This window comes from Streptomyces sp. Q2 (assembly GCF_056820935.1).
The window spans coordinates 169,997-222,017 of sequence record NZ_JBXEJE010000009.1 but is presented as its reverse complement, the minus strand read 5'-3'; the positions used below and the strand labels follow the sequence as shown (position 1 = coordinate 222,017).

At 71.2% G+C, this 52,021-nt stretch carries 51 protein-coding genes, 1 tRNA gene and 1 pseudogene (1 of these 53 only partly in view); 34 read left to right on the top strand and 19 right to left on the bottom strand.

Features of this window, described 5'->3' with window-relative positions; all coding sequences use genetic code 11:
• Positions 1–45: 45 nt before the first annotated feature.
• The gene (locus tag ACWBNA_RS12535) at positions 46–630 is read right to left on the bottom strand and encodes a 5-formyltetrahydrofolate cyclo-ligase (RefSeq protein WP_482704372.1); all 585 of its coding nucleotides are present in this window, start codon (positions 628–630) and stop codon (positions 46–48) included.
• Between the two features lie 131 nt (positions 631–761).
• Here ACWBNA_RS12535 and galU point away from each other — a divergent pair, with 131 nt between their 5' ends.
• The 7 genes from galU to ACWBNA_RS12500 all read left to right on the top strand — a co-directional run bounded on the left by galU (position 762) and on the right by ACWBNA_RS12500 (position 6,279).
• Positions 762–1,664: a UTP--glucose-1-phosphate uridylyltransferase GalU gene (galU, locus tag ACWBNA_RS12530; protein ID WP_383859036.1), complete on the top strand. Its 903-nt coding sequence runs from the start codon at positions 762–764 to the stop codon at positions 1,662–1,664.
• A 5-nt stretch (positions 1,665–1,669) separates the two neighbouring features.
• The gene (gene glp, locus ACWBNA_RS12525) at positions 1,670–2,992 is read left to right on the top strand and encodes a molybdotransferase-like divisome protein Glp (protein WP_482704371.1); all 1,323 of its coding nucleotides are present in this window, start codon (positions 1,670–1,672) and stop codon (positions 2,990–2,992) included.
• A gap of 107 nt (positions 2,993–3,099) precedes the next feature.
• On the top strand, positions 3,100–3,612 hold the full coding sequence (gene moaC, locus ACWBNA_RS12520) for a cyclic pyranopterin monophosphate synthase MoaC (RefSeq protein WP_482704370.1): 513 nt from the start codon (positions 3,100–3,102) through the stop codon (positions 3,610–3,612).
• Positions 3,609–4,115, top strand: coding sequence for a MogA/MoaB family molybdenum cofactor biosynthesis protein (locus ACWBNA_RS12515; protein WP_482704369.1), 507 nt, complete (start codon positions 3,609–3,611; stop codon positions 4,113–4,115). Before moaC ends, ACWBNA_RS12515 begins: the two co-directional genes overlap by 4 nt.
• A gap of 20 nt (positions 4,116–4,135) precedes the next feature.
• The gene (locus ACWBNA_RS12510; protein ID WP_482704368.1) at positions 4,136–4,750 is read left to right on the top strand and encodes a GNAT family N-acetyltransferase; all 615 of its coding nucleotides are present in this window, start codon (positions 4,136–4,138) and stop codon (positions 4,748–4,750) included.
• A 185-nt stretch (positions 4,751–4,935) separates the two neighbouring features.
• Complete coding sequence (gene sepX / locus ACWBNA_RS12505; protein WP_482704367.1) at positions 4,936–6,129, top strand: divisome protein SepX/GlpR; 1,194 nt, start codon at positions 4,936–4,938, stop codon at positions 6,127–6,129.
• A gap of 76 nt (positions 6,130–6,205) precedes the next feature.
• A tRNA-Ala gene (locus tag ACWBNA_RS12500) sits at positions 6,206–6,279 on the top strand.
• Between the two features lie 102 nt (positions 6,280–6,381).
• On the opposite strand, the gene ACWBNA_RS12495 is transcribed toward ACWBNA_RS12500, so the two are convergent.
• Complete coding sequence (locus ACWBNA_RS12495) at positions 6,382–6,957, bottom strand: PadR family transcriptional regulator (protein ID WP_482704366.1); 576 nt, start codon at positions 6,955–6,957, stop codon at positions 6,382–6,384.
• 58 nt (positions 6,958–7,015) lie between these two features.
• On the opposite strand from ACWBNA_RS12495, the gene ACWBNA_RS12490 reads away from it, so the two are divergent.
• Positions 7,016–7,411: a nuclear transport factor 2 family protein gene (locus tag ACWBNA_RS12490; protein ID WP_482704365.1), complete on the top strand. Its 396-nt coding sequence runs from the start codon at positions 7,016–7,018 to the stop codon at positions 7,409–7,411.
• A 35-nt stretch (positions 7,412–7,446) separates the two neighbouring features.
• Here ACWBNA_RS12490 and ACWBNA_RS12485 read toward each other — a convergent pair whose 3' ends face one another.
• Positions 7,447–7,923, bottom strand: coding sequence for a GNAT family N-acetyltransferase (locus ACWBNA_RS12485; RefSeq protein WP_482704362.1), 477 nt, complete (start codon positions 7,921–7,923; stop codon positions 7,447–7,449).
• A gap of 66 nt (positions 7,924–7,989) precedes the next feature.
• Here ACWBNA_RS12485 and ACWBNA_RS12480 point away from each other — a divergent pair, with 66 nt between their 5' ends.
• Positions 7,990–8,793, top strand: coding sequence for an exodeoxyribonuclease III (locus ACWBNA_RS12480; RefSeq protein WP_482704361.1), 804 nt, complete (start codon positions 7,990–7,992; stop codon positions 8,791–8,793).
• A gap of 7 nt (positions 8,794–8,800) precedes the next feature.
• On the opposite strand, the gene ACWBNA_RS12475 is transcribed toward ACWBNA_RS12480, so the two are convergent.
• Positions 8,801–9,421 (bottom strand): MerR family transcriptional regulator, encoded by a 621-nt coding sequence (locus ACWBNA_RS12475; RefSeq protein ID WP_482704398.1) that lies wholly within the window; start codon positions 9,419–9,421, stop codon positions 8,801–8,803.
• Positions 9,422–9,578: 157 nt separating this feature from the next.
• Between ACWBNA_RS12475 and ACWBNA_RS12470 the strand changes: the two genes are divergently transcribed.
• The 4 genes from ACWBNA_RS12470 to ACWBNA_RS12455 all read left to right on the top strand — a co-directional run bounded on the left by ACWBNA_RS12470 (position 9,579) and on the right by ACWBNA_RS12455 (position 13,208).
• Positions 9,579–11,087, top strand: coding sequence for a flavin-containing monooxygenase (locus tag ACWBNA_RS12470; RefSeq protein ID WP_482704360.1), 1,509 nt, complete (start codon positions 9,579–9,581; stop codon positions 11,085–11,087).
• A complete protein-coding gene (locus ACWBNA_RS12465; RefSeq protein WP_482704359.1) occupies positions 11,084–12,010 on the top strand; it encodes an alpha/beta fold hydrolase in 927 nt (308 codons plus the stop codon). The genes ACWBNA_RS12470 and ACWBNA_RS12465 overlap by 4 nt, the downstream gene beginning before the upstream one ends.
• The gene (locus ACWBNA_RS12460; RefSeq protein ID WP_482704358.1) at positions 12,007–12,891 is read left to right on the top strand and encodes an SDR family oxidoreductase; all 885 of its coding nucleotides are present in this window, start codon (positions 12,007–12,009) and stop codon (positions 12,889–12,891) included. The genes ACWBNA_RS12465 and ACWBNA_RS12460 overlap by 4 nt, the downstream gene beginning before the upstream one ends.
• 92 nt (positions 12,892–12,983) lie before the next feature.
• A complete protein-coding gene (locus ACWBNA_RS12455) occupies positions 12,984–13,208 on the top strand; it encodes a hypothetical protein (protein ID WP_482704357.1) in 225 nt (74 codons plus the stop codon).
• Positions 13,209–13,271: 63 nt separating this feature from the next.
• Here the strand turns inward: ACWBNA_RS12455 and ACWBNA_RS12450 are convergent, their stop codons facing one another.
• Positions 13,272–16,499, bottom strand: coding sequence for a S41 family peptidase (locus tag ACWBNA_RS12450; protein ID WP_482704356.1), 3,228 nt, complete (start codon positions 16,497–16,499; stop codon positions 13,272–13,274).
• A gap of 167 nt (positions 16,500–16,666) precedes the next feature.
• Between ACWBNA_RS12450 and ACWBNA_RS12445 the strand changes: the two genes are divergently transcribed.
• Together ACWBNA_RS12445 and ACWBNA_RS12440 are read left to right on the top strand one after the other, a co-directional pair.
• Positions 16,667–17,266 (top strand): TetR/AcrR family transcriptional regulator, encoded by a 600-nt coding sequence (locus ACWBNA_RS12445; RefSeq protein ID WP_482704355.1) that lies wholly within the window; start codon positions 16,667–16,669, stop codon positions 17,264–17,266.
• 100 nt (positions 17,267–17,366) lie between these two features.
• Positions 17,367–19,622: an MMPL family transporter gene (locus ACWBNA_RS12440; RefSeq protein ID WP_482704354.1), complete on the top strand. Its 2,256-nt coding sequence runs from the start codon at positions 17,367–17,369 to the stop codon at positions 19,620–19,622.
• Between the two features lie 58 nt (positions 19,623–19,680).
• Here the strand turns inward: ACWBNA_RS12440 and ACWBNA_RS12435 are convergent, their stop codons facing one another.
• Together ACWBNA_RS12435 and ACWBNA_RS12430 are read right to left on the bottom strand one after the other, a co-directional pair.
• Positions 19,681–20,172 (bottom strand): MarR family winged helix-turn-helix transcriptional regulator, encoded by a 492-nt coding sequence (locus ACWBNA_RS12435; RefSeq protein ID WP_482704353.1) that lies wholly within the window; start codon positions 20,170–20,172, stop codon positions 19,681–19,683.
• An 85-nt stretch (positions 20,173–20,257) separates the two neighbouring features.
• Positions 20,258–20,905, bottom strand: coding sequence for a GNAT family N-acetyltransferase (locus ACWBNA_RS12430; protein WP_482704352.1), 648 nt, complete (start codon positions 20,903–20,905; stop codon positions 20,258–20,260).
• A gap of 163 nt (positions 20,906–21,068) precedes the next feature.
• On the opposite strand from ACWBNA_RS12430, the gene ACWBNA_RS12425 reads away from it, so the two are divergent.
• The 3 genes from ACWBNA_RS12425 to ACWBNA_RS12415 are packed head-to-tail and all read left to right on the top strand — an operon-like array spanning position 21,069 to position 23,080.
• Positions 21,069–21,644 carry an ATP/GTP-binding protein gene (locus ACWBNA_RS12425; protein ID WP_482704351.1) on the top strand — a complete coding sequence of 192 codons (576 nt, stop codon included), beginning with the start codon at positions 21,069–21,071 and terminating at the stop codon, positions 21,642–21,644.
• A 54-nt stretch (positions 21,645–21,698) separates the two neighbouring features.
• The gene (locus ACWBNA_RS12420; protein ID WP_482704350.1) at positions 21,699–22,238 is read left to right on the top strand and encodes a YbaK/EbsC family protein; all 540 of its coding nucleotides are present in this window, start codon (positions 21,699–21,701) and stop codon (positions 22,236–22,238) included.
• Positions 22,235–23,080, top strand: coding sequence for an EamA family transporter (locus tag ACWBNA_RS12415; RefSeq protein WP_482704349.1), 846 nt, complete (start codon positions 22,235–22,237; stop codon positions 23,078–23,080). Before ACWBNA_RS12420 ends, ACWBNA_RS12415 begins: the two co-directional genes overlap by 4 nt.
• Positions 23,081–23,217: 137 nt before the next feature.
• Here ACWBNA_RS12415 and ACWBNA_RS12410 read toward each other — a convergent pair whose 3' ends face one another.
• On the bottom strand, positions 23,218–23,622 hold the full coding sequence (locus tag ACWBNA_RS12410) for a RidA family protein (protein WP_482704348.1): 405 nt from the start codon (positions 23,620–23,622) through the stop codon (positions 23,218–23,220).
• 119 nt (positions 23,623–23,741) lie between these two features.
• Here ACWBNA_RS12410 and ACWBNA_RS12405 point away from each other — a divergent pair, with 119 nt between their 5' ends.
• A complete protein-coding gene (locus ACWBNA_RS12405) occupies positions 23,742–24,017 on the top strand; it encodes a DUF1876 domain-containing protein (protein ID WP_482704347.1) in 276 nt (91 codons plus the stop codon).
• A gap of 4 nt (positions 24,018–24,021) precedes the next feature.
• Here ACWBNA_RS12405 and ACWBNA_RS12400 read toward each other — a convergent pair whose 3' ends face one another.
• The 6 genes from ACWBNA_RS12400 to ACWBNA_RS12375 all read right to left on the bottom strand — a co-directional run bounded on the left by ACWBNA_RS12400 (position 24,022) and on the right by ACWBNA_RS12375 (position 28,863).
• Positions 24,022–25,194 (bottom strand): serine hydrolase domain-containing protein, encoded by a 1,173-nt coding sequence (locus tag ACWBNA_RS12400; RefSeq protein ID WP_482704346.1) that lies wholly within the window; start codon positions 25,192–25,194, stop codon positions 24,022–24,024.
• Positions 25,195–25,230: 36 nt separating this feature from the next.
• A complete protein-coding gene (locus tag ACWBNA_RS12395) occupies positions 25,231–25,695 on the bottom strand; it encodes an organic hydroperoxide resistance protein (RefSeq protein WP_482704345.1) in 465 nt (154 codons plus the stop codon).
• 122 nt (positions 25,696–25,817) lie between these two features.
• Positions 25,818–26,288, bottom strand: coding sequence for a MarR family winged helix-turn-helix transcriptional regulator (locus tag ACWBNA_RS12390; protein WP_482704344.1), 471 nt, complete (start codon positions 26,286–26,288; stop codon positions 25,818–25,820).
• Positions 26,289–26,298: 10 nt separating this feature from the next.
• A complete protein-coding gene (locus ACWBNA_RS12385) occupies positions 26,299–27,066 on the bottom strand; it encodes an energy-coupling factor ABC transporter ATP-binding protein (protein ID WP_482704342.1) in 768 nt (255 codons plus the stop codon).
• Positions 27,054–27,815 (bottom strand): cobalt ECF transporter T component CbiQ, encoded by a 762-nt coding sequence (gene cbiQ, locus ACWBNA_RS12380; RefSeq protein WP_482704341.1) that lies wholly within the window; start codon positions 27,813–27,815, stop codon positions 27,054–27,056. The genes ACWBNA_RS12385 and cbiQ overlap by 13 nt, the downstream gene beginning before the upstream one ends.
• A 1-nt stretch (position 27,816) precedes the next feature.
• On the bottom strand, positions 27,817–28,863 hold the full coding sequence (locus tag ACWBNA_RS12375) for an energy-coupling factor ABC transporter permease (protein WP_482704340.1): 1,047 nt from the start codon (positions 28,861–28,863) through the stop codon (positions 27,817–27,819).
• 179 nt (positions 28,864–29,042) lie between these two features.
• Here ACWBNA_RS12375 and ACWBNA_RS12370 point away from each other — a divergent pair, with 179 nt between their 5' ends.
• A complete protein-coding gene (locus tag ACWBNA_RS12370; protein ID WP_482704339.1) occupies positions 29,043–29,417 on the top strand; it encodes an SsgA family sporulation/cell division regulator in 375 nt (124 codons plus the stop codon).
• On the opposite strand, the gene ACWBNA_RS12365 is transcribed toward ACWBNA_RS12370, so the two are convergent.
• Together ACWBNA_RS12365 and ACWBNA_RS12360 are read right to left on the bottom strand one after the other, a co-directional pair.
• Entirely contained in the window at positions 29,394–31,076 is a 1,683-nt protein-coding gene (locus tag ACWBNA_RS12365; RefSeq protein ID WP_482704338.1) for a penicillin-binding transpeptidase domain-containing protein, read from the bottom strand. The two genes, ACWBNA_RS12370 and ACWBNA_RS12365, sit on opposite strands and share 24 nt — an antisense overlap.
• Positions 31,077–31,171: 95 nt before the next feature.
• Positions 31,172–32,815: a penicillin-binding transpeptidase domain-containing protein gene (locus ACWBNA_RS12360; protein WP_482704337.1), complete on the bottom strand. Its 1,644-nt coding sequence runs from the start codon at positions 32,813–32,815 to the stop codon at positions 31,172–31,174.
• A 240-nt stretch (positions 32,816–33,055) separates the two neighbouring features.
• Here ACWBNA_RS12360 and ACWBNA_RS12355 point away from each other — a divergent pair, with 240 nt between their 5' ends.
• Positions 33,056–33,337: an SCO0607 family lipoprotein gene (locus ACWBNA_RS12355; protein ID WP_482704336.1), complete on the top strand. Its 282-nt coding sequence runs from the start codon at positions 33,056–33,058 to the stop codon at positions 33,335–33,337.
• Between the two features lie 21 nt (positions 33,338–33,358).
• On the opposite strand, the gene ACWBNA_RS12350 is transcribed toward ACWBNA_RS12355, so the two are convergent.
• Complete coding sequence (locus tag ACWBNA_RS12350) at positions 33,359–35,101, bottom strand: dolichyl-phosphate-mannose--protein mannosyltransferase (RefSeq protein WP_482704335.1); 1,743 nt, start codon at positions 35,099–35,101, stop codon at positions 33,359–33,361.
• Between the two features lie 63 nt (positions 35,102–35,164).
• Between ACWBNA_RS12350 and rsmI the strand changes: the two genes are divergently transcribed.
• From rsmI to ACWBNA_RS12300, 10 genes are all read left to right on the top strand, one after another.
• Entirely contained in the window at positions 35,165–36,022 is an 858-nt protein-coding gene (rsmI, locus tag ACWBNA_RS12345; protein ID WP_482704334.1) for a 16S rRNA (cytidine(1402)-2'-O)-methyltransferase, read from the top strand.
• 371 nt (positions 36,023–36,393) lie between these two features.
• Complete coding sequence (locus tag ACWBNA_RS12340) at positions 36,394–36,837, top strand: hypothetical protein (protein ID WP_482704333.1); 444 nt, start codon at positions 36,394–36,396, stop codon at positions 36,835–36,837.
• 47 nt (positions 36,838–36,884) lie between these two features.
• On the top strand, positions 36,885–37,766 hold the full coding sequence (locus tag ACWBNA_RS12335) for a TatD family hydrolase (protein WP_482704332.1): 882 nt from the start codon (positions 36,885–36,887) through the stop codon (positions 37,764–37,766).
• Positions 37,767–37,906: 140 nt separating this feature from the next.
• A complete protein-coding gene (locus tag ACWBNA_RS12330; protein WP_482704331.1) occupies positions 37,907–39,220 on the top strand; it encodes a ubiquitin-like domain-containing protein in 1,314 nt (437 codons plus the stop codon).
• Positions 39,221–39,699: 479 nt separating this feature from the next.
• Positions 39,700–40,608: a 16S rRNA (adenine(1518)-N(6)/adenine(1519)-N(6))-dimethyltransferase RsmA gene (gene rsmA / locus ACWBNA_RS12325; RefSeq protein ID WP_482704330.1), complete on the top strand. Its 909-nt coding sequence runs from the start codon at positions 39,700–39,702 to the stop codon at positions 40,606–40,608.
• Entirely contained in the window at positions 40,605–41,501 is an 897-nt protein-coding gene (locus tag ACWBNA_RS12320; protein WP_482704329.1) for a 4-(cytidine 5'-diphospho)-2-C-methyl-D-erythritol kinase, read from the top strand. Before rsmA ends, ACWBNA_RS12320 begins: the two co-directional genes overlap by 4 nt.
• Before the next feature lie 265 nt (positions 41,502–41,766).
• Positions 41,767–43,575: an ABC-F family ATP-binding cassette domain-containing protein gene (locus ACWBNA_RS12315; protein ID WP_482704328.1), complete on the top strand. Its 1,809-nt coding sequence runs from the start codon at positions 41,767–41,769 to the stop codon at positions 43,573–43,575.
• 193 nt (positions 43,576–43,768) lie between these two features.
• Complete coding sequence (locus ACWBNA_RS12310; protein WP_482704327.1) at positions 43,769–45,529, top strand: outer membrane protein assembly factor BamB family protein; 1,761 nt, start codon at positions 43,769–43,771, stop codon at positions 45,527–45,529.
• 67 nt (positions 45,530–45,596) lie between these two features.
• Entirely contained in the window at positions 45,597–47,510 is a 1,914-nt protein-coding gene (locus ACWBNA_RS12305; protein WP_482704326.1) for an outer membrane protein assembly factor BamB family protein, read from the top strand.
• A 285-nt stretch (positions 47,511–47,795) separates the two neighbouring features.
• Positions 47,796–48,512 carry a helix-turn-helix transcriptional regulator gene (locus tag ACWBNA_RS12300; protein ID WP_482704325.1) on the top strand — a complete coding sequence of 239 codons (717 nt, stop codon included), beginning with the start codon at positions 47,796–47,798 and terminating at the stop codon, positions 48,510–48,512.
• Positions 48,513–48,568: 56 nt separating this feature from the next.
• On the opposite strand, the gene ACWBNA_RS12295 is transcribed toward ACWBNA_RS12300, so the two are convergent.
• Entirely contained in the window at positions 48,569–48,835 is a 267-nt protein-coding gene (locus ACWBNA_RS12295; RefSeq protein ID WP_482704397.1) for a hypothetical protein, read from the bottom strand.
• A gap of 24 nt (positions 48,836–48,859) precedes the next feature.
• Positions 48,860–49,225, bottom strand: a pseudogene (locus tag ACWBNA_RS12290) (sodium:solute symporter family transporter); the annotation flags it as partial.
• Positions 49,226–49,421: 196 nt separating this feature from the next.
• Between ACWBNA_RS12290 and galT the strand changes: the two are divergent.
• From galT to galK, 3 genes are all read left to right on the top strand, one after another.
• A complete protein-coding gene (gene galT, locus ACWBNA_RS12285) occupies positions 49,422–50,507 on the top strand; it encodes a galactose-1-phosphate uridylyltransferase (RefSeq protein ID WP_482704324.1) in 1,086 nt (361 codons plus the stop codon).
• A complete protein-coding gene (galE, locus tag ACWBNA_RS12280; protein WP_482704323.1) occupies positions 50,504–51,466 on the top strand; it encodes a UDP-glucose 4-epimerase GalE in 963 nt (320 codons plus the stop codon). Before galT ends, galE begins: the two co-directional genes overlap by 4 nt.
• Positions 51,467–51,543: 77 nt before the next feature.
• On the top strand, positions 51,544–52,021 hold the beginning of the coding sequence (galK, locus tag ACWBNA_RS12275; RefSeq protein WP_482704322.1) for a galactokinase. It continues 686 nt past the right edge of the window; only the first 478 of its 1,164 coding nucleotides appear in the window; it begins with the start codon at positions 51,544–51,546; its stop codon lies beyond the right edge, outside the window.

Sequence of the window (52,021 nt, the reverse complement as noted above, 5' to 3'; positions counted from 1 at the left end):
CCGTCGACCCGCCCCTCCCCGCGGGGGTGGTGGGCCGGTTCGCCTTCAGCGGTCGTCCCGGAAGCGGCGCACGCCCGACGGCGTCACCACCGCGTGCACCGGCCGGTCGTGCGGCTGGGAGGGCACCCGCTCCACGACCTCCGAGTCGTACAGCAGCACCACCAGCGCGGGGTGTGCGCCCGCGCGCTCCAGGCGCGCGAGCACCCGGTCGTACGACCCTCCGCCGCGCCCCAGACGCATGCCGCGCGCGTCGACTGCGAGGCCCGGCAGCAGCACGGCGTCGGCGGTGGTCACGGCGTCCGCTCCCAGGTGGTCGGCGGCCGGCTCGAAGAGGGCCATCTTTCCGCCGTGTTGGACGCGTGCGAGGGAGTCCTCGCCGGTGTAGGCGCCCCAGTCCAGGTCGTTGTCGGGCAGGAGCACCGGCAGCAGGACCCGTACGCCCCGCGCGCGCAGCGCGTCCAGGAGCGTGAGCGTTCCGGGTTCGCTCCCCACGGAGACGTACGCCGCCACCGTGCGCGCCCGCGCCAGCTCGTGCAGCTCCAACGCCCTCCCGGCCAGCGCGACGGCGGCTTCCCGCACGTCATCGGCCGTCAACGCGTTCCTCACCGCGAGGATTTCTCGCCGCAACATACGCTTGTCAGGCTCGCCCGGACGTCCGATGTGGTTCAAAGGTTGCTCCGTACCCTTTCAATCCGCTCATATGAGAGCCAATTAACCGGAGCCTCAGATTCCTAGCAAAGGCACCGGATATGGTTGCGGACATGACTCAGTCGCACCCTCGGATCAGCAAGGCTGTCATCCCCGCAGCAGGCCTCGGCACCCGGTTCCTGCCGGCCACCAAGGCCACCCCCAAAGAGATGCTGCCGGTCGTCGACAAGCCCGCGATCCAGTACGTGGTCGAGGAGGCCGCCTCCGCGGGCCTCGACGACGTCCTCATGATCACGGGACGCAACAAGCGTCCCCTCGAGGACCACTTCGACCGCAACTACGAGCTGGAATCGGCCCTTCAGAAGAAGGGTGACGCCGGCCGGCTCGCGAAGGTGCAGGAGTCCAGCGACCTCGCCACCATGCACTACGTCCGCCAGGGCGACCCCAAGGGCCTCGGCCACGCCGTGCTGTGCGCCGCCCCGCACGTGGGCCACGAGCCCTTCGCCGTCCTCCTCGGCGACGACCTGATCGACCCGCGCGACCCGCTCCTCAAGCGGATGGTCGAGGTCCAGGAGCAGCGCGGCGGCAGCGTCATCGCGCTCATGGAGGTCGCCCCCGAGCAGATCCACCTCTACGGCTGTGCGGCCGTCGAGACCACCGAGGACAGCGACGTCGTCAGGGTGAGCGGCCTGGTCGAGAAGCCCGACCCGGCGGACGCCCCGTCCAACTACGCGGTCATCGGCCGCTACGTCCTCGACCCGCACATCTTCGACATACTCCGCAAGACCGAGCCCGGCCGCGGCGGCGAGATCCAGCTCACCGACGCCCTGCAGCAACTCGCCGAGGACGAGAAGGTCGGCGGCCCGGTGCACGGCGTCGTCTTCAAGGGCCGCCGCTATGACACCGGCGACCGCGGCGACTACCTGCGTGCCATTGTCAGACTCGCGTGCGAACGTGAAGACCTGGGCCCGGACTTCCGGACCTGGCTTCGCAGTTACGTAGCCGAGGAGATGTAACAACGTTGAGCAGCGCCGCGTCCCGCACCACCGGCCACGACCAGCTGTGGTCGGTGGACGAGCACCTGGAGGACATCCTCGCGACCGTCCGCCCCCTCGAACCCATCGAGCTGCAACTCCTCGACGCCCAGGGCTGCCTCCTGGTCGAGGACGTCACGGTGCCGGTGTCCCTGCCGCCGTTCGACAACAGCTCCATGGACGGGTACGCGGTACGGGTCACGGACGTCGCGGGCGCGAGCGAGGAGTACCCCGCCGTCCTGGACGTCGTCGGGGACGTCGCGGCCGGCCAGGCCGACCTGCTGCACGTGGGGCCCGGCCAGGCCGCCCGCATCATGACCGGCGCCCCGCTGCCGCCCGGCGCCGAGACCGTCGTCCCCGTCGAGTGGACCGACGGCGGCCTCGGCGAGGGCCCGGTGACCGGGATGCGCGCCCGCGCGCTGGCCCCCGACGGCGCCGAGGGGCACGTGCACGTGTACCGGTCCGCCGAGGCCCGCGCACACGTGCGCGCCAAGGGCAGTGACGTGAAGGCGGGGGACCGCGCCCTGGAGTCGGGCACCGTCCTCGGCCCGCCGCAGATCGCCCTGCTCGCCGCGATCGGCCGCGCCACCGTACGCGTCCGGCCGCGCCCGCGCGTGGTCGTCATGTCCACCGGCAGCGAACTCGTCCAGCCCGGTCAGGAACTCGGCAGCGGCCAGATCTACGACTCCAACAGCTTCGCCCTCACCGCCGCCGCGATCGACGCCGGCGCCATCGCCTACCGGGTGGGCGCAGTCGCCGACGACGCCGAGACCCTGCGGTCCACCATCGAGGACCAGCTCGTCCGCGCCGACCTCATGGTCACCACCGGAGGCGTGAGCGTCGGGGCGTACGACGTCGTCAAGGAGGCGCTGTCGCACGTCGGCGACGAGGACGAGGCCGGCAGCGGCATCGAGTTCCGCAAACTCGCCATGCAGCCCGGCAAGCCCCAGGGCTTCGGCTCCATCGGCCCCGACCACACACCGCTGCTGGCCCTGCCCGGCAACCCCGTGTCGTCGTACGTCTCCTTCGAGCTGTTCGTGCGCCCCGCGATCCGCGCCCTGATGGGCCTGCCCGACGTCCACCGGCCGCGGACCCGCGCGACCCTCACCACCCCCAAGGCGCTGACCTCGCCGAAAGGCCGGCGGCAGTTCCTGCGCGGGACGTACGCCGACGGTGCGGTCACCCCGGTCGGGGGCGCCGGATCGCACCTGGTGGCGGCCCTCGCGCACGCGGACGCGCTGATCGTCGTCCCCGAGGACGTGGAGTCCGTGGAGCCCGGCGCCGAGGTCGAGGTCGTCCTGCTCGGCTGAGCAGCGGGGTCCGCGCCGCTCAAGGGTTCAACTTGGCGGTACCGTGTCGCGCACAACAGGCTCACGCGCCGCACCGCGCCGGGCCCGGACCGGGAGCGCGACACAGCATGACAGTGCCTTCCCGGGGGGAGACCCCCGGACCCTCTGTGCAGGACCGACTGACCCACATCGACGAGGCGGGCGCGGCCCGCATGGTCGATGTGTCCGGGAAGGACGTGACCGCGCGCACCGCCAGTGCCAGCGGCCGGGTCCTCGTCTCCGCCCGCGTGGTCGAACTGCTGCGTGGTGAGGGCGTCCCCAAGGGAGACGCCCTGGCCACCGCGCGGATCGCGGGCATCATGGGCGCCAAGCGGACCCCCGACCTCATCCCGCTCTGTCACCCCTTGTCGGTGTCCGGTGTGAAACTGGACCTGAAGGTCGCGGACGACGCCGTGGAGATCTGGGCCACGGTGAAGACGACGGACCGCACGGGCGTCGAGATGGAAGCCCTCACCGCGGTCTCCGTCGCCGCGCTCACCGTGATCGACATGGTCAAGGCGGTCGACAAGGGAGCGGTCATCACGGACGTCAGGGTCGAAGAGAAGACGGGCGGCAAGTCGGGCGACTGGAGCCGGGCATGACGTATCGCGCGCTCGTGGTCACCGCCTCCAACCGGGCCGCCTCCGGGGTCTACGAGGACAAGGGCGGTCCGCTGATCGCCGACGGCCTCAAGGGCTTCGGCTTCGCCGTCGAGGGCCCGCAGGTCGTCCCCGACGGGGAGCCGGTGGAGGCCGCCCTGCGTGCCGGGGTCGACGCCGGGTACGACGTGATCGTCACCACCGGCGGCACCGGCATCTCGCCCACCGACCGGACCCCCGAGGCGACGCGCCGGGTGATCGACCACGAGGTGCCGGGCATCGCGGAGGCCATCAGGGCGTTCGGACGGGAGAAGGTGCCGACGGCGGCGCTCTCCCGGGGCCTGGCCGGAGTGGCGGGGCGGACGCTGATCGTCAATCTGCCGGGCTCCACCGGCGGGGTGAGGGACGGACTGGCCGTCCTGGAGCCCCTGTTGGTGCACGCCGTCGACCAGCTGCGCGGCGGCGACCACCCCAGACCCGCCGCCGGTAGTGGGGGTGCGAGCTGAACAGCCCATCCTGGCCCGTCGTGCTGGCGGACGGCGATGTCGTCCTCCGGCCGATAAAAATGCGCGACCAGCGGCCGTGGCGCGAGGTCAACCGGCGCAACCGGGACTGGCTGCGGCCCTGGGAGGCGACGATCCCGCCTCCCACGCCCAGCGGGCCCATCGCGCACCGGCCGACGTACCGCCAGATGGTCCGGCATCTGCGCGCCGAGGCGAACGCCGGCCGGATGCTGCCGTTCGTCATCGAGTACCAGGGGCGGCTGGTCGGGCAGCTGACGGTCGCCGGGATCACCTGGGGCTCGATGTGCTCGGGGCATGTCGGCTACTGGGTCGACGAGTCGGTGGCCGGCCGCGGAGTGATGCCGACGGCCGTGGCGCTCGTCGTGGACCACTGTTTCCGCACCGTGGGCCTGCACCGCATCGAGGTCTGCATTCGCCCCGAGAACGGGCCCAGCCGCCGGGTCGTGGAGAAACTCGGATTCCGCGAGGAGGGCCTCAGGCCGCGCTATCTCCACATCGACGGCGCCTGGCGCGACCACCTCGTGTTCGCACTCACCGCGGAAGAAGTGCCCGACGGTTTGCTCAGGCGCTGGCAGCGGGCACGCTCCCAGGGCGCCCCGCACGACAATCCCGCCTAGGCCGGGAAATTGAATATGTGTTCGAAAATGATCGGTGGATGACCGTCTCGGGGCATTGAATTCGCTACCTCGGCGGCCTGTTGATCGCATCGGTCACAAAAAAAGCTCGAAATATCAGCCAGATCGTGCGACACACCGGCGCAATTGGCAGATGGCCTCACGCAAACCCCTCTACCGTGTGAGGCGTGAGCAGCAGCGGCCTCATCTACGCAGTCATTGTCGGGGCCTGGGCAGCCTACTTGGTGCCGATGTGGCTCCGTAGGCAGGACGAGCTGAACGAGGCCCGTCCGACGGAACGCTTCAGCACGGCCATCCGGTTGCTGTCCGGACGGGCGGGGATGGAGCGCCGATACGCCAAGGACCTGCGGGCGCGCTCCACCGAAGAGGGGGAGCCCAGCGCCGTGGACCCGGGCGCGGTCACCGATTCGGTGGACGTCCGGGCCTTCGCCATGCCTCCGACCCGCCCGCAGGCGAAGGCCGCGGTCCAGGAGCAGGCCCAGGAACCCGCCCGGTCTGAACACGCGCGCGAACCCGCACGCGAAAAAGCGGGTGCCCCCGCGCGGAAGCGGGTGCCGGCCGCCAGGCGCACGCCCGCGGAAGAAGCGGCCGCGGCACGCGCCCGACGCACGAAGGTGCTCGCGCGCCGCAGGCGTACGACCGTCATGTTGTTCATCGCCTTCTCGCTCGGCGCGATCGTCGCCGCGGTCGGCGGGCTCACCCTCCTGTGGGCGCCCGGCGTACCCGCCGTGCTGCTCAGCGCGTACATCGCCTACCTGCGTTCACAGGAGCGCCGGCGTTTCGCCTACCAGATGGACCGCCGCCGCGCCGAGGTCGCCGCACAGCGACTGCGGGAGCGGGCGCGCCAGCCGCGTCGGCGCGCGTCCGTCGACTCCGGCGCCGACGCCGAGGAGCCGGACGAAGCGACCGCGTCCGAGCTGGACCCCGGACTGTCGGCGCTGGCCGCCGACCGGCGCGCGCTCGTCGAGCAGACCGACCACGCGGAGTGGGTGGACCAGCAGCGCGAACGCCAGCAGCGGCCCGGCCACGGTGACAGCTGGGACCCGGTCCCGGTGCCGTTGCCGACGTACGTGACCGCCCCGGTCGCGCCACGGGCCACCTCCGACGTGGACCTCGGGGCACCGGACGCGTGGAGCTCCGCGCGGTCCAGTGCCGCCACGCCCGAGCAGGAGGCACGGCCCGGCGAGCAGCAGGACGCCGGAGCGGAGGAAGAGGCCGACGACGCGGACGACAAACCGGCGGCGGACGGCCGCAGTGACGCCCGTCGCGCCGCCTCCGCACGCCGCGCCCGTGAGCGGGGCCGCACGCCGCTCTTCGACCAGTACGAGGACGGCGACCGGCCGCGGGCCGCGAACGAGTGACCCGAGGTGGTGTGACCAGCCCGGGAACGGATTTCCAAGCACCGGGACGGGGATGCTAGAGTTTCACTCGTTGCAAGGGCCTGTGGCGCAGTCTGGTAGCGCACCTCGTTCGCATCGAGGGGGTCTGGGGTTCAAATCCCCACAGGTCCACCGCAACGACTGTTCCGGGGAAACCCGGGGGCAGTTGACGAGATCCCGTCCGATCTGACCGATCGGGCGGGATCTTCGTGTTTCACCTCGTCAATCGCCCGCTCAGGCCCGCCCGTTGGCGGCCGCGGCGCGCTGGTCCAGTCGCATCAGGGCCAGCCTGCCCCACTCGAGGTTGTCCCGTTCGAAGGCCACGCCCCGCATGAGTGTGAGGTACGGGCCGATGCGCTCGGCGGTGGCGAAGTACTCGTCCTCGGTGCGCCCGTCCAGCAGGCGTTGGCGCAGACGCTCGTAGGAAGCCAGCTTGGCCGTGGCCCACTCCATGCGTTCGGCGATTCCGGCGCGTACGGCCTCGATGTCGCCGGCGTCGACGCACTGGACCTTCACCATCAGCTCGTCCCGGATCGCCGTCGGTCTGCCGGGGAGTTCGGCGGTGTAGGCGCGCACGGCTTCCAACCCGGCGTCGGTGAGCGTGAAGAGCCGCTTGTTGGGGCGACGCTCCTGCTCGACGACGCGGGCCGCGATGAGGCCCTCGCTCTCCATTCGCTCCAGCTCCCGGTAGAGCTGCTGGGGGGTGGCCATCCAGAAGTTGGCCACCGAGGCGTCGAACCCCTTCGCGAGGTCGTACCCGGACGCCTCGCCCTCCAGAAGTGCGGCCATCACGGCGTTGCGCAAAGCCATGATCCGATCCTACTCTGCAACACACCTATTCAACTCGTTTAGTATGTGAGGTGATCTCGTGCACCCCTTCCGCAAAGCCGTCGAGGCCGGTGACATGGACGCGGCGGCCGCCCTGCTGGCCGAGAACGTCGTCTTCACCAGCCCGGTCGTCTTCAAGCCGTACGAAGGCAAGGCGATCACCAGCGCGATCCTGCGCGCCGTGTGGCAGGTCTTCGAGGACTTCACGTACGTACGGGAGATCGCGAACCCCGACGGGCGCGACCACGCCCTCGTCTTCACCGCGACCGTCGACGGCAAGCGGCTCACCGGCTGCGACTTCCTGCACTTCGACGAGGACGGCAGGATCGACGACTTCATGGTCATGGTCCGTCCGCTCTCGGCGGCGCACGCCCTGTCCGCCGCCATGGGCGCGCAGTTCGAGCGGATCGCCCGGGAGGCGGCCGGGCGGGAGTGACGGCACCTGCACCTGCACCTCCCTGAGCCGGGCGGCTACAGGCGTTTGGCGAAGCAGCGGCTCTCCTCGAAGTGCCGGTAGTAGCCGAACTTGGTGCACGGCTCGTACCCGCTGGACGTGTAGAGGGCGATGGCCTCGGGTTGCTCGGTGCCGGTCTCCAGGACCATGCGGACGCGGCCGGCCGTGCGGGCGTCCTCCTCCAGGGTCGCCAGCATGCGGCGGGCGAGGCCGCGGCCGCGCATCGCGTCGATGACGTACATCCGCTTGAGCTCGGCGTCGCCGTCGACGTTGCCCTCGCCGTTGGTGTCCTGGGCGCGCCAGCCGCCGGTGGCGACGGGGGCGTCGTTCTCGTCGTACGCGATCAGGTAGACGCCGTTCGGGGGGTGGAAGTCCGCGGGGTCCAGCGGGGTGGCGTCTCCGCCGTCGCCGTAACGCAGGTGGTACTCGGCCTGCACCTGGTCGTTGAGCTTGACGGCGTCGGGGTGGTCGAAGGAGACGCGGCGTATGTTCATGCTGATCACCGTATATTAATCCATTCCTGGTCGGGGCTCGATCCAGTGTGCCGGTATCGTGCCGGGGTGCTCACTGTGACTTCCGCCAATGTGAACGGACTGCGCGCCGCCGCGAAGAAGGGCTTCGTGGAATGGCTCGCGGAGACCTCCGCCGACGTGCTCTGCCTCCAGGAGGTGCGCGCGGAACCGCAGCAACTGCCCGAGCACGTCCGCACACCCGACGGCTGGCACGTCGTGCACGCGCCCGCCGCAGCGAAGGGCCGGGCCGGCGTCTCCCTCTACACCCGTCGCGAGCCCGACCGGGTCCGCGTCGGCTTCGGCTCGGCCGAGTTCGACACCAGCGGGCGCTATGTCGAGGCCGACCTGCCCGGCGTCACCGTCGCCTCCCTCTACCTGCCCTCCGGCGAGGTCGGCACCGAGCGCCAGGAGGAGAAGGTCCGCTTCATGGGCGAGTTCCTCGTCTATCTGAAGGACCTGCGCGAGCGCTCCGCCGCCGACGGCCGCGAGGTCCTCGTCTGCGGCGACTGGAACATCGCCCACCAACAGGCCGACCTCAAGAACTGGCGGGCCAACCAGAAGAGTTCAGGCTTCCTGCCGGAGGAGCGGGAGTGGCTGACCCGCGTCTTCGACCCGGCGGAGGGCGGCTACGTGGACGTCGTGCGGGCACTGCATCCGGACGTCGAGGGACCGTACACGTGGTGGTCGTACCGGGGGCGGGCCTTCGACAACGATTCAGGTTGGCGCATCGACTATGACGTCGCGACGCCGGGTCTGGCCGCCAAGGCGGTCAAGGGGTTTGTGGAGCGCGCGGCGACGCATGCGGAGCGGTGGTCCGACCACGCGCCGGTCACCGTCGTCTACGACCTCTAGCCGGCCTCTAGTCCCGCTTCCGCAGCCGCCGGTCCAGTGCCAGTGACAGTTCCGCCTCCACCACGCTCCGGGCCAGTGGGCGCAGGCGCTGGAGGTCTTCCTCGGGGGCGTGGCGCAGGATCACGTCGGCGAAGAGTTCGGCGAGGGCGTCGGCGTGTTCGCGGACGCGTCGGCCCGCTTCCAGGACCTCCGCGAGGGGGATGCCCTCGCGGACCAGGGCCGAGGAGACGTCCAGGAGGCGGCGGCTGATGTGGACGAGTTCGTCGCCGTCGGTGCCGAGGTAGCCGAGGTCCAGGGCGGCGGCGAGGTTCTCGGGGGTGACCTCGCCCTCGAAGCGGGCGGCGAGTTCCTCGGGGGTGAGGCGGACCGGTTCCTCCTCGGTGGGGGTGTCCATGCCGAGGAGTTCGCCGACGTTGCGGCCGTGCTCGAAGGCCTCCGCCAGCTCCGCGATGCTGCTGAGGGTGTGGCCGCGTTCCAGGAGCGCCGCGATGGTGCGCAGGCGGGCCAGGTGGTGGTCGTCGTACCAGGCGATGCGGCCCTCGCGGCGGGGTGGCGCGATCAGTTTGCGTTCACGGTAGAAGCGCAGGGTGCGCACGGGGATGCCGGCCAGTCGTGCCAGTTCCTCCATGCGGTATTCGCGCGTCTGCGTCACGGACGCAGCCTATGTCGTACCCCCGGTAACTTTCCTGGCCCCGGCCCCTACCCATCGGTACGGAGCTGCTCTACTCTCCCCATTGCGCCAGTGTTCACTGGCAGAGTTCAACGCGACGCGTGGAGGCTTCGGGATGGCCGAGCACGAACACGAGCATGTACGGGTGGCGGTGATCGGGTCGGGGTTCGGCGGACTCGGCGCCGCCGTGCGGCTGCGGCGCGAGGGCGTCACCGACTTCGTCGTCCTGGAGCGGGCCGACAGTGTCGGCGGCACCTGGCGGGACAACACCTATCCGGGGTGCGCCTGCGACGTGCCGTCCCACCTGTACTCGTTCTCCTTCGCGCCCAACCCCGACTGGCCGCGCACCTTCTCCGGGCAGCAGCACATCCGCGCCTACCTGGAGCACGTGGCCGACGTCTTCCGGCTGCGCCCGCACATCCGCTTCGACTCCGAGGTCAAGACGATGACCTGGAACGCGGAGCGGCTGTGCTGGGACATCGAGACGGCCGCCGGCCCGCTCTCCGCGGACTTCGTCGTCTCCGCCACCGGCCCGCTGTCCGACCCGAGGATCCCGGACATCCCGGGGCTCGACACCTTTCCCGGCAAGGTCTTCCACTCGGCCCGCTGGGACCACGACTACGACCTGCGCGGCAAGCGGGTCGCCGTGGTGGGGACCGGTGCCTCCGCCATCCAGATCGTGCCGGCCGTCCAGCCCGTCGCCGGGAAGCTCACCCTCTTCCAGCGCACCCCGCCCTGGGTGATGCCCCGCGTCGACCGGGCGATCACGGGGGCCGAGCGCCTGCTGCATCGGCGGCTGCCCGTCACCACGCAGCTCAGGCGCGGACTCCTGTGGGGCATCCGGGAGTTGCAGGTCCAGCTGTTCACCAAGCGCCCCGACGAGCTGGGCATGGTGGAGGCGCTGGCCAGGCGGAACATGGCCCGCTCCATCAAGGACCCGTCCCTGCGCGCCAAGCTGACGCCCGGCTACCGCATCGGCTGCAAGCGGATCCTGCTGTCCAGCGAGTACTACCCGGCGCTGGCCAAGCCCAACGTGGACGTCGTCGCGAGCGGCCTGAGCGAGGTCCGCGGCTCGACCCTGGTCGCCGCCGACGGCACCGAGGCCGAGGCCGAGGCGATCGTCTTCGGCACCGGCTTCCACGTCACCGACATGCCGATCGCCGACCGGGTGGTGGGCGCCGACGGCCGTACGCTCGCGGAGGCCTGGGCGGCGGGCGGGGCCATGGAGGCGCTGCGGGGTGCCTCGGTGCCCGGCTTCCCCAACTGGATGACCGTCATCGGGCCCAACACCGGCCTCGGCAACTCGTCCATGATCCTCATGATCGAGTCGCAGCTGAACTACATGGTCGACCTCGTACGGCAGTTGCGGGTCCTCGGCGGCCGGGTCGCCCTCGACGCCCGCCCCGGTGCCGTGCGGGCCTGGAACGGGCGGGTGCAGGAGCGCATGAAGCGCACGGTGTGGAACACCGGCTGCGACAGCTGGTACCTGGACGCGAACGGCCGCAACACCACCATCTGGCCGGGCACCACCGCCGAGTTCCGGCGGGCGACACGGCGGGTGGACCTGAGCGAGTACGAGGTGCTGCGCACGCCGGCCGTGCGGAAGGCCGAGGTGGACGCATGAGCCGCCTCCTGCACGTCTCCTCCGGCCCCTACGCCCCGCCCGTCCCGGCCCGCGTGCTCACCGCCGTCTCCGCCGACGGCGCCCGACTGCACGTCGAGGTGCACGGGCCCGAGGGCGCGCCGGCCGTCGTCCTCGCCCACGGCTGGACCTGTTCCACCGCCTTCTGGGCCGTGCAGGTACGGGAGTTGGCGACGGACCACCGGGTGATCGCCTACGACCAGCGCGGCCACGGACGCAGCCCGGCGAGCCGTGCCTGCGGTACGGAGGCGCTCGCCGACGACCTCGAAGCCGTACTGGAAACGACTCTCGCGCCGGGGGAGAAGGCGGTGATCGCCGGTCACTCCATGGGCGGGATGACGGTGATGGCGGCGGCCGGGAGAGCCGGCTTCCGGGAGCACGCGGCGGCCGTACTGCTGTGCAGCACGGGGGCGTCACGGCTGGTCGCCGAGTCGCTGGTGCTGCCGATCCGGGCGGGCCGGCTGCGGACCTTCCTGACCAGGCGGCTGCTCGGCTCCCGTGCCCCGCTCGGGCCGGTCACGCCGCTCGCCCGACGGATCCTCAGGTACGGGACGATGGGCGCCGGTTCGGCCCCGCACATGGTCGAGGCGTGTGCCCGGATCGTGCACGCCTGTCCGCGCAAGGTGCGCCACGCCTGGTCGGAGGTGCTCGGCCTGCTCGATCTCGACCACCACGTACGGGAGTTGCGCGTGCCGACCGCTGTCCTGGTCGGCTCGGCCGACCGGCTGACGCCCCCGGTGCAGGCCCGCGCGCTGGTCGCCGCGCTGCCCGCCTGCCTGGGCCTGACCGAGCTGCCCGGCATCGGCCACATGACGCCCGTCGAGGCGCCCGAGCAGGTCACCGGGAAGATCCGGGAGCTCGTCGGCACGTACGTCCACGTCGGTCACGTCAAGGAGGACGCATGAGCAGGGTCGGTCTCGAAGGACAGGTCGCCGTCGTCACCGGAGCGGCGCGGGGCGTGGGGGAGTTGCTGGCCCGCAAGCTGTCCGCGCGCGGGGCGAAGGTGGCGCTGGTCGGGCTGGAGCCGGACCGGCTCAAGCAGGTCGCCGAGCGGCTGCACGGTGACAGCGACCACTGGTACGCCGACGTCACCGACCATGAGGCGATGGCCCGGGTGGCCGAGGAGGTCAAGGAGCGGTTCGGGAAGGTCGACATCGTCGTGGCCAACGCGGGTGTCGCCACCGGCGGGCCCTTCGTGGACTCCGATCCCGTGGCCTGGCGGCGGGTGATCGAGGTCAACCTGATCGGATCGGCGGTGACCGCACGGGCGTTCCTGCCGGTGCTGACGGAGAGCCGGGGGTATCTGCTGCAGATCGCCTCCCTCGCCGCGATCACCCCGGCGCCGATGATGACCGCGTACTGCGCGTCCAAGTCCGGTGTGGAGGCGTACGCGCACAGTCTGCGCGCGGAGGTCGGGTACCGGGGCGTGCGGGTGGGCGTCGGGTACCTGTCGTGGACCGACACCGACATGGTGCGGGGGGCGGACCAGGACGACGTGATGCGGGAACTGCGGCAGCGGCTGCCGTGGCCGTCCAACAAGACGTACCCGCTCGGGCCGGCGGTGGACCGGATCGTCGCCGGGATCGAGCGCAGGTCGAGTCACGTCTACGGCCAGTGGTGGCTGCGCGGGATGCAGGGGGTGCGCGGGTATCTTCCCGCGGTCATCGGGACCGTCGGACAGCGGGAGATGCGGCGGTTCGGGACCCGGCTGGAGGGCGTGCGTTCAGGGCTCGTCGGCGCAGGTGGGGCCGCTGATGAGGAGGCTCGCGCTACGCACCGTAGTTGATCGAAATGCGCAGTGTGTCCGCCCGTGTGAATCTGGTCGAGGCCCCGCCAAGGGGCCCTGAGATCCCCCACCCTCTATGGGAGTGAACCCACATGGGTATGAAGGACAAGTTCCAGGACAAGTCGGAGCAGTGGCAGGACCAGGCCAAGCAGAAGGCGCAGCAGGCCCGTGAGAAGGGCCAGGAGCGTCAGCAGGGCCAGGAGCGCGGCCGCCCGGGGCAGGACCCCATGCACCCGATGCGTGAGCGCGGCGACGAGGAGAGCGAGCGTCTGCGCCGCGAAGAAGAGGAGCGCTTCAGCCAGGACTTCGACGCCTGACGCCGCACGCTGAACAGGAGGGGTGCCCCCGCTCGGGGCACCCCTCCTGCCACGCTCGCCCGGTCAGCGCGGCGGGAGTCTCGGCCGTGACCGGTTCGGGACGTTCGAGTAGTTTGGCGGTGTGGCCGGGGCGTTGGTCTCCAGGAGGTCCAGGGCCAGTCTGACCGCGTCGTCCAACTGCGCGTGCCTGCCCTCCGCCCAGTCCAGCGGGGTGCGCAGGATCTCCAGGTCGGGGATGACGCCGTGGTTCTCCACGGACCAGCCGTAGGCGTCGAACCAGGCCGCGTTCATCGGCACGGTGATCACCGTGCCGTCGCCCAGCTGGTGGCGGCCGGTCATGCCGACCACTCCGCCCCAGGTGCGCTGACCCACCACCGGGCCGAGTCCGAGCAGCTTGAACGCCGCCGTGATCATGTCGCCGTCCGAGGAGGTCGCCTCGTCGGCGAGGGCGACCACCGGCCCGCGCGGGGCGCTCGAGGCGTACGACACCGGCTGGGCGTCCCGGGTCAGGTCCCAGCCGAGGATGGTGCGCGTCAGTTTCTCCACGACCAGCTCGCTGATGTGGCCGCCCGCGTTGCCGCGTACGTCCACGATCAGGGCGGGCCGGGACACCTCCATGCGCAGGTCCCGGTTGAACTGGGCCCAGCCCGAGCCGCCCATGTCGGGGATGTGCAGATAGCCGCAGCGACCGCCGCTCAACTCCCGTACGACGGCCCGGCGTTTGGTCACCCAGTCCTGGTAGCGCAGGGGCCGTTCGTCGAGGAGCGGGACGACCGCCACGCGACGCGCCCGTCCCTCCCCCTCCGCCGGGGTGAACGTCAGCTCCACCGTCGTACCGCCCGAGCCCGCGAGCAGCGGGTACGGTCCCGTCACCGGGTCCACCGGCCGGCCGTCCACGTGGGTGAGCACCGCGCCCTCCCGGATGCCGGTGCCGGCCAGCGGTGAACGCGCCTTGGAGTCCGAGGAGTCGCCGGGCAGGATCCGGCTGACCGTCCAACCGTCGTCGCGCCGGACGAGGTTGGCGCCGAGCAGGCCCTGGCGGCGCTGGTAGTGCGGCGGGCCCTCGTTGCGGCGGGCGGCGGAGACGTAGGCGTGGGAGGTGCCGAGTTCGCCGAGCACCTCGCGCAGCAGGTCCGCGAACTCGTCGGGGGACGCGACCCGTTCGACCAGCGGGCGGTACTGGTCGAGCACCGCGTCCCAGTCGATGCCGCACATGCCGGGTTCCCAGAAGTAGGCCCGGATGAGCCGGCCGGCCTCGTCGTACGCCTGGCGCCACTCGGCGGCCGGGTCGACCTGGTGCAGGATGCGGCGGGCGTCGATCCAGACCGTCGAGTCGCCGTCGCCGATCTCGTTGGACGGCACCGCCCGCAGGTCGCCCTCGTCCACGACGACCAGCCGTGAGCCGTCGCCGCTGACCGCGAACCAGTCCAGGTGCTCGACGAGTTCGGACTTCTTCGCCTTGGTGATGTTGAAGTACTCGAGGGTCGGCCGGCCGCTGGTGTCGTCCGGGTTGGCGAACGTCTCGCCGAGTGCCCCGGAGATCGGCCAGCGCAGCCACACCAGTCCGCCGCCCGCGACCGGATACAGCGCCGAGTACTTGGAGGCGGTGACCGGGAAGGGCGTCACCCGGCTCTCCAGGCCCTCGACCTCGACGATCACCGTGCCGTCGCCGTCACCGCCCTCGTCCTCGACCGGGTCCAGGCCCCCGGCGGCCGGCCGGCCCTCCGGGTTCAGCGCGAAGGGGGAGGGGGTGGCGGAGGACAGGGGGACCAGGTACGGGCGGCAGCCCAGCGGGAAGGACAGGTCACCGGTGTGCACGTCGTAGACGGGGTCGAAACCACGCCACGACAGGAACGCGAGATAGCGGCCGTCCCTCGTGAACACCGGGTTCTCGTCCTCGAAGCGGCCGTTGGTGACGTCGACGATCAACCGGTCCTTCATCCGCGCCATCTTGATCTGCCGCAGCGTCCGCCCGATCCCCGGGTGCGACCACGTCAGCCAGGCCCCGTCCGGGGAGAAGGCGAGGTCGCGCACCGGCCCGTTGATGGAGCGGACGAGTTCGGTCACCTCGCCGGTGGAGTCCTCCGTCGCGTCGATGAGCAGCAGCCGTCCGTCGTGCGAGGCGATGGCGAGGCGCTCGCCCTGCGGGTCCGAGACCAGCTCCAGCACCCGCCCCAGTTCGCCCGAGGCCAGCCGCCGTGGCTCACGGTCCCCGGTCGCCCTCGGGAGGTGGGCGACCTCGATCGCGTCCTCGCCCTCGGCGTCCGTCACGTACGCGACCTGGCCGACCGAGCCGAGCATCTCCGGGAGCCGGACCCGTACGCCCGGGGTGTCCGTGATCGTGCGGGCCGGGCCGTCGCGGTGGGTCAGCCAGTACAGGCTGCCGCGGACGACGACCGCGCTCGCGCGGCCCGTCTCGTCGACCGAGATGCCGTCCACGTGCTGGGCCGCCGGGACCGGGTACCTGCGGCGGCCGGCGCGCGGGCCGCTCAGCCGGACGTCGAGGCGGCGGGGCGCCGCGTCCGCGGCGAGGTCGTCGACGATCCACAGGTCGCCCGCGCACTGGTACACCACCCGGGTGCCGTCGCTCGCCGCGTGCCGGGCGTAGAAGGCGTCGTGGTCGGTGTGGCGGCGCAGGTCGGAGCCGTCGTAGGCGCAGGAGTAGAGGTTGCCGACGCCCTCGTGGTCGGAGAGGAAGGCGATCCGGCCGCCGACGAACATGGGGGAGTGGAGGTGGCCCGGCAGGTCGGCCAGCAGCCGCTCGCCGTGCAGCCACAGCCTCCCCGTCGCCCCGCCCCGGTAGCGCTTCCAGGCGGCCGGTTCGTGCGGCGGGGTGCCGGTCAGGAGCAGGGTCCTGCGCTCGCCGTCGAGGTCGGCGGCCTGGATGTCGGAGACCGGGCCCCAGGGGAGCTTGCGACCGGGGTCGCCGTCGGGGTGGACCTTGTACGCCCAGGTGAAGTAGGAGAAGGGCTCGCCGTGTGAGGCGACGGCGAGAATGGCGCCCTCGGGGGTCCAGCCGCAGACCTGGGTGTCGGCGGAGCCCCAGTGGGTGAGCTGCCGGCCCGGCCCGCCGTCCACCGGCATCAGATGGATCTCCGGGACCAGACTCCGCCAGCTCGTGTACGCGAGATGGCGGCCGTCGGGCGAGAACCGGGGGTGGCCGATCTTGGTGCGGTCGACGGTGAGCCGCCAGGCGCGGCCGGGGCCGTCGAGGGGGGCCAGCCAGAGGTCGTCCTCGGACACGAAGCACAGCAGTTCGCCGCTCAGATGCGGAAGGCGCAGATAGCTCACCTCCCCATGCTTTTCCCGGGGATGGACCAGGGCAACTTATGGAAAACACGCACGGGTCGACCGGGCGTGAGCAGCGACACGAACGAAACAGTTTCGTTTCGCTTGAGAGTGCGCTACATTCGTCACGTACGAAACCGTGTCGTTCGGAGCCGGGAAAGGTGAGAGCCATGACTGAAGTCGCAACGGTGCGCCGCAGTCGGATCACGCCCGAGCGCGAGGCCGAGCTGTACACGGCCGTGCTCGACCTGCTCCGGGAAGTCGGCTACGACGCCCTCACCATGGACGCCGTCGCCACCCGTACGCGATCCAGCAAGGCGACTCTGTACCGCCAGTGGGGCGGCAAGCCCGAACTGGTCGTCAAGGCCATGCGGCACAGCAAGCCTGGCAGCATCGGCGAGGTCGACACCGGATCCCTGCGGGGCGACTTCCACACCCTCGTGGCACGCGAGGACGACTGCACCATGGAGCGCAACTCCGACCTGATGCGGGCGCTGGCCATGGCGGCGCACTCGAACCCGGATCTCATGCGGGCGCTCAAGGAGCTGCTCGTCGAACCGGAGATGGGTGAATTCCGCAAGGTCATGCAGCGCGCGGTGGACCGCGGTGAGGTACGGGCCGACTGCCCGGCCCGCGAGTACGTCGTGCACATGATGGTCGGCGCCTTCGCCACCCGCACGCTGATCGACGAGCTGCCACCCACGCAGGAATTCCTTCGTTCGTACATCGACGCCGTGGTCCTCCCCGCCCTCGGCGTCACCGTTCCCTAGCAATTCCCCACAGCTGGACCCCACCTGACGTAACCGCTCACGTCGTCGGGCTGATGACCCCTGCCCTGAAACACCACGACCTGACCGGGAGTACGCCTTCGTGGCCACGTTCCTCTACAAACTCGGCCGGCTCGCCTTCCGGCGACGGCATTTCGTCGCCCTGATATGGGTCGCCCTGCTGACGCTCGCCGGCGTCGGCGCGGCCAGCGCCCCGGCCGCCGGATCCACCTCCTTCTCCATCCCCGGCACCGAGGCACAGAAGGCCTTCGACCTGCTGGAGCAGCGTTTCCCGGGCGCCAGCGCCGACGGCGGGACCGGACGCATCGTCTTCAAGGCGCCCGAGGGCGAGAAGATGACGGACGCCGACAACAAGGCGACCGTCGAGAAGACCGTCAAGGAACTGGGCGACGGTTCCGAGGTCGTCTCCGTCACCGACCCGTTCACCACGAACGCCGTCAGCAGGGACGGCACGGTCGCCTACACGTCCGTGAAGTACGACGCCCCCGGCATGGAGCTGAAGGACACGACCCGCGACGCCCTCGAGGCGGCCGCGGACGAGGCCCGGGCCACCGGGCTGACCGTCGACGTCGGAGGCGACGCCCTGCAGGCCGCGGCCGAGCCGGGGGCGATCGGTGAGGCCGTCGGTCTCGCCATCGCCGCCGTCGTCCTCGTCCTCACCCTGGGCTCGCTGGTGGCGGCCGGACTGCCGCTGCTCACGGCGATCATCGGCGTCGGCATCGGCGTCTCCACCATCACCGCCCTCGCCAACGCGCTCGACCTCGGCGACACCACCTCCACGCTCGCGTTGATGATCGGCCTCGCGGTCGGCATCGACTACGCGCTGTTCATCGTCTCCCGCTACCGGGGCGAGCTGGCCGAGGGCCGTGACCGCGAGGAGGCGGCAGGCCGGGCCACCGGCACCGCCGGCTCCGCGGTGGTCTTCGCGGGCCTCACGGTCGTCATCGCACTGGCGGGCCTCTCGGTCGTCGGCGTTCCGATGCTGACCAAGATGGGCCTCGCGGCGGCGGGCACCGTCGTGGTGGCCGTCCTCATCGCGCTGACCATGATCCCGGCGCTGCTCGGATACGCGGGCGGCAAGGTCCGCCCGACGGGCGAGAAGCGCAAGCGGCGCGGCGCCGGCACGTCCGAGGCGCCCGCGAAGTCCCAGGCGCAGGTCAAGTCCCAGGCGCAGGCCAAGCCCGGCATGGGCACCCGCTGGGCGAGCTTCGTCATCCGCCGTCCGGTCGCCGTGCTGCTGCTCGGCGTGGTCGGACTCGGCGCGATCGCCGTTCCGGCCACCCAGCTGGAGCTGGGCCTGCCCGACGACGGCTCGCAGCCGACGTCCACCACCCAGCGCCGGGCCTACGACCTGCTGTCCGAGGGCTTCGGCCCCGGCTTCAACGGCCCCCTGATGATCGTGGTCGACGCCAAGGACAGCGACGACCCCAAGACGGCGGCCACCACGGTCACCGACGGGATCAAGGGCCTCAAGGACGTCGTGACGGTCACCCCGGCCGCGTTCAACAAGACCGGCGACACGGCGACGATCACCGTGATCCCGGACTCCAAGCCGTCCTCGGTACAGACCGAGGACCTGGTGCACTCCATCCGCGACCAGGGCACCGGCATCCAGGCCGACACGGGCGCGAAGGTCCTGGTCACCGGCACCACCGCGATGAACATCGACTTCTCGCAGAAGCTCACCGACGCGCTGATCCCGTACCTGGCCCTGGTGGTCGGCCTCGCCTTCCTGCTCCTCATCGTGATCTTCCGCTCGATCCTGGTCCCGCTGAAGGCCGCCCTCGGCTTCCTGCTCAGCGTGCTCGCCGCGCTCGGTGCCGTGGTCGCGGTCTTCCAGTGGGGCTGGCTCGGCGGCCTGATCGGCGTCGAGGAGACCGGTCCGATCATGTCGATGATGCCGATCTTCATGGTCGGCGTGGTCTTCGGCCTCGCGATGGACTACGAGGTGTTCCTCGTGACCCGCATGCGGGAGGCGTACGTCCACGGCGAGTCGCCGAGCCAGTCCATCGTGACCGGCTTCCGGCACAGTGCCCGGGTCGTGGCCGCCGCCGCGGTCATCATGATGGCGGTCTTCGGCGGCTTCATCAGCTCCAGCGAGTCGATGATCAAGATGATCGGCTTCGGTCTGGCGATCGCGGTGTTCTTCGACGCGTTCGTCGTCCGCATGGCGATCGTCCCGGCGGTGCTCGCGCTCCTCGGCAAGAAGGCCTGGTGGCTGCCGAAGTGGCTGGACCGCGCCCTGCCGAACGTGGACGTCGAGGGCGAGAGCCTGCGTACGCCGGACGACGTCAAGGACGCGGATCCGGACGAGGACCGGGAGCTGGTGCGCGTCTGACGCGTCTCGCTTCCGCTGCTTGACCAGCCGGTGAGGGCTCCGTGAGGACGGGGCGTCCTCACCGGCTTTCCTCGTCTCGGCCCAGCGGGGTGTCGAGGAGCTCGGTCAGGGTGCGCTTGAAGTCGTCGGTCCGCCGGTCGTCCAGCCCGCCGAGCGGGGTGAGCAACTGGTCCAGCAGCACCTGTACGGCGTCGATGGCGGGCCGCACGGCTCTACGGCCCTCGTCGGTGAGCGCCAGGCGCACGACCCGCGTGTCCTCGGCATCCCGGGTACGCCGGACCAGCTCGCCCGCCTCCAGCGACCGCGCCAGCTTCGACACGTACAGCGCCTCCAGCCCCGTGTAGTCGGCGAGCTCCCGCTGACTCGGCTGCCGGCCCGACCGCTCCATCCCGCTCAGCGAGGCCAGCAGGACGTACTGGGCATGGGTCAGGTTCAGGGGTGCGAGGGCCTGATCGACCGCGGTACGCCACTTGTTGGCCAGGCGCCAGACGAGGTAGCCGGGGGTGGGGGAGGGGGGCTTCGGTGCGGGGGCCTTCGGTGCGTCGCTCACGGCGGATACGGTACATGGCTACTGTCTGCGGACTGCGGACTGCGGACTGCGGACTGCTGACTGTGGACTGCGGACTGGCTGCCGTCTACGGGCTGGTCCCGCGTCCGAGATAGGTGACGCTCGGATCGGCGTCCGGCACCGCGATCTCATGGAAGCCAAGGCGGTCGTAGAAGGCCCGGGCGGGGGTGTTCGCGGTGAGCATGGAAAGGTGCACGGCCGGTACGGCCTTCTTGTGCAGGGCGTCGAGGAAGGTCCGCATCAGGGCCCGTCCGTAGCCCCGCCCCTGCCAGTCGGCAAGCAGGTCGATGTGGAGATGGGCCGGGTAGGCGGCGACCTCCGGGACGAGCATGCGCTCGGGGTGATGCAGGAGGGGGATGATCTCGTCGTCGGGAGTGCGGGGCGGGGCTTTCGGCTCGGGGTACCGACCGGCCACCGACGGCAGCCACTTCGCCCGGAAGTCCTCGACGAAGCGGGGCGTGTCCGCGGTGCCGAGGACGTACCCGACGGCTTGTCCGTGGCCGTCGTCCAGCACGAAGGCCAGCTCCGGCTCCAGGTGGACGTACGGCGCCGCGAAGATCGCCGGGAAGACGTCGGGGTCGGCGTAGTGGGGACGGCTGTCCTGGCCGACGTGGGCGGTGCGGACGCAGATGTCGTCCAGGGCAGGGCGGTCGGTGGGGCGGTAGGGACGAATCCCGGGTGCGGACGCCGGTGGGGGTGCGGGTGCCGAAGTCATCGTCGTAATCTGCTTGTTCGGGAGGGCTTCCGCAACCGTCTCCGGCGCACGAGCCGTTCGAGCATCCGGCCCCTCCCCGCCGCCCCCATCCCCCCAACAGGGCTGTCCCGCCTGGGTTCGGGGCATCAGCCGCGCCCGTCCATCACCACGAAAGGCCTCCGACATGCAGCGTTACGTGCTCACCGGTACTCCCGGCGCCGGCAAGACCTCGATCCTGCGGGGCCTGGCCGAGCTCGGCTACGCGGTCGTGGAGGAGGCGGCGACCGCGGTCATCGCACGGGCGCAGGCTCGCGGGGAGGCGGAGCCGTGGACGCGGGCGGGCTTTGTCGACGAGGTCGTCGAGCTGCAGAGGGAGCGGCAGTTGGAAGGCCCTGCCACAGACCCTTCGACGGGCCCCGCCCCGAGCACGGTCCAGGTCTTCGACCGGTCGCCGGTCTGCACCCACGCGCTGGCCAACTACCTGGGGCGGCCGGTGTCCCGGGCGCTGACGGCGGAGATCGAGCGGATCACGGCCGGGGAGATCTACGAGCGCCAGGTGCTCTTCGTTCGCAACCTGGGCTTCTGCGAGCCCACCAGTGCCCGGCGGATCAGCTTCGAGGAGTCACTCGTGTTCGAGGAGTTCCACGAGCGGAGCTACCGTGCGTTCGGCTACGAACTCCTCGACATCCCCGCCGGCGACCTGGCACACCGTGTGGCAGCGGTCCGTTCGGTGATCTCCGGGCCCGCCGGAGGAGCTTGAAGCGGCTTCGTGGAGCAGACGGAGGCCTGGTGACGACGGCCGTAACCCGGTCGCATGCCCCGTACACCCACCGCTAGCGTGCCGGGTATGACGACGACCGACACTGACGGCTCCGAAGCCCACCCCCGTTTCGCCGCGGCCCTGCGCGAGCTCGGCCTCGACGAACTGCGGCCCCGCGTCCGGCGTTTCCCGGACGCCACGCGTACCGCCGCCGAGGCCGCGGCGGCGCTCGGGTGCGAGTTGAGCGAGATCTGCAAGTCGTTGATCTTCGCGGCGGACGGCGTGCCGGTGCTGGTGCTGATGGACGGTTCCTCCCGGGTCGACCTCGACAGGGTCCGGGAGGCGCTCGGCGCCGAAAAGGTCACCCGGGCCAAGGCCGACGTCGTACGGGAGACGACGGGATACGCGATCGGGGGCGTGCCGCCCTTCGGGCACCGGACCCGGACGCGGGTCCTCGCCGACCGCTCCCTCCTCGACCACGACACCGTGTGGGCCGCGGCCGGCACCCCGTACACCGTCTTCCCCATGCGGCCCAAGGAACTTGTCGCCCACGCCGGTGCCACCCTGGTGGACGTGCGCGAGCGCACCTCATGACCCCGCTGGTGACCGCGGCCGTGCTGCTGGCCGCGGTCACCCACGCCAGCTGGAACGCCATCGCGCATCAAATCACCGACAAACTGGTCGGATTCACGCTGATCGCGGGCGGCGGGTCGCTGATCGGGCTGGCGATGATGCCGTTCGTGCCGGTCCCGGCGGCCGGGGCGTGGCCGTACCTGATCGTCTCGGCGGTCATCCACCTCGCCTACTACGTGCTGCTGATGAAGTCCTTCCGGCTGGGCGACTTCGGCCAGGCGTACCCGATCGCGCGCGGCACCGCCCCGCTGGTGGTCACCCTGCTCGCCGCCGTCTTCGCCCACGAGGTGCCGGACGGGTGGGCGGCGGCGGGCATCGCCCTGTCCTGCGCGGGGCTGACCGGCGTCGCCCTGTGGGGGCTGCGCGGCCGTCGGCCCAACTGGGCCGCGATCAACGCGGCGCTGGCGACCGGCCTGACCATCGCCGCGTACACCGTCGTCGACGGGCTGGGTGTCAGGACCTCCGGATCGTCCCTCGGCTACATCGCCTGGCTGATGGCGGTGGAGGGCGTGGCGATCCCGGCGTACGCGCTCTACCGGTGGCGCGGGCAGTTCGTCACCGTCCTACGGCCCTTCGCGGGCGTCGGGCTGCTGGGCGCGGCCCTCTCCGTGGCGGCGTACGGGCTCGTCCTGTGGGCCCAGACCAGGGCCGAACTGGCGCCGATCGCCGCCCTGCGCGAGTCCTCGATCATCGTGGGCGCGGCGATCGGTGCCGTGTTCTTCAAGGAGAGGTTCGGCGCCCCGCGCATCGCCGCGGCGGGGCTGCTGGTGATCGGGATCGGGCTGATGCTGCACGCCGGGTAGACGTCGGGGCCGCACCCCGCCGCGTCCGCCGGGGGAGGGCTTACGGCCGTACCGCCACCGGAGGCAGTGCTTCTACGGCCGTACCGCCACCGGAGGCAGTGCTCCTACGGCTGTACCGCCACCGCGGGCGGTAGCAATCACGGCCGCACGGCCACCGCGTCCACTTCGAACAGCATCCCGGGCAGCGCGAGCGAGGCGACGCCGCTCAGTGTCTGTGCCGGCAGCCGGTCGCCGAAGCGGGTGTGCAGTGCCTTGCCGAGGGTTTCCAGCTTGGCGAGGTCGTGGTCGACGATGAACGTGCCGAGCCGGACGACGTGTTCGAAGCCGAGTCCCACTCCCGCCAGGGCGGACCGCAGCCGGTCGAAGGCCAGGTCGACCTGTGCGGCGAAGTCGCCGGGCACGGGGGCGCCGGTGGCGTCAGAGGCGTACTGGCCGCCGATGAAGACGGTCTCGCCGGGCGCGGAGACGGCGTGGCTGTAGCCGAACGGCGTGGGGTCGTGCAGGGCGGGCGGGTTGGTGATGGTGCGCTGGTCGGGCGTCATGCCTGTGCGAACGTCCCGTGAGGGGCGGCCCATTCCGGGCTCCGGGGGCGGCTCCTCAGGCCGTGCGTCCGTGCCTTTGGAGGAGCACCCTGGAAGCAGATGTTCCGGAGGTGATCGTCATGATGCACACCGCTGTGGGTTGGCATGTCGAACTGGAGTTCCGGGAGGACGATCAGCACACGCGGGCGGTCGCGATGGTCCGGCTGCCCGACGGTTCCGAGGTACGCGCGCAAGGGCACGCGAGCCGCCACCACACCGACGCGAACCAGCCGAGGGTGGGGGAGGAGGTCGCGGGCGCGCGGGCCCTGAACGAGCTCGCCATGCGCCTGCTGACCAAAGCCCACGACGAGATCGACGAGGCGTCCGGCCGGACGTCCCACTCGATCAACGTCTGAGGGGTTACGCCTGTACGACGCTCCGCACCGCCCTGACCAGCGCCTGCGCCCGCGGATCCGCCGTCACGGTCTTGCGGAAGCCGTTCGTCACATAGCCGAGGGCGACGCCGGTCTCCGGGTCGGCGAAGCCGAGGGAGCCGCCTCGGCCCGGGTGGCCGAACGAACCCGGGCCGAGGAGGGGCGACGCGCTGCCGTGCAGCATGTAGCCGAGGCCGAAGCGGGTGTTCACGACCAGGACGCGGTCCGGTCCCGCCGACTCCTCGCCGCGGGCCGCCTCCATGGTGGCCGGGTCGAAGAGGCGTACGCCGTCGACCTCGCCGATCAGGGCGGCGTAGAAGCGGGCCAGCCCGTCGGCGGTCGCGATGCCGTTGGTCGCGGGCAGCGCGGCCGCCCGGTACGCCGGGTCGTTCTGGTCGGGGAAGGGGGTGACCGCGGCGAAGGCCCGGCGGGTGAGGGAGCCGGGATCGTCGTAGGCCGCGGTGACCGTGGGCTTGGGGCGAAGGCGCAGGCCCGTCCCCGTGGCGGGTTCCGGCGTCTCGATCCGGCCCACCCGGCCGGTCCGTCCCGTGGCCTCCTCCGCCCGCGGCAGCCCGAGCCACAGGTCGGCGCCGAGCGGGCCGGCGATCTGAGCCGCGATCCACTCGCCGGCCCACCGGCCCGTCACGCGCCGCACGAGTTCGTCGAGCATCCAGCCGTACGTCAGCGCGTGGTAGCCGTGGTCGGTGCCCGGTTCCCAGACCGGTGTCTGCGCGGCGACCGCCTCGGCGCCCCGCGCCGGGTCCAGCGCCTGGGCCGGGGTGAGCGGGTGGTCGAGGACCGGGAGGCCGGACCGGTGGTTCAGCACGTGCCTGACCAGCACCCGTTCCTTGCCGCGCGCCTTGAACTGCGGCCAGTACTCGCCCAGCGGCGCGTCCAGGTCGAGGAGCCCGCGCTGGTGCAGCAGCAGCGGTACGGCGGCGGCGACGCCCTTGGTCGCCGAGCGCACGATCTGCGCGGTGCCGCGGTGCCAGGGCTCGGTCCCGTCGATGTCCCTGGTGCCGGCCCACAGGTCGACGACCCTGCGCCCGTCCCGGTAGACGGCGACCGCCGCGCCCCGGTCCCCGAGCACCTCGAAGTTCCTCGCGAACGCTTCCCTGACCGGCTCGAAGCCCTCGGCGACTGTGCCGTTCACGTCCACGTGCGTACTCCTCGTCCGGCTGTTCGGGTCTCCCCCTCAGCCAAGCAGGATCGTCACGTCGATGTTCCCGCGGGTCGCGTTCGAGTACGGGCAGACCTCGTGCGCCGCGTCCACCAGCTTCGCCGCGACGTCCGCGTCGAGGACCGGGAGCGAGACGCTGAGGGCGACCGCGAGACCGTAGCCGCGGTGCTGGTTGGGGCCGATGCCGACCTTCGCGGCGACCGTGGAACCGGACAGGTCGTAGCCGGAGCGGCGGCCGACCATCACCAGCGCGTTGTGGAAGCAGGAGCTGTAGCCGGCCGCGAACAGCTGCTCGGGGTTGGTGCCGTTGCCGTCCCCGCCGAGTTCCGGCGGCATCGCGACCTTCAGCTCGATCTGCCCGTCCTGACTGGTGACATAGCCGTCCCGGCCGCCGTGCGCGGTGGCCTCGGCGACATAGGCGATCTTCGTCGGACGGGTGTCGACGGAGACGGCGGCACTTTCGACGGTCTCTTCGATCACAGCGGAACCTCCCCCAGCAGATGCATCGTGCACAAGGTACCGGCCGGTAGCCATGCCTTCCACGGCCGGGGGGAGGCAACCGCGGGTAACCCGATGTCAGCGGGGGGTGCCGACGGGGGATGTCAGCGGGCGCGCTCGGCCGCGGCCTCCGCCCGGCCCGCCAGCCGCCACAACTCCTCGCGCAACCGCGCGACTTCCGCGTCGTCGAGCTCCGTGGCCGTGAACAGGGCGCCCGGCACCCGTGCCGCGCGCTCCCTGAGTTCCTCGCCGCGCCCCGTGCACGCGACCAGCACCGAGCGCTCGTCGCTCACCGCGCGCTCCCGGCGCACGAGCCCCGCGCTCTCCAGCCGCTTCAGCAACGGCGACACCGTGCCGTAGTCGAGGCGCAGCGCACCCGCCAGTTCCTTGATCGTGATCTCGCCGCGCTCCCACAGCACCAGCAGCACCAGGTACTGCGGGTAGGTGAGGCCGAGGTCCTCCAGAAGCGGCCGGTACGCGGCCGTCACCGCGCGCTGGGCGGCGTACAGCGCGAAACACAGCTGGTCGTCCAGCAGCAGCGAGCCCTCGGCACCGGCGTCCTCTTGGTTCGTCACGCGCCCATTGTCACGGACGGCCCTCGGGCACCGGCGCCGGACGCGGATCGAAACCGAACGGCAACTCCAGCCGGTGGGCGCGCATCAGCTCGTCGTCGGCCAGGAGCTCCGCGGTCTTCCCGTCGGCGGCGATCGTGCCGTCGCTCAGGATCAGGGAGCGCGGGCACAGCTCCAGGGCGTACGGCAGGTCGTGCGTGACCATCAGGACGGTCACGTCCAACGACCGCAGAATGTCGGCCAGTTCACGGCGGGAGGCGGGGTCGAGGTTGGAGGAGGGCTCGTCCAGGACGAGGATCTCCGGCTCCATCGCCAGCACCGTCGCGACCGCCACCCGGCGCCGCTGCCCGAAGGAGAGGTGGTGCGGGGGCCGGTCGGCGAAGTCCTGCATGCCGACCCGCTCCAGGGCCGTACGCACGCGGTGTTCCAGCTCGGGCCCCTTCAGTCCGGCCGCCGCCGGCCCGAACGCCACGTCCTCGCGCACGCTCGGCATGAAGAGCTGGTCGTCCGGGTCCTGGAAGACGATGCCGACCCGGCGCCGGATCTCGGCCATGTGCTGCTTGCCGACGGGCAGGCCGGCGACCTTCACGGTGCCGGTGCCGCCGCTCAGGATGCCGTTGAGGTGCAGCACCAGGGTCGTCTTGCCGGCGCCGTTCGGTCCGAGCAGCGCGACCCGCTCGCCGCGCGCGATGGCGAAGTCCACGCCGAACAGCGCCTGGTGTCCGTCGGGGTAGGCGAAGGCGAGGCCGGAGACCTCGAGGGAAGCGGTCACAGGGTCCATCCCAGCAGACATACGACGAGGGCGGCGAACGGGAGGGTCAGGGCGTACGACCACTGCGCCCGGGACGCGGTCACCTCGTCGATGACCGGCATCGAACCGGCGTACCCGCGGCTGACCATGGCCAGGTGCACGCGCTCGCCGCGTTCGTAGGAGCGGATGAACAGGGCCCCGGCGGACTTCGCGAGGACGCCCCAGTGCCGGACGCCGCTCGCCTCGAAGCCCCGTGACTCCCGGGCGATCCGCATCCGCCGCATCTCGTCCGTGATGACGTCGCCGTACCGGATCATGAAGGAGGCGATCTGCACGAGCAGCGGCGGAAGCTTCAGCCGCTGCAGTCCCAGCAGGAGTTCGCGCAGTTCGGTCGTGGAGGCGAGGAGCACGGACGCGGCGACGCCGAGGGTGCCCTTGGCGAGCACGTTCCAGGCGCCCCACAGGCCGCTCACGCTCAGCTGCAGGCCCAGCACCTCGACCCGCTCGCCCTCCGCCACGAACGGCATCAGCACCGCGAAGGCGACGAACGGCACCTCGATCAGCAGCCGCTTGAGCAGGAAACCGGCGGGCACGCGGGCCGCGTACGCGACGCAGGCCAGGAGTACGGCGTACAGGCCGAAGGCCCACATCACCTCCCGCGGGGTCGACACCACGACCAGCACGAAGGCGAAGGTCGCCGCGAGCTTGGTGTGCGGTGGCAGGGCGTGCACGGGCGAGTGCCCGTGGCGGTAGAGCTTGTGCGCGTGTCCGGCGCCCATGTCAGACGCTCGTGCTCGCGGGAGAGACGTCCTCGCCGGTACGCCGCCTGCGCACCGCCCAGAACACCGTGCTGCCCGCGACGACCGTGACACCGACGCCGATCACGCCGGCGAGGCCGCCGGACAGGCGGGCGTCGTCGACGTCCTTGACGCCGTAGTCGGCGAGCGGTGAGTCCGCGTTCGCGTGCTTCTCGGTCTTCGCGTCGATGCCCTTGTCGGCGGCGACCTTCTCCAGGCCGTCGGGGTTCGCGGAGGCGTAGAAGCTGACGAACCCGGCCAGGACGAGGGAGGCGACCAGGCCGGCGATCCACACCGCGCGGTGGGAGCGGGCGGCGACGGGCGCCGGTTCCGCCGCCGGCACGTCGACCAGCTCGCCGTTCACCCGCAGCCTGAGCTTCTGCTGGAGGCCGCGGGCGCCGTACACGAGGTCCGGGCGTACGGCGACGACGGCGCCGACGGTCAGCGCGGTGATCGCCGCCTCGCCGAGGCCGATGAGGACGTGCACGCCGATCATGGCGGTGGCGACCTTGCCGATGGAGACGTCGGTGGTGCCGCCGAGCCAGTAGACGAAGGTGAAGGCGAGGGCCGCGGCCGGCACGGAGAGGAGGGCGGCGACGAAGGAGGCGACGGTGAGGGAACGCCGCTTGCGGGGCAGCACCTTCACCAGCCCGCGGAAGACGGCGTAGGCCACGACCGTGGTGACGATCGCCATGTCCGTGATGTTCACGCCGAGCGCGGTCAGGCCGCCGTCCGCGAACAGGATGCCCTGCATGAGCAGGACCACGGAGACGCAGAGGACCCCGGTGTAGGGGCCGACGAGGATCGCCGCGAGCGCACCGCCCAGCAGATGTCCGCTGGTCCCCGCGGCGACGGGGAAGTTCAGCATCTGCACGGCGAAGATGAACGCGGCCACCAGGCCGGCCAGCGGGGCGGTGCGTTCGTCGAGTTCGCGGCGCGCGCCGCGCAGGCTCACCGCGACGGCGGCCGCGGCGACCGCGCCGGTCGCTACCGAGATGGGGGCGTCGATGAATCCGTCAGGCACATGCACCGTTCGATGATAGTGGCTTGTTGCGAACCTTTTGCAAGAGAGATGGTCGACGAACAGCCACGGGTGCTCACGAGCAAGCCATACGGCCCCAGGGGCGGAATCCGGGAAATATGCGACGCTGGAGAAGCAGTGGATGCACAGATTCCGCACAGGTTGCGCAGCGTGAGAGGCCCGTCACGATGTCTGTAGTCGAACAGTACGCGCGAGCCCACATCGTTTCGGACGCGGACATCGTCGAGGACGAGGCGGTCCCGGTGATCCTGCGCTACGACCCCGAGACCGACCCGCGCTCGGTACGCGTCGGTCTGCCGAGCACCCACGACGAGTGGACCTTCTCGCGCTCACTCCTCGAACAGGGCCTGCGCGCCCCGGTCGGCAGCGGAGAGGTCCGCGTGTGGCCGTGCGGGCGGGTGCAGGCCGTGCTCGAGTTCCACTCCGCGCACGGCGTCTCGGTGGTGCAGTTCGAGACGAAGGCGCTGCTGAGGTTCCTGCGCCGGACGTACCTGGCGACACCGGTGGGACGCGGGGAGTCAGCCGCCCAGCTTCAGCAGTGACGCCACGATCGGCCCCGCCGTGTCGCCGCCGTGCCCGCCGGACTGGACGACGCCCGCGGCCGCCAGGTCGCCCCGGTACGCGGTGAACCAGCCGTTCGGCTTCTTCTGGCCGTCGACCTCCGCCGAGCCCGTCTTCGCACCGACGTTCCCGGTGACCCCGGACATCGCCTCGGCCGCCGTGCCGTAGGCCGCCGTGTACGCCATCAGCTCCCGCAGCTGGGAGACGGTGCCCGCGGACATCGTGCGCGAGGCCGTCGCCACAGTGCGGTCGTCGACCGACGGGGACACCAGGTAGGGCTGCTTGAAGGTGCCGGACTCGACCGTCGCCGACACCGACGCCATGTTCAGCGGGTTCATCCGGACCCCGCCCTGCCCGATGAGCGAGGCCGCCATCTGGGCCGCGCTCTGCACCGGCACCGAGCCGTCGAAGGACGGCACCCCGATGGCCCAGTTGTTCAGCCCCAGGCCGAAGACCTGCTGGGCCTGCTTGGTCAGGTCGTCGTTCTCCAGGTCGGGCGCCTGGCTGATGAAGGCGGTGTTGCAGGAGCGGGCGAAACTCGCCTTGAAGGTGCCGCCCTTGATCTGGAACTTGTCGTCGTTCTGGAACTTCCAGCCGCCGTACGTGAAGTACTTCGGGCAGGGGTGCGCCTTGTCCGCCGACGCCAGCCCCTTGTCGATCAGCAGCGAGGAGGTGATGACCTTCATCGTGGAGCCCGGAGCGAGGGAGCCCTGGAAGGCGGTGTTGAAGCCGTGGGAGGCGTTCGCGACGGCGAGGATCTCCCCGGTGGAGGGCCGCATCACGACGACCGACGACCGCGCCTTCTTCGCCACCTGCGCCTCGGCCGCCGCCTGGAGCCTCGGGTTCAGGGTCGTCTTCACGGTGCCCGGCGTGCCCTTGCTCAGCTCCAGCAGGGTCTTGTCGGACGCCTTCGACGACTTCGCGGACTTGCCGCGGATCACCCGGAGCTCGACACCCGCCTTGCCGCCGGCCGTCTTGCCGTACTTCTCACGCAGACCGTCCAGGACCGTGCCCAGCGACGGGTACCTGGCCTCGGTCAGCTCGCCGCCGTCCCGGTCGAAGGCCTTGACCGGCGGGGTCCCGGACTCGCCGGTGACCAGGGTGTCGCCGTCCTGGAGGTCCGGGTGGAGGACGGCGGAGTGCCAGTCGACGATCGGCTTCCCGTCGCCGCTGCCGCGGACGACGGTGAGCGCGCTGTCGTACGCCAGCGGCTTCTCGATGCCCTTGTACGACACCGTGCCCTTCACGGAGAAGGGCACCTTGTCGCCGGTGCGGGTGCCCGCGGTGAGCGTGACGCCCTTGATGTGGGCGTCCTTGGTGTAGCCGGTCAGCAGGGCGGTGGCCGACTTCGCGTCGTCCGTGGCGGCCGCCGCGGCGGGCACCTTGCCCTGCTGCCAGGCCGTGAGGAACCTCTGCGCGGCGGTGGTGACCTCGGTCGCCGACAGTGGGCCGGACGGGATGTCCTTCGCCTTGTCCTCGGCGGAGGAGGACGTCGGCTGGGTGCGGTCGTCGGCCGCGGCCCCGCCGCCGTAGAGCGCGTAGACGCCGAAGCCGGCGCCGCCGACCACCACGGCGATCATCCCGCCGATCACGGCGGGCTTGGTCTTCCGTCGCTCGGCGACGCGTCTTCTGTTACCCACAGCCTTCGATCCTCCGCACGATCCCCAGGGTCCCCGTTGCCCTCATTCACCTCAACGACGACCCCACACTAGAGTCCCGACCCATGGGGATGACTTCAGCCGGCAGCTCGTAGCACAGCTGCGACAATCGGACCGGCCGCGTCGCCGCCGTGTCCGCCCTCCTCCGTCATGGCCGCCGCGGACACGTCGTTGCGGAAGCCGGTGAACCAGCTGTTGGACACGGCCTGCCCGTCGACCTCGGCGGAACCGGTCTTCGCGCCGATGTCGCCGCCGAGCCCGGCCATCGCCTTCTGGGCGGTGCCCTGGGTCGCGGTCAGCCGCATCATCTGCTTCAGCTGGGAGGCGGTGTTGTACGGCAGCCCCTTGGCGGTGGCCAGTTGCCGGTCGTCGAGCCGGGGCGACACCAGGTAGGGCTGGCGGAAGTCGCCGGTGATGGCGGTGGCCGTCACGGACGCCATGTTCAGCGGGTTCATCTGGACCTGGCCCTGGCCGATGGCGGCCGCCGCGCGGTCCGGGCCGCCGGAGGCGGGGACGCTGCCGTCGAAGGAGACGACACCGGTCTTCCAGTCCAGGCCGATCCCGAAGCGCGTCTGGGCCTCCGTGGTCAGTGACTCGTCGGTGAGCGGCTTCTCGTCGATGAGCTTGACGAAGGCGGTGTTGCAGGACCGCAGGAAGCTGTTGGCGAGCGTGGCGTTCTCGTTGGGCTCCATGCCCGTGAGGTTCTTGAAGGTCTGGCTCTGCCACACCGCCGTGTTCTCGCAGGGCGCCGGGCCGTTCATCGAGGTCACGCCGTTGTCTATGAGCATCGCGGCGGTGATGATCTTCATGGTGGAACCGGGCGCGACGGTGCCTTCGAAGGCCGCGTTGAACGCGTCCTTGCGGTTGTTGGCCACCGCCAGCACCTCACCCGTGCTGGGCTTGACGGCGACGACCGACGACTGGGCGTACAGCTTCACCGCCTTCTCCGCCGCGGCCTGCGCGGTCGCGCTGAGCGTGGTCTCCAGCTTGCCCGGCTTGCCCTCGACGAGAGTCAGCAGCGGGGTGTCGGCGGCGCCCTCGCCGGCGTGCCGGATCACCAGTTCGACTCCGGGGGTGCCGCCGGCCTTGTCGCCGTACTTGCCGCGCAGCGCGTCCAGGATCGGCCCGAGGGACGGGTACTTCTTCTCCGTCAGCTCGTTCCCGTTCCGGTCGACGGCCTCGATCGGCGGGTTCGCGGACTCCTCGGTGACCAGGGTGTCGTCCCGCCGCAGCTCGGGGTGGATCACGGACGGCTGCCAGTCGACCAGCGCCCGCCCGGTGGTGACCCCGCGCACCACGGTCAGCTCGCTCTTGTACGTCAGCGGCTTCGACTTCCCGTCGTAGGCCACCTTCGCCTTCACCGTGTACGGCACGGTGGCACCGGACGCCGTACCAGGAGTGATCTTCACCTCGCCGATGTGGGCGGTCCCGGCGTACGCCGTCAGCAGCGCCTCGGCCGCCGTGGCGTTGTTCGTGTACGCCGCCGCGTCCACCGCGTCGCCCTTCGCCCAGGCAGCGAAGAACTTGCCGGTCGTCTCCTTCACCTCGTCCGCACTCGGCGGCCCGCTCTTGACCGCCGCCGGACCTGCCGCACTCGTGCCGCTGCCGCTGCCCCCGTCGCCGTTCAGCGCGGACAGGACGTTGTACGCCCCGTACGCCGCGCCGCCGACCATCACGGCGAACACGCCGCCGATGACAGCGGTCTTGACCCCCTTGCCCACTGGGCTTCCCCTCCCCGTTGCGCCTTCCACGCATCTTCTGAACGCGTTCAGAAAGGCTCCTGATCGCTCGCACTCTATGCGGAAGCCGTGACGGCTGTAACGGGTGTTTCGCTTTTGTTGAGCGAATCTGTGGGAACACGTGGCCGAATAGCGCGATGCCCTACTTCTGAGTACGGCTACTCATGTGGGCCCTCCCGCGCCTCCTCCAAGCTGGTCCCACCGACCAAGGGGGAGTCAATCGTGCGCAAGAACATCCTGGGCCTCGCACTGGCCGTCACGACCGCCGCCGTCCTGCTGACGGGTTGCTCGACACAGGACGCGACCTGCGGCGGCGGCGAGTACGGCGTCCTCGCCGTGGGCAGCACCGGCAGCGCCTGCGTCCCCGACGACCAGGACCCGCCGACGGGGTACGCCCGCTACCCCGAGGGCAAAGAGCCCGAGCACGTCGGCGACAAGTGGGACGTGTACTGGGAGACCCACACCGTCGACGAGAACGGCAGGATCATCGAGGTCTCCGGCTAGCCGGACGCAGGTGCCGGCCGGCTAGACCCAGGTGTCCAGCCACATCCGGGACCGCCACTGGTCTATCGGGATCGCCGTGCCCGTGAACAACGGCCAGAAATAGATGAAGTTCCAGGCGATCAGCAGGACGAGGATGCCCGCGCCCGTGGCGCCCGCCACGCGGCGGGTGTCGCCGGCGCCGGGTGGGCCGATGATGGCGCCGAGGAGCATCGCGACGGCCAGGCAGAGGAACGGGACGAAGACGATCGTGTAGAAGAAGAAGATCGTGCGGTCCTGGTAGAGGAACCAGGGCAGGTAGCCGGCCGCGATACCGCAGGCGATCGCGCCGGCCCGCCAGTCGCGGCGGAAGAACCAGCGCCACAGGACGTACAGGATCGCGAAGCAGCCCACCCACCACAGCAGCGGTGTGCCGATCGCCAGCACTTCGCGGGCGCACTTCTCGCCCGCGTCGGCGGGGCAGCCGTCCTTGCCGGGCGCGGGGGACTCGTAGAAGTACGAGACGGGGCGGCCGGTGACGATCCAGCTCCACGGGTTGGACTGGTAGGTGTGGGGCGAGGAGAGGTTGATGTTGAACTTGTAGACCTCGTGCTCGTAGTGCCACAGGCTGAGCCACCAGTCCGGGAAGAGCCACGACCAGCTGCTGCCCCTGCCGTCGGCCGCCGCCCAGTTGCGGTAGTAGCCGCCGGTGCCGTCCGTGGGGGAGAGGATCCAGCCGGTCCACGAGACGATGTACGTGGCGATGGCGACGGGCACGGTGGCCAGGAACGCGAACCCGAGGTCGTGCTTGAGCACCGCCTCGTACGGGCGGCCCGCGCCGGCGACCCTGCGGGAGCCGACGTCCCACAGCACCGTCAGCACGCAGAAGAAGACGAGGACGTACAGGCCGTTCCACTTGGTGCCGATGGCCAGGCCCATCATCAGGCCCGCCAGCCAGCGCCAGGGGCGCCACCCGAAGCGGAGCGTCTCCGCGATGTGCGCGTCGGGGCGGACCCGGCCGTCGGCGTCGGCCGGGAGCGCGGCGGCGAGTTTCTCGCGCACTCTGTCGCGGTCGATCACCAGGCAGCCGAACGCGGCCAGGACGAAGAACATCAGCACGCCGTCGAGCAGCGAGGTGCGGGCCATCACGAACGCCAGGCCGTCCACCGCCATCAGCGCGCCGGCCAGGCAGCCGAGGAACGTGGAGCGGAACAGCCGGCGGCCGATCCGGCACAGCATCAGGATCGCCAGGGTGCCGAGCAGGGCGGTCATGAACCGCCAGCCGAAGGGGTTGAACCCGAAGATCAGCTCCCCGAGTCCGATGACGTACTTGCCGACCGGCGGGTGCACCACGTACGCCGGGTCCGTCGGGACCGGGACGTTCCCGTTGTTCGACAGGATCAGGTTGTTGACGTTCTTGTCCCAGTTGACCTCGAAGCCGCGGTGGACGAGCGCCCACGCGTCCTTCGCGTAGTACGTCTCGTCGAATATCACCGCCTTCGGGCTGCCCAGGTTCCAGAACCGGATGATGCCCGCGAACAGCGTCACCAGCAGCGGACCGCCCCAGGCGGACCAGCGGCCGATCCGCCCGGCGAACTCCTTGGACACCCCGAGGACCTGCCACAACCGCGGGCTCGGCTCGACGTAGGGCGGCACCAGGCGATCGCGGACATCGCTTCTGGGCCCCGCCGCATAACCGAAGCGGCGCAGCCGCTGCTGCCACGACGGCCGCTGGTCCTGGTGGGCCTGCTCCTGCCGGGTGTCCATGGAGGACGCGGTACTGGTCACCGCGCCATCGTAGGGAACGGCGCTGTGTGAGTCCCGTGCTTGGGCCCCTGCGAGGATGGAAACGTGACAGTTACGCCCGGAACCCTGGTCCTTGCCGGTACTCCCATCGGCGACATCTCCGACGCCCCGCCCCGGCTCGCCGAGGAACTGGCCGGCGCCGACGTCGTCGCCGCCGAGGACACCCGGCGACTGCGGCGGCTGACGCAGGCGCTGGGCGTGACGCCCAAGGGGAGGGTCGTCTCCTACTTCGAGGGCAACGAAGCCGCCCGCACGCCCGAGCTGGTCGAGGCGCTGGTGGGCGGGGCGCGGGTGCTGCTGGTGACCGACGCGGGCATGCCGTCCGTGTCCGACCCCGGCTACCGGCTCGTCGCCGCCGCCGTCGAGAAGGACATCCGGGTCACCGCCGTGCCGGGGCCGTCCGCCGTGCTCACCGCGCTCGCGCTGTCGGGGCTGCCCGTCGACCGGTTCTGCTTCGAGGGGTTCCTGCCGCGTAAGGCGGGCGAACGGCTGTCCCGGCTGCGGGAGGTGGCCGAGGAGCGACGCACCCTCGTCTACTTCGAGGCCCCGCACCGGCTCGACGACACCCTCGCCGCGATGGCCGAGGTGTTCGGCGCCGACCGGCGGGCCGCCGTCTGCCGGGAGCTGACCAAGACGTACGAGGAGGTCAGGCGCGGCGGGCTGGGCGAGCTGGCGGCGTGGGCGGCGGAGGGCGTACGCGGGGAGATCACCGTCGTCGTGGAGGGGGCGCCGGAACGCGGCCCCGAGGAACTGGACGCCACGGAGCTGGTGCGGCGGGTGCGGGTGCGCGAGGAGGCGGGGGAGCGGCGCAAGGAGGCGATCGCCGCGGTGGCCGCCGAGGCGGGACTGCCCAAGCGGCAGGTGTTCGACGCGGTGGTGGCGGCGAAGAACGCGGGGGCGTGAGCGGCGGGGAACGCGGGGGTGTGAGGGGTGGGGAACGTGGGGCGGGAGCGCCGACGCGGGGGCGTGCGCACGATGAACAAAGGGGCGCAAGCGAGGGCGCACGGCCTGGTGTGTGCGCCCGGCGTACGCATCCTGTGAGCTGGCGCACACGCCCCCTGAGCAGGGCGTATCTCCTCTGAGCGGGCGCCCCATGCGTGCGCAAAGAGTCGGCGTGGAAGGCAAAGCCGGAAGGCGGTCAACGGGGCGGTTAGGCAAGGAACGCCCAAATCGCCGCCAACACTCGACAGGCTTGCTGCGTTCATGCGGGTGGAGGCGTCCACTGAGTCGAGGGACTCATCCGTCCCTGGATCCAGCGGACAACAGGAGCTGGCATGAGTGAGATCGCAGGGCAGACCGGACTCCGCGCCGGTGCCACGGCAGTCGTCCACGAGTCGTATTCCTTCGCCTGCATGCGCTGCGGGCACGGGTGGGAGCAGTCGTACGAGATAGAGCACCACGTGGACGCCGACGACCACGAGTTCGTGCTCTACGTGGTGAACGGCCAGGTCGTGCCCTCCCCGCTCTCGCGGCCCACGTGCACCAACTGCGACAACCACGTCGTCCGGATCATGCGGCCGGGCCGGGTCGCGTCGGCCCGTGACGCGGCGCACCGGCAGCACCGCACGCCGCCCGCCGGTCCGGTGGAGGCACCGCCGGCCGACGCCGAGGGCCGGCGGACGGAGAACGGGGAGACCCGGGACAACGGAGAGCCCGGGGAGCACCACCACTGGCACCTGGCCGATCTCCTGCACCCGTTCCAGCGCAAGGCGAGCTGATCCACACCGGCACCGGCGACGGCATGCCCCTTTCGTAGGATCGGGGCATGCCTTCGAACGCCGCCGACAAGAACGCCGCCCCGCCGCTCCCGGAACCCCTGCGCGTACCGGTCGCCGACTCCCACACCCACCTCGACATGCAGTCGGGGACCGTGGAGGAGGCGCTCGCCAAAGCCGCGGAGGTGGGCGTGACCACGGTCGTGCAGGTCGGCTGCGACGTGGCCGGCTCGCGGTGGGCCGCCGAGACGGCCGAACGGTACGACGCCGTCCACGCGACCGTCGCCCTGCACCCCAACGAGGCCCCGCGGATCGTCCACGGCGACCCCGACGGCTGGTCCCGGCAGGGCGCGCGCACCCCCGGCGGCGACGCGGGCCTCGACGAGGCGCTCGCCGAGATCGACCGGCTGGCCGGGCTGCCCCAGGTCAAGGGCGTCGGCGAGACGGGCCTCGACTACTTCCGCACCGGCCCCGAGGGCAAGGAGGCGCAGGAGAAGTCCTTCCGCGCCCACATCGAGATCGCCAAGCGGCACGGCAAGGCCCTGGTCATCCACGACCGCGACGCCCACGCCGACGTCCTGCGCGTGCTGAAGGAGGAAGGCGCCCCCGAGCGCACCGTCTTCCACTGCTACTCCGGCGACGCCGAGATGGCGGAGATCTGCGCCGGCGCCGGATACTTCATGTCCTTCGCCGGCAACGTCACCTTCAAGAACGCGCAGAACCTGCGGGACGCCGTGGCCACCGCACCGGCGGAACTGCTCCTGGTGGAGACCGACGCGCCGTTCCTCACCCCGGTGCCGTACCGCGGACGGCCCAACGCCCCGTATCTCATTCCGGTCACGGTGCGCGCGATGGCCGCCGTGCGCGGCGTCGACGAGGACGCCCTGGCGTCGGCACTCGCCACCAACACGGCACGCGCGTTCGGCTACTGACCGCGACCGATCCGTTACCCACTCGCTCGAACGCGACTGTGGGTAGCCGCGTCGCTTTGGAGAGTGACGAACGCTCCGCTAGGTTCTGGGGGCCCGATCCGGACCCCTCTGGACCCCTCCGGCCCCTGGAGCGTGTCGGCGTGAGCAACTCGCAGCACCAGACGTACGAGACGTACGGCCCGAGCGAGCCGTACACCGACGTGCACAGCGCCCAGACGCTGGCCTACGGCGCGTACGTGGCGCCGCCGCCCTGCGACGACACCTACACGCCCGCCCACGAGGCGCCACCCGCGCCCGCGGTGCGCGGCGACGGGAACGGGCGGGCCGCGCGGCGGCGCAGCGCCCGGTACGCGGAGCGCTCGGACGGCACCCTGCGCCGGCTGCTGCCCCAGGCGCTGGTCGTGGCGTTCCTGGCGGGCGGCACCACCGCCTTCGTCTCCGAGGACAAGGCGATCGAGCTCAGCGTCGACGGCAGGCCGCGCACCCTGCACACCTTCGCGGACGACGTCTCCGAACTGCTCGCCGAGGAGGGCGTTCAGGTCGGCGCGCACGACGTGGTCGCGCCCGCCCCCGGCGAGGAACTCGCCAGCGGCGACGAGGTCGCGGTGCGCTACGGCCGTCCCGTACGGCTCACGCTCGACGGACACCGGCACGAGGTGTGGACCACGGCGCGCACGGTGGAAGGGGCGCTGCAGCAGTTGGGGGTGCGTGCGCAGGGCGCCTACCTGTCCGTCTCGCGCTCCCGGCCCATCGGGCGCGAGGGGCTCGCGGTCGACGTGCGTACCGAACGAGCCGTGACGGTCATGGCGGACGGGCGGGCCCGCACGATCCGCACCAACGCGGCGACCGTCCGAGAGGCCGTCGAGCAGGCCGGGATCACCCTGCGCGGGCAGGACACCACGTCCGTCGCGCCGGACAGCTTCCCGCGCGACGGGCAGACGGTCACCGTGCTGCGGATCACCGGCGTCAAGGAGGTCCGCGGCGAGGCGATCCCCTTCGAGGTGGAGCGGACCGAGGACCCCTCCCTGTTCCGGGGCACCGAGGTGGTCGAACGGGCCGGGCAGCCGGGGCTGCGGCGGATCACGTACTCCGTGCGGACCGTCAACGGGGTCCGGCAGAAGCCGCGACGGACCAGGACCGAGGTGGTGCGCCGGCCGCGTGCGCAGGTGGTCAGGGTGGGCACGATGCCGTTGCCGACGTCCGTGCGGGGCGCCGACGACCTGGACTGGCAGGGCCTTGCGGCCTGCGAGTCCGGGGGGCGGCCGGACGCGGTCGATCCTTCGGGGACGTACGGCGGGCTGTACCAGTTCGACACCCGGACCTGGCAGAGCCTCGGCGGCACGGGCCGCCCGCAGGACGCCACAGCGGCGGAACAGACCTTCCGGGCGAAGAAGCTGTACATGCGGCGGGGGGCGAGCCCTTGGCCGCACTGCGGGACCCGGTTGCACGGGTGAGCGTCGGGCGTGCGGTCGCTCGGCGTCGGGGCTGGGCCAGGGTGGGTCAGCGGCCCGGCGGTGCGGGGTGCCGCTGCGCCCACCCGTGCCGCCCCAGCGGCACGACTGCCCGCAGCTCGGTCGTGTGGGGTGCCGCCCCGGCGGCATGACGGCCCGCGGCTGGGTCGTGCGGGGTGCCGCTGCGCCCACCCGTGCCGCCCCAGCGGCACGACTGCCCGCAGCTCGGTCGTGCGGGGTGCCGCCCCGGCGGCATGACGGCCCGCGGCTGGGTCGTGCGGGGTGCCGCTGCGCCCACCCGTGCCGCCCCAGCGGCACGACTGCCCGCAGCTCGGTCGTGCGGGGTGCCGCCCCGGCGGCATGACGGCCCGCGGCTCGGTGGTGCGGGGTGCCGCCCCGGCGGCACGACTGCCCGCAGTCGGGGTCGTCGCCCGCGGCTGGGGCCGTACGCCCGCGGCCGGGTCCGCCCGTACCCTTGTCCCGTGAACAGCCCCGCCTCCGACGCCCTCCTGGGGCCCGCCGACGTCCGTGAACTCGCGGCAGCGCTCGGTGTGCGTCCCACCAAGCAGCGCGGTCAGAACTTCGTGATCGACGCGAACACGGTCCGCCGTATCGTCCGCACCGCCGAGGTCCGCCCCGACGACACGGTGGTCGAGGTGGGACCCGGGCTCGGCTCGCTCACGCTCGCACTGCTGGAGGCCGCCGACCGGGTCGTCGCCGTCGAGATCGACGACGTGCTCGCCAGCGCGCTGCCCGCGACGGTCGCGGCGCGGATGCCGGACCGGGCCGACCGGTTCGCGCTGGTGCACTCCGACGCGATGCAGGTGCGGGAGCTGCCGGGTCCCGCCCCGACCGCGCTGGTCGCGAACCTGCCGTACAACGTGGCCGTGCCGGTGCTGCTGCACATGCTCGACACCTTCCCGAGCATCGAGCGCACCCTCGTCATGGTGCAGGCGGAGGTCGCCGACCGGCTCGCCGCCCCGCCCGGCTCGCGGGTGTACGGCGTCCCCTCGGTCAAGGCCAACTGGTACGCCGAGGTCAAGCGGGCCGGCTCGATCGGCCGCAAGGTGTTCTGGCCCGCCCCGAACGTCGACAGCGGGCTGGTCTCGCTGGTGCGGCGGGCCGAGCCGCTGAAGACCACCGCCTCCCGGCACGAGGTCTTCGCCGTCGTCGACGCCGCGTTCGCGCAGCGGCGGAAGACCCTGCGGGCCGCGCTCGCCGGCTGGGCGGGGTCCGCCGCCGCCGCCGAGGCCGCCCTGGTCGCCGCCGGCGTCTCGCCGCAGGCACGCGGGGAGGCCCTGACGGTGGAGGAGTTCGCGCGGATCGCGGAGAACAAGACGGATGCCGGCAACAAGGCTGACGCCGACAACCAGGAGCAGGCCGAGCAGTGAGCGTCACCGTGCGTGTCCCCGCCAAGGTCAACGTCCAGCTCGCGGTCGGCGCCGCCCGTCCCGACGGCTTCCACGACCTGGCCAACGTCTTCCTCGCGGTCGGCCTCTACGACGAGGTGACGGTGACCCCGGCCGACGAACTGCGCGTGACCTGCGCGGGGCCGGACGCGGGTCAGGTGCCCCTGGACCGTACCAACCTGGTGGCGCGCGCGGCCGAGGCGCTGGCCGTGCGGTACGGCCGTACGGCGGACGTGCACATCCACATCGCCAAGGACATCCCGGTGGCGGGGGGCATGGCGGGCGGCAGCGCGGACGGCGCGGGGGCCCTCGTCGCGTGCGACGCGTTGTGGGGCACGAACGCCTCCCGCGCGGAACTCCTGGACATCTGCGCCGAGTTGGGGAGCGACGTGCCGTTCAGCCTGGTCGGCGGTGCGGCGCTGGGCACCGGGCGCGGAGAGAAACTCCGGGTCCTGGAGGTGGGCGGGACCTTCCACTGGGTGTTCGCGATGGCGGAGCGCGGGCTGTCCACGCCGGCCGTCTTCCGCGAGTTCGACCGGCTGACGCAGGGGCTCGACGTCCCCGAGCCGGTCGCCTTCCAGCCCTTGCTCGACGCCCTCGCCAAGGGCGACCCCGACGCGCTCGCCGCCGCCGTCTCCAACGACCTCCAGCCCGCCGCCCTCTCCCTCTTCCCGGAACTCGCCGAGACCCTCGCGGCCGGGCGGGCCGCCGGCGCCCTCGCCGCCCTCGTCTCGGGCTCGGGGCCGACCACGGCGTTCCTCGCCCGGGACGCCGAGTCGGCGACGAAGGTGGCGGAGGCCCTGCGCACGTCAGGCACGTGCAGGACGGTGCGTACGGCGTCGGGGCCGACGCCGGGGGCGACGATCAGGCGCTGATCCCCGGTGGGGGTGCGCGTTCCTGGGGGCTCCGCCCCCAGCCCTCGGAGCTGTGCCCGCGCACCACCCGACTCGGTGGGTCGAGAGGTGACCCTTGCAACCGACCGAGTCGGGTGGTGGGCGAAGGCCGGGGGAGGGCGAGGGGGCGGAGCCCCCTGGAGACGGGACGGGAAGGGGCGGCGGGGGCGAGAACCCCGGCCCGGGAATGACCATCCGCCCCGCCGACTACTCTGGAAGGTCGATCGTCCCCCTTGTCAGGAGAGTAATGGCCGTCAATCTGGTCAATGTCGAGAACGTCACCAAGGTGTACGGCACCCGTGCCCTGCTGGACGGCGTCTCGCTCGGCGTCTCCGAGGGCGACCGCATCGGGGTGGTCGGGCGCAACGGCGACGGCAAGACGACGCTGATCCGGATGCTCGCCAAGCTGGAGGACGCCGACACCGGGCGGGTCACGCACTCGGGCGGACTGCGGACCGGGGTGCTGACCCAGCACGACTCCCTCGACCCGGCGGCCACCGTCCGCCACGAGGTCATCCGGGACATGGCCGACCACGAGTGGGCCGGGAACGCGAAGATCAGGGACGTCCTCACCGGGCTGTTCGGCGGGCTCGACATGCCGGGGTTCCCGCAAGGACTCGACACCGTCATCGCCCCGCTCTCCGGCGGTGAGCGGCGCCGCATCGCGCTCGCCAAGCTGCTCATCGAGGACCAGGACCTGATCGTCCTGGACGAGCCCACCAACCACCTCGACGTGGAGGGCATCGCCTGGCTCGCCCGGCACCTGCGCGAGCGCCGCTCCGCGCTCGTCTGCGTGACCCACGACCGGTGGTTCCTGGACCAGGTCTGCACCCGGATGTGGGACGTGCAGAAGGGCGACGTCTACGAGTACGAGGGCGGCTACTCCGACTACGTCTTCGCGCGCGCGGAGCGTGAACGCATCGCCGCCACGGAGGAGACCAAGCGGCAGAACCTGGTCCGCAAGGAGCTGGCGTGGCTGCGGCGCGGTGCCCCGGCCCGTACGTCCAAGCCGCGCTTCCGCGTGGAGGCGGCCAACGAGCTCATCGCGGACGTGCCGCCGCCCCGCGACAGCAGCGAGCTGATGAAGTTCGCCTCGACGCGGCTCGGCAAGACCGTCTTCGACCTGGAGGACGTGACCGTCCAGGCCGGTCCCAAGGTGCTGCTCAAGCACGTGACCTGGCAGCTCGGCCCGGGCGACCGGATCGGTCTGGTCGGGGTGAACGGCGCCGGGAAGACCTCCCTGCTCCGGGCCATGGCCGAGGCCGCCCTGACGCAGGGCGAGACCCAGCCGGTCGGCGGGCGGATCGCCGTGGGACGGACCGTCAAGCTCGCCTACCTCTCCCAGGAGGTCGCCGAACTCGACCCGACCTGGCGGGTGTTGCAGGCCGTGCAGCAGGTGCGCGAGCGCGTCGACCTCGGCAAGGGGCGCGAGATGACCGCCGGGCAGCTGTGCGAGACGTTCGGCTTCAACAAGGAGAAGCAGTGGACGCCCGTCGGTGACCTGTCCGGCGGTGAGCGGCGCAGGCTCCAGCTGCTGCGTCTCCTCATGGACGAGCCCAACGTCCTCTTCCTCGACGAGCCCACCAACGACCTCGACATCGAGACGCTGACCCAGCTGGAGGACGTACTCGACGGCTGGCCCGGCTCGATGGTCGTCATCTCCCACGACCGGTTCTTCGTCGAGCGCACCACCGACCGCGTCTTCGCCCTCCTCGGCGACTCCACCCTGCGGATGCTGCCGCGCGGCATCGACGAGTACCTGGAGCGCCGCCGGCGCATGGAGGAGGTGGCCGCCGCCGCGGTCCCCGTGCCGGCCGCCACCAGGGCCGTACCGGAGAAGAGCGCCGCCGACCAGCGCGTCGCGAAGAAGGAACTCCAGAAGATCGAGCGGCAGTTGGACAAGGTCTCGCAGAAGGAGACCAGGCTGCACGCGCAGATCGCGGAGAACGCCACGGACTTCGAGAAGGTGGCCAAACTCGACGCCGAACTGAGGGACTTGGCCGCCGAGCGGGACGACCTGGAACTGCGGTGGCTGGAACTCGCCGAGGACGCGTGAAGGGCGCGTGAAGGCGCATAACGAGGGCGTCACGGGCCGGTCCTCCCTTGGGAACAGGGGCAGAACCGGCCCGAGCGTTGTCGGTCCCGAGTGATAGAAAGAGCCGTCTGAGAACTTTCTGAGTACGACTCTGGGTCCATCACGAACCTCAGGGCGTGGCTAAAAATCAGTGACTGAACGGGGGGACGCGCTGATGACTCAGCCGCCCAACCAGCCGCCGCAGGGTGGCTTCGGAGCGCCGCAGGACCAACCACCACAACAGCAGGGCGGCGGCTTCGGAGCCCCGCCACCACCGCCGCCGCAGGCTCCACCGCAGCCCGGTTACGGCTATCCGCAGCAGCCCGCGCAACCGGCCGGCCCGTACGACCAGTCAGGTCCGTACGGCCAGCCGCAGCCCGGACCCTACGGCCAACCGGGGCCGTACGGCCAGCCGCAGCAGCCGGGGCCGTACGCACAGCCGCAGGGGTACGGCTATCCGCCGCAGCCCCAGTTCCCGGGTGCGCCCGGCACCCCGCCGCCCGGTTCCGGCAACCGTTTCAAGGGCAAGCCGGCCGTCATCATCGGTGCCGCCGTGGCGGTGCTGCTCGTCATCGGCGGGACCGTGTTCGCGGTCACCAGCGGCGGTGACGACGGCAAGGAGCCGATCGCCCAGAAGAGCGACGACCCCAAGCCCACCGCGTCCGACTCCCCGGTCAACCCCGGTGACGGCAGCGGTGCCGGCGGCGCGGACCCGGAGAACCTCAACGAGGGCCGGCAGGCCGGCGAGGCCAAGGTGCTCTGGTACAAGGAGGCGCCCGACGCCCCCGGTGACGGAGCCGACGCCCCCGGTATGTGGATCACCGGCAAGACCGCGGTGAAGGCGGCGTACAAGCAGCTCGTCGCCTACAACGTCGGTGACGGTGCCCCGACTTGGGACACGGTGACGTTCCCGCAGAAGATCTGCGCGGTCACCCCGCAGCAGACGTCCGACGACAAGATCGTCGTCGCGTACATGGACGGTGTCAGCGACCGCGCCGAGTGCAACCAGCTCCAGGAGATCGACCTCAACACCGGTGCCAAGGGCTGGTCCGGCGAGGTCGCGGACGGCGCGCTGTTCGACAGCACCGCCTCGATCGAGCTCTCCGTCACCGGCAAGACCCTGATGGTGGGCCGCTCGCAGTCCGGCACCGCGTACGACGTGACGACGGGCAAGAAGCTCTTCGACAAGAAGCGGTACGGCGACGCCTGTTTCCCGAAGGCGTTCGCGGGCGGCGCCCGGCTGGTCGTCGCCGCGTCCTGCGACGCCGGCCAGGCGACCGCGCACGACGAGGTGCAGGAGCTGGACCCCCGGACCGGCAAGGTCAAGTGGACCCAGAAGTTCGACAAGGGCTGGTCCGTCGAGCACACGTACTCCGTCGACCCGCTGGTCATCTACAGCACCAACGACGACAAGGACGCGTGGAACATCTCCGCGGTCACCGCCGCCGGCAAGTTCCGCTCGCAGGTCGCCTTCGACGAGGACTTCGCTCCCGAGTGCGGCTGGGGATTCCTCGGCGGTGACCTCCAGGCCTGCGAGGGCGTGGCCGCCGACGCCAACACGCTCTACCTGCCCACCGAGGCGACCACCGGGGCGAACGAGATCGTCGCGATCAACCTCGCCGACGGCAAGGAGAAGTGGCGCGTGAAGTCCCCGACGGACGAGTCGATGCTGCCGCTGAAGGTCGAGGGCGGCAAGCTGGTCGCCTATGTGCAGCCGTCGTACGACGCGGGCGGCCGGATCGTGTCGATCCCGACGACCGGCGCCAAGCACACGCCGTCGACGCTGCTGCAGCTGCCGACGGGCACCGCGGACATCGAGAACAGCTTCTACTCGAAGGCCATCGACTGGGTCGACGGACGCTTCTACATCTCGACCACACGGCTGGCCGGCGACACCGACGCGAAGGAGAAGTTGATGCTCGCCTACGGCAAGTGACTCCTCCCCCTCGGTTCCCCGCCCTTCCCGCCGTCTCCGCCGACTCCGCTCCCGAGGTACCCACGCCATGACCCAGCCGCCTCCGCCGCCGCCCAACCAGCCCCCGCAGCAGGGTGGTTTCGGCCCGCCGCAGGACCAGCCGCCGCAGTCGCCGCCACCGGCGCAGCCCGCCCAGCCGGTGCAACCTCCGCCACCGCCGGGCCAGCCGCAGCCGGGTTACGGCTACCCGCAGCCGCCCCAGCCTCCGCAGACCCCTGCGGGTTACGGCTATCCGCAGGCGCCGCCGCCCCAGGCCCCGCAAACCCCGCAGACCCCGCCGCCACCTCCCGGCTACGGCTACCCCGGTCAGCAGCCCAACCCGTACGGCCAGCAGCCCAACCCGTACGGGCAGCAGCCCAACCCGTACGGCCAGCAGCCCGGTTACGGCTACCCGCAGGGGACCATGCCGCTGCATCCGCAGCCGGGTCAGCCGGGTCAGCCGGGCGGCGGCAAGAAGTTCAACGCGCAGCTGGCCATCATCGTCTCGGCCGTCGTGGCGATCGCGCTGATCGTCGGCGGCGGTGTCTGGTACGCGTCGACCTCCGGTGACGAGGGCGGCAAGAAGAACGACACCGCGAGCTCCGGCGGCGGCGCGGGCGACACCGACGACAAGGACGGCGGCGGCACCGGCGGCGGCGACACGGACGGCTCCGGCGGCACCACCGGCACCCCCACCACCCCGGTGGAGAAGGTGCCCGGCAACACCGCCTCCAAGGTCCTCTTCCAGGTCCCGGCGCCCGAGGTCAAGGAGGACAGCACGATCTCCACGGCCGGTTCCTGGCTCACCGACACGGTGTACGCCAAGAGCGGCGTCGCCGAGGTCGTCGGCTACGACCCCGACAAGGGCACCAAGCTGTGGACGATCAAGCTCCCCGGCCCGGTGTGCCAGGGCAGCAACCACGTCACCACCGACGGCCGGACGGCGATCATCTACCAGCCTCAGATGCCGACCAAGGCCGAGCCCTCGCACGGCTGCAGCCAGGTCGCGGGGATCGACCTCGCCGCCGGCAAGAAGCTGTGGACGAAGACCGCCAACTCCGGTGACGAGGCGATCAGCTTCAACAACGTCACCGTCAGCGCGAACACCGTCGCCGTGGGCAGCTCCAGTGGCGGCGCCGCCTTCGACCTCGGCTCCGGCAAGCAGCTGTGGGCCCCGAAGCCGACCGACACCTGCTACGACGCCGGGTACGGCGGCGGCGCGAAGCTGGTCGCGGTGCGCCGGTGCGGTTCGTACGACGCCCCCGAGCTGCACATCCAGACCATCGACCCGACGGGCGGGAAGGTGATCTCCGACTACAAGATGGCGCAGGGCATCTCCTACGCCAGCGTCGTGTCGACCGACCCGCTGGTGGTGGCCGCCGACATCGGCGAGGCCGCGAAGGACGGCAGCGGCATCTCGGACTTCTTCTCCATCGACAACAAGACCGGCAAGCTGCGCACCCGCATCTCGGCGCCCAGCGACCAGTACGCGGCCAGCTGCGACGGCATCACCAAGATCGAGGAGTGCCACCAGATCGCGGTCGGCAACGACCGTCTCTACCTGCCGACCGAGGAGGACGAGGGCGCCGAGAAGTATTCGCGGGCCAACGCGATCGTCGCGATCGACCTCGCCACCGGCAAGCAGACCGGCCAGCGCGCCGACTCGGGCGACGACTACACGATCTCCCCGCTGCGCATGGATGGCACCAACCTGATCGCGTACAAGCGGCCGCCGTACGACAAGGGTGGTCAGATCGTCAGCATCGACGGCGGCTCCTTCAAGGAGACCAAGCTGCTGGAGAACCCGGGCACGGAGTCGGTGCGGGACGTGGAGAGCAGCATGCTGCCGGACTACGCGGAGTTCCTGTACTCGCAGGGCCACCTGTTCATGTCCTCGATCTTCGCCAGTGATCTGTCGGGATCGGACAAGGAGTATCTGGTGATCGCGTTCGGCGCGAGCTGACCCGTCCGACCGGCCTCGCGCACGGCCCCGCCCCTGCTCAGGGGTGGGGCCGTGCGCGTACCGCTCATCACCCTCGAATGCGAGGAAAACCAGAATTTCCGTCGATCCGGGGCACTTCTCTCCCGGTAGGGGAAGCGCAACGTCGAACAAGCGTGTAGCTTCCGGGGGCATGAAGGCGGGGGAGCCGGGAGGGGGCTTCTGACCGTGCGGACCAGTGGGCATCCATAGTGGGGCATCCACAGTGATGCATGGGGATCCATTGGGGGGACTGGGGGGTTGGGCTCGATGGGAGTGCGGCTCATGGTGGTCGACGACCACCGTTTGCTCGCCGAGGCGCTGGCCTCGGCGCTGAAACTGCGGGGGCACCGGGTGCTGGCCGCGGCGGCGCCCGCCGCGGGCGCGGCGGAACTGGTGATCAGCCGGGCGCCGGAGGTGTGCCTGCTCGGCACGGCGACACCGGCGGAGCCGGGGATGTTCGACCCGGTGGTCCGCATCAAGCGGGAGCGTCCGCAGGTGGCGGTGCTGGTGCTGGGCCCGGTGCCCAACCCGCGCGGGATCGCGGCGGCGTTCGCCGCGGGGGCCTCCGGGTACGTGCGGCACGACGAGCGGATCGAGGGGGTCGAGCGCGCGATCATGAAGGCCCGGGCGGGGGAGGCGGCGGTGGCGCCGCAGCTGCTCCAGGGGGCGTTCAGTGAACTGCTCAACCCGGTGGCACAGCCGGACGACGAGGGACAGCGCCTGCTGCAGATGCTGACCCCGCGGGAGGTCGAGGTCCTGGTCCGGGTCGCCGACGGCGAGGACACCCGCCTGATCGCGGCCGGCATGGGCATCGCCCCGTCCACGGCCCGCACCCACGTCCAGCGGGTCCTGATGAAGCTGGGCGTGGGTTCGAGGCTGGAGGCGGCGGCGCTGGCGGCGCGGACGGGGCTGCTGGACCGGGCGGGACCGGTGTCCCACTCGTCGCCGGAGGCGGGGGACGAGTTCCAGACGCCGGGCGCTTAGCGGGCGACTTCCGGGGGGTGCGGGGCGGGACGGAGAGCCTCCGTCCCGCCCCTGGCTCACTCCACGGTCTCTTCCCGCGTCTCCACGTCGACCGGCGGCGGAGCCACCGGCCGCAGCTTCAGCCAGGCCAGGAAGAACAGGCCCAGGGTCAGCATCCCCAACCCGGTCCACAGGTTGATGTTGACGCCCGTGGCCTTGTCGATGTCGGCGTCGGACGCCGTCAAGCCGGCGATCGTGACGATGACGCCGTAGAGGACGAACAGGCCGCCGATGATGCGGCGGATGTCGAACAGGCGTGCCGCGGTCGCGGACTTGGTCTGCAGTTCGGAGACCTCGTGCTGGACGTCCTTGTCGAAGCGCAGGAGCAGGAACCAGGGGACCGAGCGCACCTTGGAACCGTAGTGGAAGGCCATCATCACCAGGCCCAGGAAGACCATGGCCGGGATGGCGCCGATCCAGTACCAGTGCACGGTGTGGACGCCGTACTGGGCGCTGTTGGCGGCCATGCCGAGGATCTCGGTGGCGGCCAGGTTGGCCGAGATGAACGCCAGACCGGTGATCCAGGCGGGCAGTGAGCGTCCGGAGAGGAAGAAGTCGAGGCTGGTCTTCACCGATCGGCGGGCGACGAAGCCGATACCGAGAGCGACGGCGAAGTAGGTGCCGAGGGTCGTGTAGTCGAGCCAGTTCGTGGGGAGTGGCAGCTCGGCCGCCAGATATGTGGGGTTTTGTAGAAATACTCGCTTCGTTGCGTGAACTGACCCGGAGCGGAACCTGCGCCTCCGTGTTCAGTAAATGAACACTCTGGTTGACGTTTTTTGTTTGATTGTGATGTTGACGCTGGTGGGGACTCGTGTTTCGATGTGTTTGGTTCTGTTTGATGATTGAGTGGCTCGAATAGGGAGTCCGCACGTGAAGAAGACCTCGACCCGACTGGCCGACGGTCGCGAGCTGATCTACTACGACCTGCGCGACGACACCGTGCGGGACGCGGTCGACCGCCGGCCGCTGGATCCGACCGTCACCACGTCCGAGGTCCGCCGTGACGCGCTGCTCGGCGACGAGGTCGCCATCGCCTCACACCGCCAGGGCCGCATCTACCACCCGCCGGCCGACGAATGCCCCCTGTGTCCGTCCCAGGGCGACCGGCTGAGCGAGATCCCGGACTCCTCCTACGACGCGGTGGTCTTCGAGAACCGCTTCCCCTCGCTGGCCGGCGACTCCGGCCGTTGCGAGGTGGTCTGCTTCACCTCCGACCACAACGCGTCCTTCGCCGACCTCACCGAGGAGCAGGCACGCCTGGTCCTGGACGCGTGGACCGACCGGACGTCGGAGCTGTCGCATCTGCCCTCCGTCGAGCAAGTCTTCTGCTTCGAGAACCGTGGCGCGGAGATCGGTGTGACACTGGGGCACCCGCACGGGCAGATCTACGCCTACCCCTTCACCACGCCGCGCACGGCGCTGATGCTGCGCTCGGTGGCCGCTCACAAGGAAGCCACCGGCGGGCAGAACCTCTTCGACGCGATCCTGGAGCGCGAACTCGCCGACGAGCGGGTCGTCCTGGAGAGTGAGCACTGGGCCGCCTTCGTGCCGTACGCGGCGCACTGGCCGTACGAGGTGCACCTGTACCCGAAGCGCCGGGTGCCGGACCTGCTCGGCCTCGACGAGGACGCGCGCACAGAGTTCCCCCAGGTGTATCTGGAACTCTTGAGGCGCTTCGACCGGATCTTCGACGGGCCGGGTGGAAGGAAGGAAGGCAAGGGCGAGCCGTTGACGCCTTACATCGCCGCCTGGCACCAGGCGCCGTTCGGCGCGCTGGAGGACTTCGAGGGAGTCAGCCGTGACGACTTCGCGCTGCACCTCGAGCTTTTCACCATCCGCCGCACTTCCGGCAAGCTGAAGTTCCTCGCGGGGTCCGAGTCCGGCATGAACGTGTTCATCAACGACATCCGGCCGGAGGCCGCGGCCGAGCGACTGCGAGAGGTAGCGAGTTCATGAGCGGTAAGTACCTGGTCACGGGCGGTGCGGGGTACGTCGGCAGCGTGGTCTCCCAGCACCTGCTGGAGGCGGGCCACGAGGTCGTCGTCCTCGACAACCTCTCCACCGGCTTCCGCGAGGGCGTCCCGGCCGGGGCCACCTTTGTCGAGGGCGACATCCGTGACGCCGCCAAGTGGCTCGACTCCTCCTTCGACGCCGTCCTGCACTTCGCCGCCTCCTCCCAGGTCGGCGAGTCGGTCGTGAAGCCCGAGAAGTACTGGGAGAACAACGTCGGCGGCAGCATGGCCCTGCTCGGCGCCATGCGCGAGGCGGGCGTGCGCAAGCTCGTGTTCTCCTCCACGGCCGCCACCTACGGCGAGCCGGCCGAGGTCCCGATCGTCGAGTCGGCGCCGACCCTGCCCACCAACCCGTACGGCGCCACGAAGCTCGCCGTCGACCACATGATCACGAGTGAGGCGGCGGCCCACGGGCTCGGCGCCGTGTCGCTGCGCTACTTCAACGTGGCAGGCGCGTACGGGGAGTACGGCGAGCGCCACGACCCCGAATCGCACCTCATCCCGCTCGTCCTCCAGGTCGCGCAGGGCAGGCGCGAGGCGATCTCCGTCTACGGCGACGACTACCCGACGCCCGACGGCACCTGCGTCCGCGACTACATCCACGTGGCGGACCTGGCCGAGGCCCACCTGCTCGCGGTCAAGGCCGCCACCCCCGGCGAGCACCTCATCTGCAACCTGGGCAACGGCAACGGCTTCTCCGTCCGCGAGGTCGTCGAGACGGTCCGGCAGGTCACCGGCCATCCGATCCCCGAGGTCGTCGCCCCCCGCCGCGGCGGCGACCCGGCGGCCCTGGTGGCGTCGGCCGCCACCGCCCGCGAGAAGCTGGGCTGGAACCCGTCCCGCGCGGACCTCGCCGGAATCGTCGCGGACGCGTGGGACTTCGCACAGCGGCGCGCCAAGTAGCGGCAACCCGCGGCAACGCGGCAACCAGCTGCACCGGCAGCTGCACCAGTACGTACGGAAAGGTCAGGGGTCAGGGCATGAGCGAGGCTGTCGCAGGGGCTGTCGCCGAGCGGTTCGAGGAGCTGTACGGGACCGGGCCGGAAGGGGTGTGGGCGGCGCCGGGCCGGGTCAACCTCATCGGCGAACACACCGACTACAACGACGGTTTCGTCATGCCGTTCGCCCTGCCGCACGTCACCGTCGCCGCGGTGTCCCGGCGTGAGGACGGCGTCCTGCGCCTGCACTCGGCGGACGTCGACGGCGGCGTCGTCGAGCTGCGCCTGGACGGCCTGGCCCCGGAGTCGGACCGCGGCTGGACGGCGTACCCGGCGGGCGTGGTCTGGGCTCTGCGCGAGGCGGGCCACGCGATCACCGGCGCGGACGTCCACCTGACGTCGACGGTGCCGTCCGGCGCGGGCCTGTCCTCGTCGGCGGCCCTTGAGGTCGTGGTGGCGCTCGCCCTGAACGACCTCTACGACCTCGGCCTCAAGGGCTGGCAGCTGGCCCGCCTGTGCC

Bases quoted from the DNA above. Each gene is read 5' to 3' on its own strand.
- ACWBNA_RS12535 (WP_482704372.1), bottom strand. From the start codon at position 630: ATGTTGCGGCGAGAAATCCTCGCGGTGAGGAACGCGTTGACGGCCGAT.
- galU (WP_383859036.1), top strand. From the start codon at position 762: ATGACTCAGTCGCACCCTCGGATCAGCAAGGCTGTCATCCCCGCAGCA.
- moaC (WP_482704370.1), top strand. From the start codon at position 3,100: ATGACAGTGCCTTCCCGGGGGGAGACCCCCGGACCCTCTGTGCAGGAC.
- ACWBNA_RS12515 (WP_482704369.1), top strand. From the start codon at position 3,609: ATGACGTATCGCGCGCTCGTGGTCACCGCCTCCAACCGGGCCGCCTCC.
- ACWBNA_RS12495 (WP_482704366.1), bottom strand. From the start codon at position 6,957: ATGGCTTTGCGCAACGCCGTGATGGCCGCACTTCTGGAGGGCGAGGCG.
- ACWBNA_RS12485 (WP_482704362.1), bottom strand. From the start codon at position 7,923: ATGAACATACGCCGCGTCTCCTTCGACCACCCCGACGCCGTCAAGCTC.
- ACWBNA_RS12475 (WP_482704398.1), bottom strand. From the start codon at position 9,421: ATGGAGGAACTGGCACGACTGGCCGGCATCCCCGTGCGCACCCTGCGC.
- ACWBNA_RS12470 (WP_482704360.1), top strand. From the start codon at position 9,579: ATGGCCGAGCACGAACACGAGCATGTACGGGTGGCGGTGATCGGGTCG.
- ACWBNA_RS12465 (WP_482704359.1), top strand. From the start codon at position 11,084: ATGAGCCGCCTCCTGCACGTCTCCTCCGGCCCCTACGCCCCGCCCGTC.
- ACWBNA_RS12460 (WP_482704358.1), top strand. From the start codon at position 12,007: ATGAGCAGGGTCGGTCTCGAAGGACAGGTCGCCGTCGTCACCGGAGCG.
- ACWBNA_RS12455 (WP_482704357.1), top strand. From the start codon at position 12,984: ATGGGTATGAAGGACAAGTTCCAGGACAAGTCGGAGCAGTGGCAGGAC.
- ACWBNA_RS12445 (WP_482704355.1), top strand. From the start codon at position 16,667: ATGACTGAAGTCGCAACGGTGCGCCGCAGTCGGATCACGCCCGAGCGC.
- ACWBNA_RS12430 (WP_482704352.1), bottom strand. From the start codon at position 20,905: ATGACTTCGGCACCCGCACCCCCACCGGCGTCCGCACCCGGGATTCGT.
- ACWBNA_RS12425 (WP_482704351.1), top strand. From the start codon at position 21,069: ATGCAGCGTTACGTGCTCACCGGTACTCCCGGCGCCGGCAAGACCTCG.
- ACWBNA_RS12420 (WP_482704350.1), top strand. From the start codon at position 21,699: ATGCCCCGTACACCCACCGCTAGCGTGCCGGGTATGACGACGACCGAC.
- ACWBNA_RS12415 (WP_482704349.1), top strand. From the start codon at position 22,235: ATGACCCCGCTGGTGACCGCGGCCGTGCTGCTGGCCGCGGTCACCCAC.
- ACWBNA_RS12410 (WP_482704348.1), bottom strand. From the start codon at position 23,622: ATGACGCCCGACCAGCGCACCATCACCAACCCGCCCGCCCTGCACGAC.
- ACWBNA_RS12405 (WP_482704347.1), top strand. From the start codon at position 23,742: ATGATGCACACCGCTGTGGGTTGGCATGTCGAACTGGAGTTCCGGGAG.
- ACWBNA_RS12385 (WP_482704342.1), bottom strand. From the start codon at position 27,066: ATGGACCCTGTGACCGCTTCCCTCGAGGTCTCCGGCCTCGCCTTCGCC.
- cbiQ (WP_482704341.1), bottom strand. From the start codon at position 27,815: ATGGGCGCCGGACACGCGCACAAGCTCTACCGCCACGGGCACTCGCCC.
- ACWBNA_RS12370 (WP_482704339.1), top strand. From the start codon at position 29,043: ATGTCTGTAGTCGAACAGTACGCGCGAGCCCACATCGTTTCGGACGCG.
- ACWBNA_RS12340 (WP_482704333.1), top strand. From the start codon at position 36,394: ATGAGTGAGATCGCAGGGCAGACCGGACTCCGCGCCGGTGCCACGGCA.
- ACWBNA_RS12335 (WP_482704332.1), top strand. From the start codon at position 36,885: ATGCCTTCGAACGCCGCCGACAAGAACGCCGCCCCGCCGCTCCCGGAA.
- ACWBNA_RS12315 (WP_482704328.1), top strand. From the start codon at position 41,767: ATGGCCGTCAATCTGGTCAATGTCGAGAACGTCACCAAGGTGTACGGC.
- ACWBNA_RS12310 (WP_482704327.1), top strand. From the start codon at position 43,769: ATGACTCAGCCGCCCAACCAGCCGCCGCAGGGTGGCTTCGGAGCGCCG.
- ACWBNA_RS12305 (WP_482704326.1), top strand. From the start codon at position 45,597: ATGACCCAGCCGCCTCCGCCGCCGCCCAACCAGCCCCCGCAGCAGGGT.
- ACWBNA_RS12300 (WP_482704325.1), top strand. From the start codon at position 47,796: ATGGGAGTGCGGCTCATGGTGGTCGACGACCACCGTTTGCTCGCCGAG.
- galE (WP_482704323.1), top strand. From the start codon at position 50,504: ATGAGCGGTAAGTACCTGGTCACGGGCGGTGCGGGGTACGTCGGCAGC.